We start from the raw sequence: 55,810 nt of genomic DNA on the forward strand, positions 1-55,810 counted from the left end.
GCGGAACCCTAAGCCGCCGTGACCGCAGCAACGGATAAGTACACGATCAAAACCCGGTCGGCTCTCAGGCCGCCATCCATTTTCTTAAATGAACAGCATTAGGCAAGTGGGCCGGGCTTTCTCATTTCGGGGGTAGGCTCAATGGAGCTGGCGTTGTTTCTGTAGCTCTGTCTTCAGCCAGGTGCTCGTCGGTTGGACGCCTGTTGAGCAACGCACTTCATAGGCTTTGCCACTCATGCTGCTTTTAGTGGCAGCGAGGTCGATGAAGTCTTCTGCGCTGCTCACCAGATTCTTGCCTTCGAGATAGTTCAGCTTCTTTTCGAGATGTGCCCGAGCCTGGGGTCCTGGGTATTCACTGCCGTTGCGCACGAACTTGCACTCACTGCGCTCCACAAAATCCAGCAAGCCCTTTATCTCCTGATTCGCCTGTGGCGAGGTTTGAGCCTGCGCACCGCCCGCCACTGCAAAAAAGCCGATAGAAGCAGTGATCAGCCATTGGCGAAAAATGGGGCGAGTCACTGCTACTTTCAAAAACCACATGATACTTCCTTGTCCTAAAAGGGATGACGGATGACTGTAGCGCGGCATCGCCCGAGCAACCAGCAGAACGCTGTGCGATGTGGTTCGTTCGAAAGGATCAACTGGTGGAAGAGAAAGGGGATCAATGAGCCCAATGCCTCTGTGCGCGAGCAGTTGGCCAAAGTCGCAGTTACTTATCCCTGTATCGGCATCAGACTCATTGATCGTTGCCCAGCTCAATGTTGGGCGATTTCCATCTAACTGAATGGAGATGCATTGGCGCGTCAATAGCAGCCATGCACTATTTTTTTAACAAAACAACTTCTGCACGTCTAATCACCTTTTTCCCCGGCCTTATAGGTTCGGGAAATATCCCCTTAAAAGCTAACCGCTATGGCGCCACCACCATTCGTCGCATCAAAAACGCTACGCGTTTTTTTTGACTATTCCTGGCTTAAGGTTTGCAGAAGACGCTCGTAGCAGCCCCAGAACGACGTAATTCTGACGCGGCAGCACTTTAATTAACGCTTAGGACGCCAGCGATGCGCTTGGTCAGTCACCGGGAGATGTAACGTGTCAACTCTCAACGAAATCGCAGCGAACCACGCGAGAATGGCCAAGGCTCTTGTCGAAGAGTCGACCGGGCTGAGTGAGCGCCAAACCCAGATAGTGGATAGTTTCGAAGTCGAAGTTCCATCCATGAATGCGCAACACATGCCTCCGCACCTTATCGCCGGAGTGCAGGACAACCACTTCGGGCAAGCGACGGCCTACTCGCTCTGACGATGCTTGATCTGGGCAGCCTGTCGGGCAGTCGACGCGCTAACGGTCGAGTTCCACTTTCTGGCCTAAACTCAACTGACTAGCCCGTTGGGGAGCTGCCGGAGTGGCATTCCCATGCTCGAAACTTTAGAGATGTCGCGTGTTAAGCGCTTCGCCGCAAACGTTGCCGGCCGAGATTTCGCGGTCGGTGACATTCATGGCCATTTCACTCGGTTGCAGGACGCTCTGGATGCAGCCGGATTCAACCGCCTGGTAGACCGCCTGTTCAGTGTTGGCGATCTGATTGACCGTGGGCCCGAGTGCCATGATGCGCTCGATTGGCTGGACAAGGCATGGTTCCACCCGGTGCGAGGCAACCATGACGACTACGTGGTGTGCTTCGATAGCTGTGACTTCGACAGCTGGATCGACAACGGCGGCTCATGGTTCGTGGGCCTGTCGCTGTCCGAGAAGCAAGCATTCGCCGCGCAGTTCGCCAGGCTCCCTATCGCGATCGAAGTCGAAACAGCCTACGGCCTGATCGGCATCGTGCACGCCGATTGTCCATTTCCATCATGGCAGCAACTGCGAAAGGAACTGGAGTCGCCGGAAAGTAACAGGCGTCTGCAGGAGCTGCAGCACTACTGCATGTGGTCAAGAAGGCGGATCGATCAGCAGGAAACGCATGGCGTTGAAGGCCTGCGCGCACTGGTCGTAGGGCATACGCCGCTTTACATGCCCGTCAGCCTGGGCAATGTGATTCACATCGATACGGGTGGCTGGCGGCCGGACCGTGGTTATTTCACCCTGCTGGATCTCGAAACGCTCGAAACCATCCCAGCAAGCTGACTCAACACGGCTCGGCCAACGCCATTCACTCAAAAAAAAACCCGGCCTCATCAGCCGGGTTCTTTATTAGCTACTTAGGTGGCATCACTGCCACCGACCATCAACAGCACTTCGGCCCGGCCTTGCTTCCGTAACGAGCTTCCTGGCGTTCCCGAAAGAACACCTCGTAACTCATCACCGGTTTGTCCGGGTGCTTGGTTTGCATGTGCTCGACGTAGGTGTCGTAGTCGGGCATCCCGACCATCAGGCGCGCAGCCTGACCGAGGTATTTACCGAGGCGACTCAGGTCATTGAACATGCTGCAATCCTCGATTACGCATCCGGCAGCGCCTGGAACGGTGCTTCTTTATCCGTACGTTCTTTGCTGCCCCAAGCGGCGATACCGACCTTGAGTGCAAAGAACAGGATGCTGAAGACCACCAGCAAGAACAGCGCCGTCAGCGTTGCGTTGGTGTAGGCGTTGTAGATCACGTGCTGCATCTGGTCGATGCTCTTGGCCGGCGCGAGGATCTGACCGTTGGCCAGGGCATCGCCGTACTTCTTGGCCAAGGCCAGGAAACCGATCGCCGGGTTGGCATCGAACAGCTTGATGAAGCCTGCGGTGGTGGTGCAGATCAGCAGCCAAACGGCGGGCAGCATGGTGACCCAGACGTAGCGCTGGCGTTTCATTTTGATCAGCACAACGGTCGCCAACATCAGCGCGATACCGGCCAGCATCTGGTTGGAGATACCGAACAGCGGCCACAAGGTGTTGATGCCACCCAGCGGATCGATCACGCCCTGGTACAACAGATACCCCCACATCGCCACACAACCGGCGGTCGCAATCAGGTTGGCGGTCCAGGACTCAGTGCGCTTGAGGGATGGCACGAAGGAGCCGAGCAAATCCTGCAACATGAAACGTCCGGCACGGGTACCGGCGTCGACGGCGGTCAGGATAAACAACGCTTCGAACAGGATCGCGAAGTGGTACCAGAACGCCATGGTGTTTTCACCCGGCAGAAGGTGGTGCAGGATCTGCGCGATACCGACTGCCAGGGTCGGCGCACCGCCGGCACGGGCCAGGATGGTGGTTTCACCGATGTCCTTGGCCACCGCTTGCAGCGCTTCCGGGGTAATCGCAAAGCCCCAGCTGCTGACGGTCTGAGCCACCGAAACAGCATCGGAGCCGACAAGCGCCGCCGGGCTGTTCATGGCGAAGTACACGCCCGGTTCGATCACCGACGCAGCCACCATCGCCATGATGGCGACGAAGGATTCCATCAGCATGCCGCCGTAACCGATGTAACGGGCATGGCCTTCGCTGGCCAACAACTTCGGCGTAGTGCCGGAAGCAATCAGCGCGTGGAAACCGGAGACTGCGCCACAGGCGATGGTGATGAACAGGAACGGGAACAGACCGCCCTTCCATACCGGCCCGGTACCGTCGACGAACTGGGTCAGCGCCGGCATTTTCAGCTCGGGCATGGTGATCAGAATGCCGATCGCCAAGGCCAAGATGGTGCCGATTTTGAGGAAGGTCGACAGGTAATCCCGCGGCGCCAGAATCAGCCACACCGGCAATACCGCGGCGACGAAACCGTAGCCGATCAGCATCCAGGTGATCTGGATCCCGGTGAAGGTAAAGGCCTTGGCCCAGACCGGATCAGCGGCAATCTGCCCGCCCAGCCAGATCGAACCGAGCAGCAGCAACACGCCGACAACGGAGATTTCACCGATGCGGCCCGGACGGATGTAGCGCATGTAAATGCCCATGAACATCGCGATCGGGATGGTCGCCATCACCGTGAAAATCCCCCACGGGCTTTCGGCCAGGGCCTTGACCACGATCAGAGCCAGCACCGCGAGGATGATGATCATGATCAGGAAGCAGCCAAACAGCGCGATGGTGCCGGGAATGCGGCCCATTTCCTCACGAACCATGTCGCCCAGGGAACGACCGTTGCGGCGGGTGGACATGAACAGGACCATGAAGTCCTGAACGGCACCCGCCAGCACCACGCCGGCAATCAGCCACAGCGTACCGGGCAGGTAACCCATCTGCGCCGCCAGGACCGGACCGACCAGCGGCCCCGCGCCAGCAATGGCAGCGAAGTGGTGACCGAAGAGGACGTGTTTGTTGGTCGGCACGTAGTCCAGACCGTCATTGTTAACGACAGCGGGCGTGGCACGATTGGGGTCGAGTTGCATCACTTTGGTAGCGATGAACAGGCTGTAGTAGCGGTATGCGACGAGATAGATAGCAACTGCTGCGACTACGATCCAGAGGGCATTGATCGCTTCGCCGCGGCGCAGGGCCACGACACTTAGCGCAAACGCTCCCAGGACAGCCACGGCAAACCAGGCGAGGTGTTTAGCCAGACGGGGCATAGCGTGTCTCCTGCCGACAGCCAGTGGACTGCGGCGGTAATTTTTATAATTGTGTCCGCTGTGCGGAGCTGGCCCAATATCCCCGCATGCCGTCTACAAATAAATCCGCGTTACTACGTACGCGGCGTCTACGTAGTTCTACGTAGATGACGCTGATCTTCTTGCGGGAGCGGCGATCCGACAAGCCAGCTCCCGCAGGTCATTCCGTCCAGCACCGCTACTGAACGCGCGTATCTTTGGCATATGATGCCGGGCCTTCGCCTTCCCTCGGTCCGGACAGGAGCAGAGATGCAGCTCAAACACAAAATCGTCGCGCTCGGGATTCTGCCGCTGGTGTTGGCCATCGCCGTCATCTGCGCGCTGGTAATTTCCATGAACCGGCAACTGGGTGAACAACAGGCACAACTGATCGAAGACAGCATTCTGGCCAGCAAGCGCGCAGAACTTAAGAACTACGTCGAAATGGCGCAAAGCCTGATCGAACCGCTGTACGACGACGGCCACGGTGACGAACACGCACAGCAACAAGTGCTGGAAGAACTGCGCAAGCTCAGCTTTGGCATCAATGGCTACTTCTTCGTCTACGACCATGAAGGTCGCAGCCTGATGCACGCGCGCCAGTCCGAACTGGTGGGCAAATACCTGTGGGACATGAAGGACCCTCACGGTTTGCCCGTGATCCAGGCGTTGCTCAAAAGTGCACAATCGGGCGAAGGCTTTCAGCGCTACGCCTGGAACAAACCCTCTTCCGGCCAGGTGACCGACAAGCTCGCCTATGTGGTGATGCTGGATCGTTGGGGCTGGATGCTCGGCACCGGAATCTACCTTGAAGACGTTGAGCGCGCGACCCAGCAGGCGCGTGACGAAGTGGCCCAGGGCATTCGTAAAACCATGCTGGCGATTGCCGCGGTGGCCCTCGTGGCAGTGCTGTTTGTCTTCGCCAGCGGCATGACGCTGAACGTCAGCGAGCATCGTCTGGCCGACAAAAAACTTCAGCGCCTGACTCAGCGTATCGTCAGCTTGCAAGAGGAAGAGCGCTCACGGGTTTCCCGTGAACTGCACGACGGCATCAGCCAGCTACTGGTCTCCATCAAGTTTCAGTTCGAGCTGGCCAGCCATCTGCTCGAGAATGGGCAAGCACACGACAAGGGTTTGAATACGCTGAGAGACGCCACGGAACGCCTGGGGGAAGCGATTGGCGAGGTTCGCAGCCTCTCCCACGACCTGCGTTCCTCGCTGCTCGACACCCTGGGCCTGCCGGCGGCGATCGATCAACTCGCCGCAGAATTCGAGCAACGCAGCGGCCTGGTGGTGACTTTTAACGACAACGAATTCGACTGTCACTTGGTCGATGGGGCTGCGGTCTCGCTGTTTCGCATCGTGCAAGAAGGCCTGACTAATATTGAACGACACGCCCAGGCTAAAAACGTCTCCATTACCCTGCATGGGTCCGAAGATTCCGTACGGTTGACGGTGGTCGATGACGGTATCGGTTTCAACGTCGCTCATGTCGAACGTCGTCATGCGGGCATTGGTCTGCGTAATATCCGTGAGCGTGTCGAGCATTTTGGTGGACGATTCGACCTGATATCGATGCCGGGAAGAAGCGAGCTGGACGTTTGGCTGCCAATGAAAATGCCTGGCACAACACGCTGACTGGCCCCACAACAACAAGAGTGAATACTCGCGATGAACCTGCCCTACCCGATCCGCGTCGCCCTGGTCGACGATCACGCCCTGGTCCGCGACGGGATCAAAGCACTGCTGGCGGTCATGGCCCCCCTGGAAGTGGTGGGCGAAGCCGAGAGTGGCGCGGATGCCATTGAAATGGTCGGGCGCTGCCAGCCAGACCTGTTGCTGGTCGACATCAGCCTGCGGGACATGAACGGGCTCGAGCTGACCCGGGTATTGCGCAGCCAGTACCCGTCGCTCAAGGTGCTGGTGCTCAGCATGTACGACAATAATGAATACGTGAGTGAGTCTGTTCGCGCGGGCGCCAGCGGCTATGTATTGAAGAACTCACCGTCGCGGGAAATCATTGCGGCGATCGAAGCCATCGCCAGCGGCGGCACGTTCTACAGCGCCGAGATCGCCCAGCGGCTCATCGCCGATAAAAATACCGACAACGAGCTGACACCGCGTGAGAGCCAAGTGTTGTACAAGATGGCTCAAGGGCTGAACAACAAGGAGATGGCCCGCGAACTGGACATCAGCGTTCGCACGGTAGAAACCCATCGCTTGAGCATCCGGCGCAAACTCAACATCGACAAACCGGCGGCCCTGGTCAAATACGCAATCGATCACGGGATCATCTCGCGGTAGCAGGCATTAATACTCAATGGAAACCCCGGCCTCATCAGCCGGGTTTTTTTTGGTCTTTTTATTGGCAACAGCCATTCCCTTCTCCCTTTTCACCACCGTCCGACCAGAAACCCGTTTCAGGGACTTGCGCTGCCGGTATTATGGTATACCATCAGACGCACAGACACTCTCACCCTATACGGAGCAGCTCATGAGTTTCGAAATCCGCAAGATCGTCAGCTATGTCGAAGAAACCTTTATCGAAGGCGGCAAAGCCACCGATAAGCCAGTGACCATGGTCGGTCTGGCCGTCGTGATGAAAAACCCTTGGCTGGGTCGCGGCTTTGTCGAAGACCTGAAACCGGAAATTCGTGCCAACTGCTCCGACCTCGGTGCGCTGATGGTCGAGCGCCTGGTCGGCATCATCGGCGGTGCCGAGAAGATCGAGGCTTACGGCAAGGCCGCTGTCGTAGGCGCCGACGGTGAAATCGAACATGCCTCCGCCGTCATCCACACCCTGCGCTTTGGCAACCATTACCGCGAAGCGGTGAAAGCCAAGAGCTACTTGAGCTTCACCAACAAGCGCGGCGGCCCGGGCACTTCGATCCAGATTCCGATGATGCACAAGGACGACGAAGGTCTGCGTTCGCACTACATCACCCTGGAAATGCAAATCGAAGATGCACCGCGTGCCGACGAAATCGTGGTGGTTCTGGGCTGCGCCGATGGCGGCCGCCTGCACCCACGCATCGGCAACCGATACATCGATCTGGAAGAGCTGGCCGCTGAAAACGCCCAGTAATCAAGGTCGGTAAGAACAACAAAAAGGCATGCAGGAGCGCTCCATGATTCGGCTCACCGCTGAACTCACCCCGGCTGGCACCAGTTACCTGGCGACCGGCCAAGGCCAGCCCGTGGTTTTGATCCACGGCGTGGGCCTGAACAAAGAAATGTGGGGCGGCCAGGTCGTTGGCCTGGCCACGAAGTACCGCGTGATTGCCTACGACATGCTTGGCCACGGCGCCAGCCCGCGCCCGGAAAGCGGCACCCCGCTGCTCGGCTATGCCGACCAGTTGCTGGAGCTGCTCGATCACCTGCAATTGCCCCAAGCGACGGTGATCGGCTTTTCCATGGGCGGGCTGGTCGCGCGGGCATTTGCCCTGCATTACCCGCAACGCCTGCAAGGCCTGGTGGTGCTCAACAGCGTGTTCAATCGCAGCCCCGAACAGCGTGCCGGCGTTATCGCCCGCACCGCTCAAGCGGCCGAGCACGGACCGGATGCCAACGCCGAAGCCGCCCTGTCGCGCTGGTTCAGCCGCGAATATCAGGCGGCCAACCCGGCGCAGATCGCGGCCTTGCGCCAAACCCTGGCAGACAATGACCCGCAGGGTTACCTGACCACCTATGAACTGTTCGCGACCCAGGACATGTACCGCGCTGACGATCTGGCCAGCATTCAGGTACCGACACTGATCGCCACCGGTGAACTGGACCCGGGTTCGACACCGGAAATGGCCGAGCAATTGGCCGCACGCATTCCCGGCGCGACAGTTGCCGTGCTCGCCGAGCAGCGGCATATGATGCCCGTAGAATCACCGCGTCTGGTCAACCAGCTGCTGCTGGAGTTTCTCGATACGACGCACTCCCGACAAAACCAAATAAAGGGGATCGTTGCATGACACTCGCACGCTTCCAGATGTGCATCGGCGGTGAATGGGTCAATGCCCTGTCCGGCAAGACCTTTGAAAGCCTGAACCCGGCCCTGGCCCAAGCCTGGGCTGAACTGCCCGATGCCGACGAAGCCGACGTCGAACGCGCTGTACAAGCGGCGCAGACGGCGTTCGACAGCCCGGCCTGGCGCTGCCTGACCGCCACCGCCCGCGGTAAACTGCTGCGGCGCCTGGGCGATTTGATCGCTGAAAACAAGGAACACCTGGCGCAGCTGGAAAGCCGTGACAACGGCAAGCTGATCCGCGAAACCCGTGGCCAGGTCAGCTACTTGCCGGAGTTCTTCCACTACACCGCGGGCCTGGCCGACAAACTCGAAGGCGGCACCCTGCCCCTCGACAAGCCGGACCTGTTTGCCTACACCGTGCACGAAGCCATGGGCGTGGTCGCGGCGATCATTCCGTGGAACAGCCCTCTTTATCTGACCGCGATCAAACTCGCCCCGGCTCTGGCGGCGGGCAACACCATCGTGATCAAACCGTCGGAACACGCTTCGGCAACCATTCTCGAACTGGCGCGTCTGGCGCTGGAAGCCGGCATCCCGCCCGGCGTGGTCAACGTCGTCACCGGCTACGGCCCAAGCACCGGCGCGGCCCTGACCCGCCACCCGCTGATCCGCAAAATCGCCTTCACCGGCGGCGCGGCGACGGCACGGCATGTGGTGCGCAGCAGCGCCGAGAACTTCGCCAAGCTCTCGCTGGAACTGGGCGGCAAATCGCCGAATATTATCTTCGCCGACGCCGACCTCGACAGCGCGATCAACGGCGCGATTGCCGGGATCTACGCGGCCTCCGGTCAGAGTTGCGTCTCCGGCTCGCGATTGTTGGTGCAGGACGAAATCTACGACGAGTTCGTCGATCGTTTGGTCGAGCGCGCCAAACGCATCCGCATCGGTAACCCGCAGGAAGACAGCAGCGAAATGGGCCCGATGGCCACCGCGCAGCAACTGGCCGTGGTCGAAGGCCTGGTCGCCGATGCCATCGCCGAAGGTGCGCGCCTGCGCCTGGGCGGCAAGCGTCCGCAGAATCTGGGCGATGGCTGGTTCTACGAGCCGACCCTGTTCGAATGCGACCGCAACTCGATGAAGATCATGCAGGAAGAAGTCTTCGGTCCGGTGGCCTCGGTTATCCGTTTCAAAGATGAAGCCGAAGCTTTGGCGATTGCCAACGACTCGCAGTTCGGCCTCGCCGCCGGCATCTGGACCCGCGATCTGGGCCGGGCTCATCGCCTGGCCCGGGACGTGCGCTCCGGGATCATCTGGGTCAACACCTACCGCGCCGTGTCGGCCATGGCGCCAATCGGCGGCTTCAAGAACAGCGGCTATGGACGCGAGAGCGGCATCGATTCGGTGCTGGCCTACACCGAGCTGAAAACGGTGTGGATCAACCTTTCCCAGGCGCCAATGCCTGATCCGTTTGTGATGCGCTAGGAGATTGACGAAATGATCGAACCCGGCATTTACAAAGACGTCATGAGCTCGTTCCCCTCCGGGGTCACGGTGGTCACCACCCTGGACCGGGACGGCGGCATCGTCGGCATTACCGCCAGCGCCTTCAGCGCGCTGTCGATTGATCCGGCACTGGTTCTGTTTTGCCCCAACTATGCCTCTGACACGTACCCGATCCTGCGCGACAGCAAGCAGTTTGCGATTCACTTGCTGTCCGCCGACCAGACCGCCGAAGCCTATGCGTTTGCCGGTAAAGGCAAGGACAAGGCCAATGGCATCGACTGGCACTTGAGCGCGCGGGGCAATCCGCTGCTGGGCAACGCCACGGCGATCATCGAGTGCGAACTGTGGCGCGAATACGACGGCGGTGACCACGCGATCATTGTCGGCGCGGTGAAGAACCTGATTCTGCCCGAGCAAGCGGTGACGCCGATGATCTATCACAAAGGCAAGCTGGGCCCGCTGCCCACCCTTGCCTGACGCGTTTCTTCAGGGTCGCACACGTGATTTTCGCGGCCTTTTTTAATTCCCAGGAGCCGGCATGAACCCAGCAGCCTCGCAACTTTTCCGTCAGCAGGCCTATATCGACGGCCAATGGCTGGATGCCCCGGACGGCGCCTGTCAGGACATCTTCAACCCAGCCACCGGCGAGCTGATCGGACGGGTGCCGAACCTTGGCGCCGAGCACGCCCGTCAGGCCATCGCCGCCGCCAACAAGGCCTGGCCGGCCTGGCGTGCACTGACCGCCAAAGAACGCAGCCAGACGCTGAAACGCTGGCACGCGCTGATGATTGAAAACGCCGATGCGCTGGCAGAAATCCTAACCCTGGAACAAGGCAAACCACTGGCCGAAGCCAAGGGCGAAATCCTCTACGCCGCGAGCTTTATCGAGTGGTTTGCCGAAGAAGCCAAGCGCATCTACGGCGACACCATTCCCAGCCACAAAGGCGATGCGCGCATCGTGGTCAGCAAAGAGCCGATCGGCGTCGTCGCGGCCATTACCCCGTGGAATTTCCCGGCGGCGATGATCACCCGCAAAGCCGGTCCGGCGCTGGCGGCCGGTTGCCCGTGCATTGTTAAACCGGCACCGGAAACGCCGTTCTCGGCATTGGCCATGGCCGTGCTGGCTGAACAGGCCGGCATTGCGCCGGGCATTTTCAACGTGATCACCGGCGACGCCGTGGCCATCGGTGGAGAGCTGACGGCCAGCCCGCTGGTGCGCAAACTGTCGTTCACCGGTTCCACCGCCATCGGCAAACTGCTGATGGCCCAGTGCGCGCCGACGCTGAAAAAAGTCTCGCTGGAACTGGGGGGCAATGCGCCCTTCATCGTGTTCGACGATGCCAACCTGGAGCGTGCCGTTGAGGGTGCGCTGATTGCCAAATTCCGTAACGCCGGGCAGACCTGCGTGTGCGTCAATCGCTTCCTGGTGCAGGCAGGTATTCACGATGCCTTTGTCGCGCGGCTGGCCCAGCGCGTGGCGCAACTGAACGTGGGAAGTGGCTTTGAGGAGGGGATCAATCAAGGCCCGCTGATCAACGAACGCGCCGTGGCCAAAGTTGAAGACCACGTTCAGGACGCGCTCGCTCAGGGTGCCCAACTACTCTGCGGCGGTGAACGTCATGCCCTCGGTCACGGATTCTTCCAGCCGACAGTGCTGGCCGGCGTGACCTCTTCGATGAAAGTCGCCCAAGACGAAACCTTTGGTCCACTGGCAGCCGTGTTCCGCTTCGAGACTGAAGCCGAGGCGATCCACATGGCCAACGACACCGAATTCGGTCTTGCCGCCTATTGCTACACCCGTGATCTCGGTCGCGCCTGGCGCATGAGTGAAGCACTGGAGTACGGCATGGTCGGGATTAACGAAGGGCTGATTTCCACTGAAGTCGCGCCCTTTGGCGGGATCAAATCCTCGGGCCTGGGCCGTGAAGGATCCAAGTACGGCATCGAGGACTATCTGGAACTCAAATACACCCTGATGGGCGGGTTGGAAGACTTCGGGAGCACACCGCGATGAGCAACGAGAAATATGAACAGGGGCTGAAAATCCGCACCCAGGTGCTGGGCGAAGCCTACGTGAAACGCTCCATCGAGAACGCCGACGACTTCACTCGGCCGCTGCAGGAAATGGTCACCGAGTACTGCTGGGGCCATGTCTGGGGCCGTGAAGGTTTGTCGCTTAAAGAGCGCAGCATGATAAACTTGGCCATGATTTCGGCCCTCAATCGGCCTCACGAACTCAAGCTGCATGTACGCGGCGCCTTGCGTAACGGACTGACTCGTGAACAAATACGCGAAATTCTGCTTCAGGTCGGTATTTATTGCGGTGTCCCCGCTGCCGTAGACAGTTTCCGGCTCGCCCGTGAAGCCTTCGCCGAAGCCGAAGCCGATGCCGATGCCGAGGCCTCCAGTTAACCCTTGGCTGTTTGACCTGACCGAGCACAGAGATTCTTGCGATCGAAGTGCTCTTTTTGCATGGACAGCCACATTCAGAGCGGACCCCATGAAACGCCTGCCACTCGACGACAGCTTCAAGGTCAATCGCAACCCCGTTACCCTGCGCGAAATCGTGCTGGATAAACTGCGAAGCGCCATCATGAACTTCCAGCTCATGCCGGGAGACCGCTTGGTCGAACGCGATTTGTGTGATCGCCTGGGCGTCAGCCGCACGTCCGTACGCGAGGCCTTGCGTCACCTGGAATCCGAAGGCCTGGTGGAATTCGCCGACGCCAAAGGGCCCAGTGTCGCCATCATTACCCTGGCCAATGCCGTCGATATCTACGAACTGCGTTGCGTGCTCGAGGGTTTGATCGTCCAACTGTTTACCTTGCGTGCCAAGGCCAAGGACATCAAGGCCCTGGAAAAAGCCTTGGAGGAAAACCGCAAGGCCCTCAAGGAAGGTGAACTGCAACAGGTCATCGACTCGGTTCAGGGTTTCTACGACGTCCTGCTCGAAGGCTCCGGCAACCATGTGGCGGCCACTCAGCTGCGCCAGCTACAGGCACGAATCAGCTACTTGCGGGCGACATCGGTGTCCCAGGAAAACCGTCGTGGCGCCAGCAATCAGGAAATGGAACGCATGGTCGAGGCCATCAAGAGCGGCGATCCGCTGGCCGCCCATCAGGCGTGTGTCGACCACGTCCGCGCCGCCGCAGCCGTCGCTCTGGATTACCTCAAGCGCAAACAGGAAGAGACCGGGAAAATCCCCGAAATCACCCTGCCGATCGCGCTTAAAGAACCGCGCATAGGTCGCTAAAGATGTTCAGCCCGAGCTTTTGCCCAAAGTGCGGCGGCAATGACCTCAGGTCTCAGCTGCCGCCGGGCGATACGCACGAGCGCCTGATGTGCCGCGGTTGCGGCTACATCCACTACGTCAATCCGAAAATCATTGCCGGCTGCATCATCGAGCAGGACGGCAAGTATTTGCTGTGTCAGCGCGCCATCCCGCCGCGCCCTGGTACCTGGACGCTGCCGGCAGGCTTCATGGAAGGTGGCGAGACCACCGAACAAGCAGCGCTGCGCGAAGTCTGGGAAGAGAGCGGCGTGCGCGCGGAAATTCTCTCGCCCTACTCGATCTTCAGCGTGCCGAAAATCAGCGAGGTGTACATCATCTTCCGCGCCATTGCGTTGGAGATCACCGGCCAGTACGGGCCGGAAACCCTCGACTACAAATTCTTCGCGCCCGAGGACATCCCTTGGGACAGCATCTACTACCCGGCGATCCGGCAGATCCTCGAACGCTATATCGAGGAACGCCAAGCCGGGGTGTATGGCATCTATATTGGTAACGACGATACCGGCAAGATCCACTTCATCCGCTGACAGCCCTTAGGGCGCCACGCCCTCGACAATGATTATCTCGGCCCGGGCCACGGCCTCGCGGTGCCGTTTCGCCTCTTGATACTGCTCTGAGTGGTAGCAGGCCAGCGCCTGTTCGTACGAGTCGAATTCAATCACCACGTTACGTTGCGGCGTGGGCCCGCCTTCCAGTGCTTCGCTGCGCCCGCCCCGGGCCAACATCCGACCGCCATACAACGCAAAGGCCGCTGGCGCCCGCTGGGTGTATTGGCTGTATTGATCGGGGTCGGTGACATCTACATGAGCAATCCAGTACGCCTTCATAGTGACCTCTCGGTTTATTTTGTATTATGGTATACCACAAAATATTTCCATCAAACACTGAGAATCCCAGCATGGCCTTCAACAGCATCGAAGAAATTATCGAAGACTATCGACAAGGCAAGATGGTGCTCCTGGTCGATGACGAGGATCGGGAAAACGAAGGTGACCTGCTGCTGGCCGCCGATTGCTGCACGGCCGAGGCCATCAGCTTCATGGCCCGGGAAGCTCGCGGCCTGATCTGCCTGACCTTGACCGACGACCACTGCCAGCGCCTCGGGCTGGAACAGATGGTGCCGAGCAATGGCAGTGTGTTCAGCACCGCGTTCACCGTATCCATCGAGGCCGCCGTCGGCGTGACCACTGGCATCTCCGCCGCCGACCGGGCGCGTACCGTGGCAGCAGCGGTCGCCGTTAATGCCGGGCCCGCTGACCTTGTGCAACCCGGTCATATCTTCCCGCTGCGCGCCAAAGAAGGCGGCGTGCTGACCCGCGCCGGTCACACTGAAGCCGGTTGCGACCTGGCACGACTGGCCGGCTTCACTCCGGCCTCGGTGATCGTCGAGGTGATGAACGATGACGGCACCATGGCCCGCCGCCCGGACCTTGAAGTGTTCGCGCGCAAGCACGGGATCAAGATCGGCACCATCGCCGACCTGATCCACTACCGCCTCAGCACCGAAAGCACGGTGGTGCGGATCGGTGAACGTGAACTGCCCACAGTGCATGGCACTTTCCGGCTGATCACGTTTGAAGACCGCATCGAAGGCGGCGTCCATATGGCAATGGTCATGGGCAAGTTGCACCGGGACGAACCAACACTGGTGCGCGTGCATGTGATCGATCCGCTGCGCGATCTGGTGGGCGCTGAATACAGCGGTCCGTCCAACTGGACGTTGTGGGCGGCGCTGCAGCGAGTAGCCGAGGAAGGTCGTGGCGTGGTGGTGGTGCTGGCCAATCATGAGTCGTCGCAAGCGCTGCTGGAGCGCGTGCCGCAACTGACCCAGCCGCCACGGCAGTTCAGCCGTTCGCAGTCACGCATCTATTCTGAAGTAGGTACCGGGGCGCAGATTCTGCAGGATCTTGGCGTGGGTAAGCTGCGTCATCTTGGCCCACCGTTGAAATACGCCGGCTTGACCGGTTATGACCTGGAAGTGGTGGAGAGCATCCCCTTCACCGAATGATGCCTGGCTTATCTCTATAAACGTGCAGGCCGCTGCCCTGTGGCCTGACGATAAAAAAACATTTTTGGCTGATAGCCGGTAAGGCAAAGTGCTTGCACAAAGTTTGGAATACCATAATATGATATTCCATAGACCGGACGACCATAACTGGCCAGATGGACCTACTGCTCCCGATAGGCGGGCACTAAAAGCCCCGCTCATAAACACAACAATGAGGGCGTGAAAATGGTGTTGAACAAACGTGCAACCGCAATACTTTTTGCGGGACTGCTGAGCGCAACCAGCCAGGCATTGATGGCGGCCGAAAGCGTCAACTTCGTCAGCTGGGGCGGTAGCACCCAGGATGCACAGAAGCAGGCCTGGGCCGATCCGTTCAGCAAAGCCAGCGGCATCACCGTGGTCCAGGATGGCCCGACCGACTACGGCAAACTCAAAGCCATGGTCGAAAGCGGCAATGTGCAGTGGGACGTGGTCGACGTCGAAGCCGACTTCGCCCTGCGCGCAGCCTCCGAAGGCCTCCTCGAACCCCTCGATTTCACGGTCATTCAGCGCGACAAAATCGACCCGCGGTTTGTCTCCGATCACGGCGTTGGCTCGTTCTTCTTCTCCTTCGTCCTCGGTTACAACGAAGGCAAGCTCGGCGCCAGCAAACCTCAGGACTGGTCCGCGCTGTTCGACACCAAGACCTACCCCGGTAAACGCGCCCTCTACAAATGGCCAAGCCCAGGCGTGCTGGAACTGGCCCTGCTGGCCGATGGCGTAACCACCGACAAGCTCTACCCGCTGGACCTGGATCGCGCCTTCAAGAAACTCGACACCATCAAGAAAGACATCGTCTGGTGGGGCGGCGGTGCCCAGTCGCAACAGTTGCTGGCCTCTGGCGAAGTCAGCATGGGGCAATTCTGGAACGGCCGGATCCATGCCCTGCAAGAAGACGGCGCCCCCGTCGGAGTGAGCTGGAAACAGAACCTGGTCATGGCCGACATTCTGGTCGTGCCCAAAGGGACAAAAAACAAGGCCGCGGCCATGAAGTTCCTGGCCAACGCGAGCAGCGCCAAAGGACAAGCTGACTTCTCCAACCTGACCGCCTATGCGCCGGTCAACGTCGACAGCGTGGCGCGCCTGGATTCGGTACTGGCCCCTAACCTGCCGACTGCCTACGCTAAGGATCAGATCACTCTTGATTTCGCGTACTGGGCCAAAAACGGTCCGGCCATCGCGACACGGTGGAACGAATGGCTGGTCAAATGAAAATGACGGTAACCGCGTCCCGTCAATCCACGCAGGTCGGGAGCGCCACTGGCGCTGCCGGCTCGGCGCTCGGCAAGGCGGCTGCGATGAACCAATCCCCTTCCATGGCACAGCGCTGGCGTGGTGCAAGCAACCTGATCCCCGCCCTGCTGTTCCTCGGCCTGTTTTTTCTGGCGCCGCTGATCGGGCTGTTGCTGCGTGGCGTGCTGGAGCCAGTACCGGGGCTGGGCAACTATGAGCAGTTGTTTGCCAACTCGGCGTATGCACGGGTATTGCTCAACACCTTCTCGGTGGCCGCACTGGTGACCCTGTTCAGCTTGCTGCTCGGCTTTCCATTGGCCTGGGCCATCACCCTGGTACCCCGTGGCTGGGGTCGCTGGATCCTCAACATCGTGTTGCTGTCGATGTGGACCAGCCTCCTCGCCCGGACCTACTCCTGGCTGGTGCTGTTGCAAGCGTCCGGGGTGATCAACAAAGCATTGATGGCGATGGGCATCATCGATCAGCCGCTGGAGATGGTGCATAACCTCACCGGCGTGGTGATCGGCATGAGCTACATCATGATCCCGTTCATCGTGCTGCCGCTGCAGGCGACCATGCAGGCCATCGACCCGATGATTCTGCAAGCCGGCTCGATTTGCGGCGCCAGTCCGTGGACCAACTTCTTCCGGGTATTTCTGCCGCTGTGTCGGCCGGGGCTGTTTTCCGGTGGCCTGATGGTGTTCGTGATGTCCCTCGGTTACTACGTCACCCCGGCCCTCCTGGGCGGGGCGCAGAACATGATGCTGCCGGAATTTATCATTCAGCAGGTGCAGTCGTTCCTCAACTGGGGCCTGGCCAGCGCCGGCGCCGCGTTGCTGATCGTCATTACGCTGGTGTTGTTCTACTTCTACCTGAAGCTTCAGCCGGAATCCCCGGTTGGCGCCAGCAACGCGAGGTAAGCCGTCATGCTCCTGACCCCCAATGCCATGAGCCGGCGCATGCGCTTCGGCCTGTACTTCACGACCGGATTGATCGCGTTGTTCCTGCTGTTGCCGATCGTGTTCATCGTGCTGCTGTCGTTCGGTTCCTCCCAGTGGCTGGTGTTTCCGCCACCGGGCTGGACGCTGAAATGGTACGGCCAGTTCTTCTCCAACGCCGACTGGATGAACGCGGCCGTGGCCAGCCTCAAAGTCGCGGTACTGACCACGTTCTTCGCCGTGGCGCTGGGCCTGCCGACCGCTTTTGCACTGGTACGCGGACGGTTCCCGGGCCGCGAAATGCTCTACGGCCTGTTCACCCTGCCGATGATCGTGCCGCTGGTGATCATCGCGGTGGCGGTGTACGCACTGTTCCTGAAACTGGGCTACACCGGGACAATGTTCGCCTTCGTGGTCAGCCACGTGATTGTTGCATTGCCGTTCACCATCATCTCGATCATCAACTCGCTGAAGCTGTTCGATCAGTCGATTGAAGATGCTGCGGTGATCTGCGGCGCCTCACGCCTGCAAGCGGTGTTCAAGGTGACCTTTCCGGCGATTCGTCCGGGCATGGTGGCCGGTGCGCTGTTTGCGTTCCTGGTGTCCTGGGATGAAGTGGTGCTGAGCGTGATGATGGCCAGCCCGACCCTGCAAACCCTTCCCGTGAAAATGTGGACCACCCTGCGCCAGGACCTGACGCCCGTGATCGCCGTCGCCTCGACGCTGCTGATCGGCCTCTCGGTACTGGTCATGGTGATCGCCGCCGCCCTTCGCCGGCGCAATGAAATCAGCGCCTGAGCGCCCAGGAGTACGACATGAGTGCAGTGATCAAAGATTCCGCGCAACAGAGCGACCAACCTCTGGTGAGCCTGCGCAACCTGAACAAATACTACGGCGATTTTGCCGCCGTGGACGACATCTCGCTGGACATCAAGGATGGCGAATTCCTCACGTTCCTCGGCTCCAGCGGCTCTGGTAAAAGTACAACGCTGTCGATGCTCGCCGGCTTCGAAACCCCGAGCAGCGGCGAGATCCTGGTCAATGGCCAGTCGCTGGTCAACGTACCGCCGCACAAGCGTGACATCGGCATGGTGTTCCAGCGTTATTCGCTGTTCCCGCACCTGTCGGTACGCGACAACATCGCGTTCCCATTAGCCATTCGCAAACTGGCCACCGCCGAACGCGAGCGCCGGGTCGATGCGATGCTCAAACTGGTGCAACTGGAACAGTTCGCCCATCGCCGCCCTTCGCAACTGTCCGGCGGCCAGCAGCAACGTGTGGCGATTGCTCGGGCACTGGTTTATGAACCACGCATCCTGCTGATGGACGAACCGCTCGGCGCACTGGACAAGAAACTGCGTGAAGACTTGCAGGATGAACTGCGCCAGTTGCATCGGCGCTTGGGCATCACCATTGTTTACGTGACCCACGACCAGGAAGAAGCCATGCGTCTGTCCCAGCGCATCGCGATTTTCAGCCACGGCAAGATTGTCGGTTTAGGCAGCGGCTTCGACCTCTATCAAAATCCGCCGAATGCCTTTGTTGCTTCGTTCCTGGGTAACTCGAACTTCCTCAAGCTCAAGGCTCAGGGCAATGCGGTCGCTACGTTTGAAGGGCAATCGTTGTCGATTCGCCTGACTGCAGGATTGCAAACCGATCAGGATGTGTTGCTGATGGTTCGCCCTGAAAAGGCTTTGGCATTGAGCGTTGAGCAAGCTCATCAGGAACCGCTCGCGGCAGGCTGGAATGAAGTGTCGGCGATTGTCGGTGAAGTGCTGTTTCTCGGTGAAAGCCAGACCTGCACGGTGAAAACCTTGGGCGGTACTTCGATGACCGTCAAGGCACTCTCCGCTGCCGGCATGCCGCTGAAGACTGGCGACCCGGTGCGCGTGCGCTGGGCCACTGCGGATGCTTGCGTGTATACCGAATGGGCTGAAAGCGATTTGAACAAGGCTGCTGGCGCGCATTGATCCCCGCCGGCCCATGGCAGTGGGCCGCAAACATGGAGTCACCCTCAGGTCGCTGCAACGTCGGGTTGTGGCGGCCTTTTTTTGCTTTTTGGGTTAGGGGCATATCCATTGTTTTGGTAACGGCGGCTGGCGGTTTCGCTTTTACAGCGAGTCACTTGGAAATACGGAATGCCGCCCAACCCCAAGTAACCAAGGGCTCTTGCCCCTGACGTTCGGTGCCTCGCCTAGGCTCGGCATGCCCTCGCTCCGGTCCTGCTCCGTGGGCCCGCCGCCATCGGCCATCCATGACCGGGGGCGGCTAACCCGGCATCCATGCCGGGTTGCTCACTGCGCAGAACCTCTACTCGGCCTCTCGAGGGGGCGTGCACCACAAAAGCCAAAGCGAGGCGACCTACCGGCCGGCCTCATCTCAAGTGCACGTGTTTCCCTGTGGGAGCGGGCTTGCCCGCGAAGCTGTTGATCTTGCCGTTGCTGTTGCTTTGGCTTTTTCTTTTGATCTGCCTGCCCCTTTCCCAGAGGCCGAACGCAGGCGTTGCGCAGGGGGCACCGCGGCAAGGATGCCGCGGTAGCCGCCCCCGGAGCAATGCCGGAGTGAGGGCATGCCGAACCTAGGCGAGGCACCGAATGGAGCAGCAAATGCTGGAAACCACAAAACGCGACATTTGCCGTCATCGCCGTGGTGCCTCGAGATAAGGTCAGCGTCATTGCCCACGGCGAAAAACTGGCGATTGTAGACTAAACCGCCACCATCCGGTGCCACGCCTGCAAGCAGTGTCACGCCCATCTCTTTGGGCGCATCGAGAACAAGGACCATGCGTTTTATGGCCTGGACTTCGTCCACACCGAGCTTTCGCCACAGAGCGGATGGGCTGCGCCGGGATTCGCGGCGTTTGTGTCCTCCATCATCGAAACCGGCACACCGCCAGCGCAAATGAAGGCTATCCGCGAGCGCCTGCGCTCGATCGGCCTGGAACCCTATGACTGCCTGTCCCCGGACTTGATGGACGCACTGGCGACTCAGGTCGCCAAACAGAAAGGCCTGCTCCCCGCCGCCTGATTGATCGGTCGCCGCGGTTTCTTTTCCGGACCGCGGCTCCGATTCACCTTTGATCTTGTGCGCCCCACATAATTAACTGGGGGGCTGTGGGCATTAAGACAACGGGCTATGCCCGTTTTCAATACCGCTCATACCAATTTTGTACCACCAGGCTCTCTCAACCCACCTTTTCGCTATGACTCACTGCATCTACATCAGGCAGATAACGGTCAAAAGCGGCCCTCCAAATCCTCTCGCTCTCCCTTCGAAATTGAAGTCTCTCTTTCCCGCAAGGGCCCGTAGATAATCCCACCGCCCGCCGCCCCTTTGCATAGGTATAGGGGGGTATCTCATGGGTCATATCGCAGCAAATAAAGACGATCTTCTCAAACGCGTAAAACGCATCGCTGGACAAATTCAAGCCGTTGAACGGGCATTGGAATCGGATCTCGATTGCGCCAAAAGACTGCATGTTGTTGCTGCCACTCGCGGAGCCATCAACGGCTTGATGAAGAAAATCATCGAGGACCACGCGCGGGAGCATTTAGCGAACCCTGCGCTCAGTGAAGAAGAGCGTGACAAGGGGGTCGAAGAGCTTCTTGAAGCCATTCGCCGTTACTCCAAGTGAACGCACTGCCGCAGTCTGTACCGTTTTACTCAGCGTGCTGGTACTTGGCTTGAGTGCCAATCCATGGGTCTCAAGGCTGGCCCGTCGAACAGCGGACAAAGTCGATTGAAAATAAATAAAATCTCTACAACAAAGTAAGCACTGTACAGAATTTGTAGAGGCTTTGATGGGCCATGACACCTTCCGAGAAACTCGTTGCATGGCACGGAAACTGGCTCCTTTCGCAAACAAAGATCCTCTACAGAAACTGCAGGGCAGAGCAGTCCGAGTCAGATAAAGAACTCAAATTCCCTCACATCTCCCAGTGTTCCAGATCAGGCTCTGTATCCAACCCTTGGCAGGAGCTGGATGAAGTTTGCAATGCAGTTTGGGATAACCCTCCTTAACTGGAGCGACTGGATTCAAATTTGCAGTGTTCCCCTTACCAAGGCTTCCAGTCTGGGCAAAATACTCGCTTCGTCATTGCCCAAAATGGCAATCGAAGAACCACGCAACCCTGCCGACGAAGCAGCAGCTGCGTCGCCGGCCAAGGCCACTGGGCACGTAACGCCCATTTGAAGCGCACGCAGTCGCTTGTGCGCATCTGCCTGCAGTGGCGCCTGAACCAGTAGTACCAGCGCGGCGGGCTGAATTGCTTCACACAGCAACGGCAGTTCTTCCAGAGGCTGGCCCGTGCCCAACACCTCGATGCGCAGCTGGTCACTACTCATCAACAAACCAACACACAACAGCTCCAATTCGCGCGCATGGCCCGAGCCGTCTGCCAGCAGCACGCAAGCACCGTTGCTCTGGTTCATCTGCAATCGCAATAACATCCGCGCGCGCAAGAAGGCATCAAGGAACAACCACTGACTGCGTCGACCGAAATTATTGCCGGATGCCAGGCTGCGCCAGACCGGCAGCAGAATAGCCTCCAGTGCAGTAGCTTTCGGATAGATCGTAAATAATTGCCCGTGCAGGCGCTCCAGCTCAGCGCCATCAAAAGCCTGCGTGGCACGATGAACTGCCTCTTGCCACTGGACCAGAGGGGCTTCGGCCGAGCCTGATGCAGTGATACCGGGCGTGTCCTGCTGCCGGACGAGCAAAGCGCCTATCTTGCTGATGGGCAGGCCCCGGCTGGTCCAGAGCATGATGCTACGAATATGTTCGATGTCCTGTTGCGAATACAGGCGATGCCCTCCCACAGTGCGTACTGGTCGGATCAGCCCGTGGCGGCGCTCCCATGCCCGCAAGGTGATCGGGTTGACGCCAGTCAGGCTGGCGACTTCCCGCATGGGGAGCAAGGCGTCGTCGGAGGTGGATTCGATGGGCTCGGTCATTGAAAGTCGTTGCATCCTGAGTGTGTCGGCATTCTAAACCAGGCATGACACTTTTTAACCAGCACCAATCGATGTCCGACGGCCCTGCGCCCTGCCATCTAGGCATGGCAGTCGCTGACGACTACGCTATGGGGCAAACCCACGAATCACAATGAGCCCAAACCATGATTGACGCCAAACTCCTGCAACTTATGGTCGAAGCCTCCAATGACGGCATCGTCGTGGCCGAGCAGGAAGGCAATGACAGCATCCTCATCTATGCCAACCCTGCCTTCGAACGCCTAACCGGCTACAGTGCCGACGAAATTCTCTACCAGGATTGCCGGTTCCTGCAGGCAGACGATCATGCCCAGGCCGCCCTGGAGGCAATCCGCGACGCCATCCGCCTCGGTCAGCCCTGCCGTCAGGTGCTGCGCAACTATCGCAAGGATGGCAGCCCGTTCTGGAACGAGCTGTCTATCACTCCCGTGCACAATGACACCGACCAGTTGACCTACTACATTGGCATACAGCACGACGTCAGCGACAAGATTGCCGCTCTGGAAAGGATTCAGTCACTTGAGACCGAAGTGGCCGAGCTTCGCAGTAAACTGGCAAAGCTCGGTGGCTAACGACGAGTAGCGCTACGATCGACACAAAAAGTGTACAAGAATATTGACTTGTACAATTTTCAACGTAGGCTTCAAGTATATCTGTACAGTTTTATCGAATTGTACAACTTTGCCTGGAGCCTGCCATGTCTGCGTATCTCCACCATTTCGCTGATACATTCGCAACGCTGAACGCTGATTGCCTGGACCGACTGGGCGAGCTATACAGCAACGATGTTCAGTTTCGTGATCCCTTGCATCAGCTGGATGGCCTGCCGGCACTGCGCAGTTACTTTGAAAAGCTGTACACCAACGTCGAGGATATCCGCTACGACCTCCTTGACGTGGATGAAACCACCCCCGGCCACGGTTATCTGCGCTGGAACCTGCATTTTCGTCATCCACGCCTGTCCCACGGCCAGCCGATCAGTCTGCAAGGCTGCAGCCACCTGCGCTGGGCGCAACAGGTCTACCTGCACCACGACTACTTCGATGCCGGCGCCCTGCTCTACGAGCACGTCCCGGTTCTTGGCGGGGTGATCGGCTGGATCAAGGGCAGGCTCGCATGAGCCGCTGCTGGCTGACAGGCGCCAGCAGCGGCCTCGGTGCTGCCCTGGCTGAACGGCTGCTGGAGCAAGGCCATGAGGTGGCCTTGGGTGGCCGCCGGGCGGAGGCTCTGATGCCGCTAGTGCTGCGCTACCCTGGGGCCCTGCTCGCTACCGGCGACGTGACTGACCCATGCCAGGTCTCGGCTATCTGCGAGAACATCGAGCATGCCTGGGGCGCACTGGACCTGGTGATCCTGAACGCCGGCACCTGCGAATACCTTGTGCCAGGCAGGTTCGAGGCCGAGACAGTCGAGCGCGTGATGCGCACCAATCTGTTGGCAGTCAGTTACTGCCTACAGGCGGCCCTTCCACTGCTGCGCCGCGGGCAGAGACCACACCTGGTAGTGATCGGCAGCTCGGTGACCTGGCTGGCGCTGCCCCGGGCTGGAGCCTATGGCGCGTCCAAGGCGGCCCTGCGTTATCTGGTCGAGTCCCTGCGCCTGGATCTACATGCCGAAGGCATCGATGTAACGCTGGTCAGCCCAGGCTTCATCGACACCCCCCTGACTCAGCGCAACACCTTTGCCATGCCACAACTCTGGACGGCCGACCGCGCCGCGCGGCATGTCCTCGCGCGCCTGACGCGACGACCGTTGGAGATCAACTTTCCACGCCTCTTCATTCTCGTCCTGCGCCTGCTTGGTGCCCTGCCAGCGCGTTGGCGCTTGGCCCTGGGCGTTCGGATGGCGCGAACCGAACAGGAATAGTTTCATATGCGTATCGCCATTATCGGCAGCGGGATCTCTGGGCTGACCTGTGCCTATCTGCTGTCACGTCGCAGTGAGGTGACCGTATTCGAAGCGGCCGACTGGATCGGCGGTCATACCCATACTGTCGACATAGAATGGCAGGGCCAGCGTTATGCAGTAGACACCGGTTTCATCGTATTCAACGACTGGACCTATCCCAACTTCATCCGCTTGATGGATCGCCTTGGAGTCGTCTCGCGCCCCACCGAGATGAGCTTTTCCGTGAACGATCCGGAGAGCGGCCTGGAATACAACGGCAATAACCTGGACACCCTCTTCGCCCAGCGCGGCAATCTGCTGTCGCCGGGCTTCTGGGGTATGTTGCGCGATATCGTGCGCTTCAACCGCCAGGCGGTGGCCGACCTTGACGGCCACCGCATTGAGCCGGGCATGAGTCTTGGCGATTACCTGCACACGCGAGGCTACGGGCAGCGTTTCATCCATCACTACATCGTACCCATGGGCTCGTCCATCTGGTCGGTATCACGGGCCGATATGCTGCGCTTCCCGTTGCACTTCTTCGTCCGTTTTTTTCGTAACCATGGTCTGCTCTCGATCAGCCAGCGGCCACAATGGCGAGTGATCGAGGGTGGCTCGCGCAGCTATGTGGAGCCGTTGTGCAAGACCTTCAGCGAACGCATTCGGCTCAGCTGCCCGGTGATGAGCGTCCGCCGGGACGACAACGGCGTGGTGATCACTAGTGCGGCAGGCCAGGAGCGTTTCGACAAGGTCGTGTTCGCCTGTCATAGCGACCAGGCTTTGGCGCTGCTGGAGAAACCGACGGCCACCGAGCACGAGGTGCTAGGAGCCCTCGACTATGCCGACAACGAAGTATTGCTTCACACCGACACCCGCCTGCTGCCCAGCCGGCGCAAGGCTTGGGCCAGCTGGAACTATCGCCTTGGTGGACCCGCGCACGCCCCGGCGGCCGTGACCTATAACATGAACATTCTGCAAGGCCTCGACGCCCCGGCAACCTTCTGCATAAGCCTCAATCAGGGCGATCACGTAGACCCGTCGCAGGTGCTGGCTCGCTTCAAATATGCACATCCTCAATACAGCCTTGCCGCCATGGCGGCCCAGGCGCGCCAGGGTGATCTACAGGGAAACCAGCACAGCTACTTCTGCGGCGCTTATTGGGCAAACGGCTTCCATGAGGATGGCGTGGTCAGCGCACTGGACGTCGCCCAAAGATTCGGGGAGCGCCTGTGAACAGCAGCCTTTGCTACGGTTGGGTCAACCACCGGCGTCTGGTGCCTCGGTTCCATGGATTCCGTTATCGCATTGGCATGCTTTATCTGGATCTGGACGAACAGGATCTGCTGCTGGGCCTGTCCCCGTTACTCGGTGCTTCTCGCCTGGCGCCGTTGTGCTGGCGAGAAACCGATTACCTGCCAGCCTGGACTCGTCGCGGTATCCCCTTGAAGGAAGCGGTGCGCGAAGTGGTGGCCAAGGCCTTGGGCCAGGCGCCCTGCGGCACCATTCATTTGCTGACCCAGCCGCGCAGTTGGGGGATTTCATTCAATCCGGTCAGTTTCTACTTTTGCCATGACAGTGACGGTCTCCTGGCGGCGATTGTGCTGGAGGTACGTAACACCCCTTGGCGAGAACGTTTTCACTACGTGTTGCCGGTGCTGCCCGGTCAGCCCCGGCAGTTCTCGGTCACGAAGGCATTCCATGTCTCGCCATTCCTGCCAATGGATATGCAGTACCACATGCGCTTTTACATTGATGACGCGCACATGCGTATCCACATGGAAAACCGCCGCGAAGGACAAAAAGTATTCGAGGCCGACCTGTCCCTGCGCCGACAGCCGCTGGATGCCGCCGCACTGCAACGGCACGTACTGGCCTTCCCCTGGATGAGCCTGCGCACCCTCGGTGCAATTTATTGGCAAGCCATGCGCCTGTTACTCAAACGCACCCCGCTCTATGCCCACAAGACCAGTCAGAGCAGCCAAAACCTTGGTCATCACGTCCACGAGGAGCCCAAGCATGTCCGATCCAACTCTGAGCGTTAGCAAATCTTTGGGCCTGGCGCCGTTATTCGGCGGCCTGGCCAGGAGCGCCGTGCTCACTCAGCTTCGCAACTTGCGCCAAGGCCGGCTGCGCCTGATCTACCAAGACCGGCAGTGGCTGTTCGGCGACGTCGGCAGCGCGCTGCACGCTGAGGTCGAGATCTTCGACGAGGCAGCTTGGGGTATGGTGGCTGCCAACGGCTCTATCGGTGCCGGCGAAGCTTACATCCATGGCTACTGGCGCAGTCCGGACCTGGCCGCGGTCACTCGCCTCTTCGTCGCCAACCTGGAGGTGCTCGACGCCCTTGAAGGCGGGTTGGCGCGCCTGGGCCGGCCGATCCTACGCCTGCTGCACTGGCTTAACCGCAACAGCCGGCGCGGCGCGCGACGCAACATTCTCGCCCATTACGATCTGGGCAATGCATTGTTTGAGCGGCTGCTGGACCCGACCATGATGTACTCGGCAGCCATGTTCGACAGTCTGGAGCAGAGCCTGGAGCAGGCCCAACTGAACAAGCTCGAGCGTATCTGCGCCAAACTTGCGCTGCGCCCCGATGACCATCTGCTCGAGATCGGTAGCGGATGGGGCAGCCTGGCGATCCACGCCGCTACCCGCCACGGGTGCCGGGTGACCACCACCACGTTGTCCGAGGCGCAGTACGCCCATACCCTGCAGCGCGTCCAGGATCTTGGTCTGCAACACCGCATTACCGTCCTGCGCGAGGACTACCGCGACCTTGGCGGACGCTTCGACAAGCTGGTCTCTATCGAGATGATCGAGGCGGTCGGGCACCGCTATCTGCCTGTTTACTTTCAGCGCTGCGCGTCGCTGCTCAAGGATGACGGCTTGATGCTGCTGCAGGCAATCACCATCCGTGACCAGCGTTATGAACAGGCGCGGCGGTCGGTAGATTTCATTCAGCGCTATATTTTTCCCGGTGGTGCCCTGCCCTCCCTGAGCGTCATGCTGCAGACCGCCAGTTGCCATACCGCGTTGAACCTGGTGCACATGGAGGACTTCGGCCTGGACTATGCGCGGACTCTGCAGCACTGGCGCGACAACTTGCGTCAGTCGCGCACCGCCTTGACCGAGCTGGGCTATGACGACACCTTTCAGCGCCTCTGGGAGTTCTACCTGTGTTACTGCCAGGGTGGTTTCGAGGAGCGTACTATCGGCGTCGCGCAACTGCTCTGGGCAGCTCCGGCCGCACGCCGCGCAGCGCTGCCGGGCGCCTGATTTGAGCAGGGCCTGGTTGATCGGCAACGCGCTATGGATGCAGGCCGCCTGGTGGGCTTGTGTACTGAGCGAGCGGCATCCTTGGCTGTTACTCCCCGTGGTGGCAGGCCTGTTGGTGCATGTGGCTGCTTGCCCACGACCTGGCGACGAAGCAACCGCTCTGGCCTGTGTGGGGATGGCAGGCTGTTTACTGGATGCCAGCCTGGGTGCGCTGGGAGTCTTCGATTTTGCCCAGCAACCCCTTCCCCTGTGGCTTGCCTTGCTGTGGCTGGTACTGGCCAGTGGGCTTCGCCACAGCCTGGCGTGGGCCCGACGTCCCATCTGGTACGGGGCGCTACTGGGTCTGTGCGGTGGACCTCTGGCTTACATCGCCGGCGCAACGCTGGCCGGTGTAGGTTTGCCTTGGGGCACCCTTGGCACGGCCCTGCTGCTTGCGGTGCTGTGGGCTGTATGGATGCCAATCATCCTGCGACTGGCTGCGTTCCGCTGATAAACAACAGCCTTTTGAATGCGTGAATATCGCCTACTTTGCCGGTTATTGTAGGTTTACGGCAGCGACTCCGGCTGACGGCGGAAGAACAGGATCACTTGTCCCAACTCGACTCCAAGTTTGCTCATATTCGAGCGATTGATCATCGTGTCTTCGTCCATCAGGTACATCCAGTCGTCCAGATCCACTTCCCAATGCCTGCCGTCAACCGGCAGGTCAAGGCGATAGCGCCAGCGCAGCGCATTGCCAGCGACCTCGCCGCTAGCCTCTCCGACTACGTCGTCCGCACGACCACGCCAACGCCCGACGCCGGCCGGTTCCAGCGTCCAGACGCGCCGTTGACGCGTGCCATCGCTGTAGAGAAATCGCTCGTCGAGGATCAATTGCTGGCCCTCGACGCGGCTTTCGATCTGGACATGGAAGCGCTTGACCACCTCGCCCGAGCGATTCTGGAACAGGCCCCAAGCCTGTACCGGCCGAGAGAAGAACGCCAGGAGATCCAGCGTCGGTCGCTCCTTTGCGTAGTGCTCCACGCCAACGTTGTTACAGCTGACCAGCAACAGGCTAACGAGCAGTACCAGTATTTGACGCATCTCAACCTCCTCACTCCGCCGGCCCGGCCATCCCTAGCAGTCGTTGACGCAGTTGCTTGTCCCGAGTGCGCGGATCAAGCCAGATATCGAAGAAGGCGCGGGCGAATGCAGGGTCGTCGACCCGCCGGCGCAGCTGGCCGTCGACGAAGAACGTGCAGCCTTTGCCGGGATGGTAGACCCCGGTGATGCGCATTCCGGGCCGAACATCGACGAAGGCTTCACGCATTTCATTGGACCAGCGTTGGAGGGTGGACTCCTCTAGACGAGCCTCTGCCATGCGCTTCATTTCATTGAGGCTGACCTCCACCAGCGTGTCCCGGGAAAAGACACGGTGATAAGTCAGTTCGAGTGCAAAGGGCTGATCCCAGGTCAGCGGCAACCCAGAGCTCCACAACCGTGCGGTGTATAAACTCACGCCGAACCAGGTAAAGTCGCCGCTGCCCACCAGACGCCTATCGGGCAGCGCGGGATGCCAGTCCGCCCAGGCAGGTACGGTGAGTAACATCGCGACCAGCCAGCATATCGACAGACGATGTTCGAGAAAGCGTCTGGAATCAGCCACGTTCATCAACGTCTCGGCCTTTTTTAAAAAATTCTATACAAGATTAGCTCAATGTATAGTTTTTACGCCATCAGTAAAGTACGCGTACAATTTTTTAACCCCAAAGGAAGCGGTTGAGAACATAGGTTCCGTCGGCAACCCACTGGAGGTCTCCAACTTTATGCGCTAGAGGCTTCTTTGATGATCGTCTTTATTGGGTCGTTTTCAGCCGGTCACGACAGGCAGAAATCGGCCAATTTGCGCCTCTCACGACTGACCGAAGTCGCCGATGAGAACAACGAGACATTCCTTATTGATTAATTGCGTTCGGGTGAACATTTTTACCTGCTTGCGCAGCAGAAATCGGGAAGGAGTCAAATATTGAATTGCCATAGATCGGTCCATCCGCTATCTGCGTAATGAGGCGAGGGACCGTTGACATGCAGGCGGCTTTGGAGCCAACACCGGACCGGTGCTGGCTAAATAGATGTCAACTTGGAGGGAACCATGAGCAATCTCACCGCCAGCGGCGAGTCACCTGAAGCCGTCCGCCTCATGGTCAAGGTTTACGCTTACTTGCTGCTCGTAGGATTTGCGTTTGTTCCGGCCTATCTGATTGGCTACTTGTACGTCTTTCAAGACCCCTCCCTTATATTCGAGAATCACCTGTTCCATATATTTGCGATCACGGCAGCCACCTTGGCGGGCTTGTTTGTTACTTACGTAACGTGGCGCTGCTATCAGTCATCGGGAGATCCGCTGCTGCGATGGATGACGCTTGGTTTTCTCGGTTTTGTACTGATCTACGCGTTGCATGGTGCGTTCACCGGGCTTGCTCACCACAATATCTGGCTCTTCCTGCTTTATGGACCGGCCTCTCGACTGGTCATGTCAATTCTGCTGTTAGTCGGACTACTGTCGTACCACCGGCCACCTGATGCCGCGGCCCAACGAATGAAGGCCCGCCCGTGGTTGACCTGGATAGGACTGTTCCTGCTGGTTGACGTGGCAGTGGCGTACGTCGCGAATTCGCCAATCGCCGGCGAGCTCGCGGTGCGCCTCTCGATGGAAGGTGGTGCCCTCATTCTTTCCACATTGACCGTGGCAATACTCCTGCTGCGCCGCATCCGTTCGCCGCTGATGATGATTTTTGTCATCTCGGTCACCGCGTTCGCGCTGTCATCGCTTGCCTTCATCCTTGCACGTCCGTGGAACCACATGTGGTGGCTCGCTCATGCGATCTTCGCCGGTGGATTCTTCATGTTGAGCTATGGAGTAGTGCAAGCGTTCCTCACCACGCGGTCGTTCTCGAAGATTTACAGCCAAGAGGAGCTGATGGTGCGTCTGGCCGAAGCGATGGCGTATACCGAGAGCGCCCTGCAGGAACTCCAGCGCACGAATCAAGAACTCGGGCACCTTGCGGCCACCGATCCACTGACTGGCGCTGATAATCGGCGTCGGTTCATGGAGCGGGTCGAAGTCGAAATGGGCCGGACCAAGCGCGGCGGTGAGCCGTTCTCCGTGTTGGCACTCGATCTGGATAATTTCAAGTCCATCAACGATCGCTTCGGGCATCAGGTTGGCGATGACATCCTGAAGGATTTCGTGGAGAAATGCCTCGACTCGATCCGCCCGTATGACGGCGTAGCCCGAGTGGGCGGGGAAGAATTCATGATTCTGCTACCGCAGACTTCACTTGAAGGCGCGCACGTAATCGCCGAGCGTCTGCGAAGCACCGTTGCAAATAATTCTTTTCATGGCCTGCAGCGGTTAACCGTGGTCACCGTGAGCATCGGCGTATCGCAATCCGGCCGCGACGGCGACACCATCGAGGCCATTCTGCGTACAGCCGATCAACGCCTGTATCACGCTAAACACGAAGGTCGTAACCGCGTGGTCACCACCATCAAAACCAGCCTCCAATCTCTGCCCTGACCATCCTCTCGAAGTCACTGGGCTAATCGAAGGGACGGCACCGCACCTGTTGTGGATGGAACATCCCTACTTCGCCGACCCACCACGCGGCTTATAAAAAAGAAACATCGAGGTCTCGGTAGTCTTGATGTATTTCTTGGCCCAAGCGGGTTTCACCTTCCGGTCGTGGAAATACATCGCGCCGCGGGTTCGATCGTTGAGTTGCTTGTTGAGCGCCTTGCGCGCGATTTCCTTGGCAATCGCGTATTGGGTTTCTTCCTGGACCTGATCCGAGCGTCCATCACACCACCACGAAAACTGACAATTCTTGGTTTCAGAACCCTGCTTGACCACGGCGCACACCGTGTCCGGAAAGCCCTCGTGGCCCAGGCGGTTCATGACAACGCCGGCGACGGCTTCCATGTCGGCGGACGATTTGCCTTTGGCTTCCCAATAGATGGAGCGGGCCAGACAGGTAATTGCATCGTCCATGGGCGACTGACCGGCCGGATCGACCGCTTGAGCCTCGGAGGTGGTGATGGTTTCGGACTTGGGTACCGGCACATCGGTGCCCTTCTCCGCGGCTTTCTGCTCAAGGACCTCGGCCTTGTCCTCAGCCACTTCCTTTTTTTGCTCCTGCTCGGACGCGATGGCGTGGCCGGCGAGAAGGGTTATTGCCAAGCAGGTGGCTATCCAGATAACTCGCATGATCGACCCTTCGGACGGAACGGGAAGCACGCCACACTGGCGACTTTGCTTGATTGTAGTTGCCAAAATTCATTCCAACAGACGGACAAAAAAGCTGCCTTGGGGCGTGAAAAGTCATTGCGCTCGCGGGGGTGAAATCGCGCATCATGGGCGCAGTCAGCTCAAGGGGATTTCCATGCGTTTCAAATCATCTGCTATGCGTCTTGCCACGTTGTCACTGGGGATGTTGTTCGCCGTGAATGCGTTGTCGGCCGACGAGAAACAACTGATTGATTCGATCAACCTCTACCGCAGCCAGGTGCAGCGCTGCGCAGGTCAGGTATCGCAGGAACTGCCACCGCTGGCCGGCGACCCACGGCTGGCGCTGAACGCCAACAGCGTCGGCAATCTGCAGCAGGCAATGGCCAGCGCGGGTTATCCGATGAAGAATGTACAGGCGATCAGCCTGACGGGGCCGCGCGATGCGCCGTCGGCGATGAAAGCCATTCAGGAGAGTTTTTGCCAGATCGTGCTGGACCCGCAATTCGTCGATGTCGGCGTCAGCCACCAGGACCGCGAGTGGCGTATCGTGCTGGCGCGTCCACTGTTGAGCGCTCGCCTGGGCGACTGGCAGGCGGAAGGTCAGAAGCTGTTGGCCGAACTCAACATCGCACGCAGTCAGCCGCGCCAGTGCGGCACGCAATCCTTTGCCGCCGCCACGCCACTGGCCTGGAACGCAACGCTGGCGACGGCGGCCGAGGAACACGCCCGGTCAATGGCCAACAACAATTACTTCGATCACAAGGACCGCGATGGCCGCATGCCGGGTGACCGGGCTGAATTGGCAGGTTATGGCGGCGGGCAGATCGGCGAGACTATCGCTGCCGGCCAAGACACCGTGCGCAAGGTGGTCGATGGCTGGGTGTCCAGCGCCGGTCACTGCGCGAACCTGATGAACCCAAATTACCGGGAGTTGGGGGCTGCGTATGCGGTGGATCCGAAGAGTGATTCGGGGATCTACTGGACGGCGATGTTCGGGGCGCAGTGAGTTCGGGACGCCAGATAGTAAAAAACCCGAAGCCCTGTCATGGGGCTCCGGGTTTCTTTTTGTGGCGATCGTCAGTGGGTACATCCATCATCGATTCCGTCGATCAGCCGGTCATTAATAGTGATTGGACGCCCACTCTAGTTGTTCTTAGCCTGCACTCAACAACTCCGTAAATAGCGGAATACTCATTTCACGGATGCAGGCGAGAATGTCATGTCAGAGCGAGTCTTGATCGATGGGTTCTCCAGACGTGTGGACTATCTGCGGATGTCTGTCACCGACCGCTGCGATTTCCGTTGCGTGTACTGCATGGCTGAAGACATGCAGTTTCTGCCCCGCCAACGGGTACTGACCCTGGAAGAAATCTACCAACTGGCCGAAAGCTTCGTGGCGTTGGGCACCCGCAAGATCCGACTCACGGGCGGCGAACCGTTGATCCGTCCGGGCGTGGTGCAGCTGTGCGAAAAGATCGCCGCCCTGCCCGGCCTGCGTGAACTGTGCATGACCACCAATGGTTCGCAGCTGGGCAAGCTTGCAGCTTCCTTGTTCGAGGCCGGGGTCAAACGGCTCAACATCAGCCTCGACAGCCTGGACCCGCAACGCTTTCGTGAGCTGACGCGCACCGGCGATCTGGCGCAGGTCATCAACGGCATCGACGCGGCCAACGCCGCGGGATTCCGCCACACCAAACTCAACTGCGTGGTGATGAAGGGCCGTAACGACCATGAGATCAACGACCTCGTGAGTTTTGCCATCGACCGAAATCTCGACATTTCTTTCATCGAAGAAATGCCGCTGGGTACCATCCATGAACACAGCCGCGCGGAGTCGTTTTACGCAAGCCACCAGGTACGTGAACGGATTGCCGAGCGCTACACTTTGATCGAGTCCACCGAGTCGACCCAAGGCCCTTCGCGCTACTGGCGCCTGGCCGAGGCGCCACAGATTCGTCTGGGGTTCATTTCCCCCCACAGCCATAACTTTTGTGGCACCTGCAATCGGGTTCGGTTGACGGTGGAAGGTCGTCTGCTGCTGTGTTTGGGCAATGAGCACTCTGTCGATCTCAAGACCGTGTTACGCAGCCACCCCGGCCATCCCGAGCGCCTGGAAAAAGCCATCATCGAAGCAATGAAGCTCAAACCCTATCGGCACAATTTCGAAGTGAACGACGATGTTCAGGTGGTTCGCTTCATGAACATGACAGGCGGCTGAGCACCATGATCGTTAGACCCAAACCCAATCTGATCGGCGTCCTGACTTCACTCAAGGGTTCGATCGCCAAACGCATTGCCTGGCGCAGCCTTTTGGTAACGCTGCTCGCCTCGGCCATCGTGCTCATCGAAACACTGCACCCGAGCTATTTTTCCAAGGTCAGTGCAACGCCCTTCACCCTGCTGGGTTTGTCGTTGTCGATCTTCATGAGCTTTCGCAACAACGCCTGCTACGACCGCTGGTACGAAGCGCGCAAAGCCTGGGGCGACGAGTTGGAAGACCCTTTCGGGCGCGATGAAAACGACCTGCCCACCGATGCACTGGTGCGCAGCATCGAACGGGATGTGCTGGCAGCGCTGGGCGTGACGCAACTGCCGCCGCAGCTGGAGCCGGTGGACTATGTGCTGAACTGATGGGCTGCGTTCGCGCGGGGCGGTGTCTGGGCAGAGGTGTTCGGTGAAAGTAACCTGATGTGCGCCCTGAACCAGGAGTTGTGCCATCCGGATCAGGCGATCGAGGACTTTGACGAGATCGCCTTTTTCCCGCTGGTGACCGGGGGCTGAAGCATGATGGTCCGACATCGGCCAACGGGGCAAAACCCAACGCGCTTCACGCCTCCACCTGCACCACCTCGATCCCGAGCTTTTGATAATCCTCGACATTGCCCGACGCCACGTGGCGCTCGGTGATCAGGGTATGAATGCGCTGACACGGCGCGACAACGAACGGCTCCACCGCTCCCAGTTTGTCGGCGGTGGTGACGGCAACGACATGGGAGGCGCTGGCGAGCATCGCCTGTTTGACCGGCACCTCGTCGAAATGCAGGGAGCTGATGCCGACTTCCGGGTGAATCGCACAGACGCCGGTGAACAGCAGATCAGCCTTGATGCCCTCGATCAGCCGCAGCGTTTCCTGTCCGCTGGCCGACAGGGTCGCGGGGTTGAGTTGTCCGCCGGCCAGAATCACCGTGATGCCTTTGTATTCGGCCAGGGTGATCGCGATCATCGGTGAGGCGGTGACGGCCGTAATGACAATGTCCGAAGGTAGTGATCGGGCGATCTGCAGCGTCGTGCTCCCCGAATCGAAAATCACAATCTGGCCGTTGTGTACCTGGTGTGCGGCGAGTTGCGCCAGGCGTGTTTTCACCTCATCGGTTTCGCTGACGCGGGTGAAAAAATCCTTACCGGTATCCTTGGGCCGTGGCAGCGCCCCGCCGTGTACCCGCTGCACCAGCCCGGCGGTGGCCAGCTCCGCCAGATCACGGCGAATGGTGTCTTCGGACACCGCGAAATGCTGGCTCAGCTCGGAGGCCATGACCTTGCCGTCACGTTCGAGAATTAGCAGGATTTTTTGCCGGCGCAGATGGGGGAGCTCGGCGGCTGAGTGTTGTTCGTGCATGCTTATGCCTGTTTTTGCGCGCAATTGCGTGTTTGTGCGAGACTAGCCAAAGCGCGGGATAAACACAAACCACCCAGACATCAATTCTTTCGATGATTCAAATCATGAAGCCAAATTTTTTATTTTTTTGTGACCTGTTCAAGATGGCGCCATCTCACATTTTTTGGATGAAAACTTCATGAACCTGAATTTTGCCTTTGCCTGCATGATCGTGGTCTCGTTTGCCATTGCGTTGGGGCACGCCTGAACAGGCATTGTCGAAGTAGAGGTGGTCGGGCGCTTGTCGGCAGTCCAGGGGAAAAGCCGGTACAAACGCCATAATCCTTCCCAACATGGTCTATAACCAGTGGCGACATGATTTGGATCAGGGAGCCTTGAAGGCGCCCTCGCTAAATTGATCTCTTGAAAAAAAGCCGACAAGTGACTGTCCGCTAGGAGATTCCCCGCATGAAAGCCCTGAAAATTGCCGCCAGTAATTCCGCGTTCGATTGTTTCCAGACCTTCCGAGAAGTGATTCCGCTCAATCAAACCGACTACACCGACGTCGCGGTTGCGGTGTTCACTGTGGAGGATGTGATGGCGGGCGCCCTGGACGCCCTGCAACGTACCGGTTTCGATATCCCCATTTTCCTCGTCGCCTCCCCAGGTTCCGGCAACCGCGCCCGGGACGTCTACAAGCACCTGCAAGATGTGCTGCTGCAGGTGAATGGCATCTTTGACCCCTCGCGCAACAACGCCGAGTACCATGGCAACCAATTGGAGACCGCGGCAAAAGCCTATGAAGAAAGTCTCCTGCCACCGTTCTTCGACGCGCTCAAGCACTACACCGAATCGGCCAACGCGACGTTCGCCTGCCCTGGCCACCAGGGCGGCCAGTTTTTCCGTAAACACCCGGCTGGCCGGCAGTTCTTCGACTTCTTCGGCGAGACCCTGTTTCGCGCCGACATGTGCAACGCCGACGTCAAACTCGGCGATTTGCTGATCCACGAAGGCCCGGCACTTCTGGCGCAAAAACACGCGGCGCAGGTGTTCAACGCCGACAAGACCTACTTCGTACTCAATGGCACATCGGCCTCCAACAAGGTGGTCACCAACGCGTTGCTCACACCTGGCGACCTGGTGCTGTTCGACCGCAACAACCACAAATCCATTCACCAGGGTGCGTTGATCCAGGCCGGGGCGACCCCGGTTTACCTGGAAACCGCGCGCAACCCTTATGGGTTCATCGGCGGGATTGACGCCCATTGTTTCGAAGAGGATTACCTGCGCGAACTCATCAGCGAAGTGGCACCGGACAAGGCCCAACTGCCACGGCCGTTTCGTCTGGCGATCATTCAGCTGGGCACCTATGACGGCACCATCTACAACGCCAGGCAAGTCGTCGATCGCATCGGCAAACTGTGCGACTACATCCTGTTTGATTCGGCGTGGGTGGGCTACGAACAGTTCATCCCGATGATGAAGGATTGCTCGCCGCTGCTGCTGGATCTGCACGAGAACGACCCCGGTATCTTTGTCACTCAATCGGTGCACAAACAACAGGCGGGGTTTTCCCAGGCGTCGCAGATCCACAAGAAAGATCGCCACATCAAAGGCCAGGCCCGTTATTGCAACCATGCACGGCTGAACAACGCCTTCATGGCCCAAGCCTCTACCAGCCCGTTTTACCCACTGTTCGCCTCACTGGATGTGAACGCGCGCATCCACTCCGGCCGCAGTGGCCTGCGCCTATGGGAAGACTGCGTGAAGTTCGGCATCGACGCGCGCAAGTTGATACTGGAAGCGTGCACCATGGTTCGCCCCTTCGTGCCGGACACCATTGACGGTCGTCCCTGGCAGGACCATCCGACTGAGGACATCGCCAACGACATCCGGTTTTTCGAGTTCCATCCGAAGGATCGCTGGCATGCCTTCAGCGGTTACGCCGACAAGCAATACTTCATCGACCCCTGCAAGTTGCTGTTCACCACGCCAGGCATCGACCCGGTCGATGGCAGTTACACCGACTTCGGTATCCATGCTGGCATCCTCGCCAACTTCTTGCGCGAGAATGGCATCGTTCCGGAAAAGTGCGACCTGAACTCGATTCTGTTCCTGCTCACCCCGGCCGAAGACTGGGCGAAGATGACTCATCTCGCCTCACAGATCGCGCGCTTTGAACGCTTTATCAGTGATGACGCGCCGATGAGCCGGGTGTTGCCGGCCATCTATGCGCAGCACGAAGAGCGCTATCGCAACTACACCATTCGCCAACTCTGCCAGGAGATGCACGACCTCTACCGCACCCACAACGTCCAGCAATTGCAGAAGGCAATGTTCCGCAAGGAACACTTCCCGAAAAAGGCGATGAACCCGCAAGCAGCACAGTTCGAATTCATCCGTGGCAACGTCGAACTGGTGGCGCTGGCAGACGCGGAGGGTCGCATCGCTGCCGAAGGTGCGCTTCCCTATCCACCCGGCGTGCTCTGCGTGGTGCCTGGGGAAATTTGGGGAGGTGCGGTGCTCAAGTACTTCCTGGCGTTGGAGGAAGGTATCAATTCACTGCCTGGCTTCACGCCAGAACTCCAGGGCGTGTATTTGAAACAGGAAGGTGGTCGCATTCGAGCCTATGGGTACGTGATCAAGACTTGAGTCTTCACGCCTCCAGCGGCGTGTCAGCCTGGGGTTGAGCGTGATGGCGAGTGGACATCTGCGCGAAGCCGATTATGCTTCAGGAAACCTTGCAGCGATGCGAGGCCATCAGCCTGTGCATGCTTCGCGCAATCTGTAATCCGACGACATCAGCCCCAGGGCCTGGGTGCGGCAAAAAAGGTAGTGAGGTACTCCGGCCTACAACAAGAACGACGGAGAAGACTCATGGCCACACTCGACAGTACAACCACGGGCCGCGCGCCCCACCACGGGATCACCAAAGAGGAGCGAAAAGTCATTTTCGCCTCGTCCCTGGGCACCGTGTTCGAGTGGTACGACTTCTACCTTTATGGGTCTCTCGCTGCGATCATTGCCAAGCACTTCTTCGCCGGCGTCAATGAAACAACGGCCTTCATCTTCGCGCTGCTCGCCTTCGCCGCAGGCTTCGCGGTACGCCCCTTCGGCGCCATTTTGTTCGGCCGCCTGGGTGACATGATCGGGCGCAAACACACCTTTCTCATCACCATCGTGATCATGGGTATCTCCACCGCCGTGGTGGGCTTTTTGCCCGGCTACGCGACCATCGGCGTGGCAGCGCCGATCATCCTGATCAGCCTGCGCCTGCTGCAAGGCCTGGCCCTGGGCGGTGAGTACGGCGGTGCTGCGACCTACGTGGCCGAACATGCGCCGAAAGGCAAACGCGGCTACTTCACCTCGTGGATTCAAACCACTGCAACCCTTGGGCTGTTCCTCTCGCTGCTGGTGATCCTCGCCTGCCGCACGGTCCTCGGCACCGAAGCCTTCGAGGCTTGGGGCTGGCGGATTCCGTTCCTGCTGTCGATCCTGCTGCTGATCGTCTCGGTGTACATCCGCCTGCAACTCAGCGAGTCGCCGGTGTTCTTGAAGATGAAAGCCGAAGGCAAGTCCTCCAAGGCGCCGCTGACCGAATCCTTCGCCCGCTGGGACAACCTCAAAATCGTCATCATGGCCCTGCTTGGCGGCACCGCCGGCCAGGCCGTTGTCTGGTACACCGGGCAGTTCTATGCGCTGTTCTTCCTGCTGCAGACGCTGAAGATCGACCCGCAAACCGCCAACTTGCTGATTGCCGGTTCCCTGCTGATCGGCACGCCGTTCTTCGTCATATTCGGCAGCCTGTCCGACCGCATCGGCCGCAAGGGCATCGTCATGGCCGGTTGCATCCTGGCTGCAGTGACCTACTTCCCGATCTTCCATGCGCTGACTCAATACGGTAACCCCGACGTGTTCATCGCGCAGGAGAAGAACCCGGTCACTGTCGTCGCCGACCCCGGCCAGTGCTCGTTCCAGTTCGACCCGGTGGGCAAGGCCAAATTCACCAGTTCCTGCGACCTCGCCAAGACCGTGCTGGCGAAGAGAGCCATACCCTACAAGAACGAGAAGGCCGAACCGGGCACCGTCGCGCAGGTCCGCATCGGCAACAAGGTGATCCCTAGCTTCGAGGGCACCAGCGTGCCGGCCGCCGACTTCAAGACCCGCAACGACGCCTTTGCCGCCACCCTCGGCACCGCCCTCAAGGACGCCGGCTACCCCGAGAAGGCCGACCCGGCCAAGACCAACTACCCGATGGTGCTGTTGCTCCTGACCATCCTGGTGATCTACGTGACCATGGTCTACGGCCCGATCGCCGCGTGGCTGGTAGAACTGTTCCCGGCGCGTATTCGCTACACCTCGATGTCGCTGCCCTACCACATCGGCAACGGCTGGTTCGGCGGCTTTCTGCCCACGGTGGCGTTTGCCATGGTCGCGGCCACGGGTGATATCTATTACGGGCTGTGGTATCCCATCGTCATCGCCGTGATGACGGCCGTTCTTGGCACGTTCTTCCTGCCGGAAACCAAGGATCGGGAAATTCATCACACCTAGGCTGGCACCTGCCCTCTCCCGCTAGGGAGAGGGCAATACTTCCGTATTGGGTGTGTTGCATCTACTGCTTGAATCTCACATCGACCCGCCTTCCACTGCTATTAAAGACTCAGTCTCGCCACGAGGTGTGAGTAGGTCGTGGGAGCGATGCAATCATTTGATCAAAGGCCGCTAGCGCATATCTTCCATCAAGGCTTTTCAAGGTCGGAATTTCTGAAGGAAAACCGAATCGCACTCGACCGGGAAGTAGCTTTTCGATGGCTGAGTACCAGTTAAAAAGAGCGGTTTGCAGGCGCACGTGTAGCTCGAATCTACTCCGTCGGCGGTCCGTGTCTGCTTGAGCACGCTGTCGCGCGAGCTGCGGATCGATGCTGCCGACAATGTAATAGTCAGCGAAGCCAATTCGCCTTTGGGCTATCGTTTCTCGTGTAGCCGCCAACTCCAATCGCCAGTCGTGTTCGCTTGCCTCGCCTATCTGCCAGAGGCTCCAAATGTAGTGGAGCTTGAGGGGGTCGCTGTCGCACAAAGCCCACGAACACATTTCTTCCATGGCGAGCGCTGCCTGCCAGCGATCTACGTTTCGCTCTGCCCAGAAAGTTGCCGCTCCGACCGGGTTTTGTAGTCGATCCGGCTCGTCCTTGAAACGTCCATTTTCAGGAATGACGTGTTGCCCTCCATGCTGTGCGCACCAAGTGGTTTTCCCGCTAGCGCTGATACCGTCGACAACTAAAATCATCGTTCTGACTACTCCGCAAAATGCATCATGCTCCTGTCTTACAGGCATCCGTAGAAATGGGTACGGACCTATTTGTTGATCATTTGTTCGGCTCGTCAGGAACGCAACACGCCCATCGCCCGCCGATATTTTTCAACGCGCTCCAGGTCTTCCCACGACGGCTGCGCGATCCGTGACAAGTCGCTGTTCTCTTCCAGATCCGCCAGTTTCACCACCCGGCCTATCGGGTTCTGCGCCGCGCGTTCGATGAAGGCTTCATAAGACTCACCCGGCACTTTAGTGACCGACTCGATGGCGGTCAGAACGGCTTCGCTGAAGCCTTCCCTGCGCAGGTCATCAAGGCTGATGCCGCAGTCCTCGACCACGTCATGCAGCACCGCGACGATGCGCTCTTCCAGCGTCGTGACCCGCAACATGACTTTCAACGGATGCAGGATGTAAGGGTTTGCGCCCTTGTCGACCTGCCCCTCGTGCGCAGCGGCGGCGATGGCAATGGCGCGTTCCAGTGTCTGGCTCATGTCGTTCTCCCTGGGTAATCGGCGTTCGCATTGGAGCTCGCCGCAATGACCGTGAAAATCCGGGCTCAACCCAACAGATGCTGTGAGATGAGTTTGGAAATCTCGACCATCGACGTCCTCCCAGTGAATTCAAACTTCACTTTGCCCAGTGCCGAGAAGTAGATTTCCAGCTCGGAATCCAGGTCGAAGGTGCCCGAGGTTTCCACGGAGTAAGCGACGATGTTTTTGTAAGGCAACGAAGTGAAGTCTTTTTTGCTGCCGGTGATGCCTTGCACGTTCACCGCGATGATTCGTTTGTTGGTAAACACCACACCGTCGCGCATGGATTTATAGGCATCAATGACCTGCTCGCCGTCCAGCAGCAGCGCGGTGACTCGCTCCGCGTACTCGTTGTTTTGCTTGAGTTTGAAAAAGCCTTTGTTGTTGAAATCGATCATCCGCCATCCCCTTCCTTAAAGAGTGTTCCCTGGATTGCCAGCGCGTGGCGCGGCGAGCATAGCATCGGGCCTGCGCTTTTTGCGCCCCTCTCCCACAGCGGATCTGAAAAACCAATGGAACCCCGCGCCTCATCGCGTTTTCGAAACCCTATCAGCGCTGATCTTTGATCAAACAAGGCGCCATTGGAGAGGAAATCCCGATGAACAGTAGACTGCTGCTTCTGCTTGCCAGCCTGAGTCCCACCCTGGTCATGGCTGAAGGCTGTGACGTGCTGACCCGCTCTCAAAGCCCTTCCGTGCCGGTGGTCGAAACGCATAGCTGCTATGAGTACGAAGGCATGCCGGTGAACGCCATCAATTGGTCATGCAGCAACGAGAGCAAAGACATGCTGGCCAGTACCAAGAAAAAAGTCGAACAGTGCGCCGATCATTCTCAGGCCACTTGCATCGCCACGTTGACGCAAGAATCGCTGGCCAATCCTCACTCCACCAGCAAAGACAAGAACAGCACATCGCTGAATATTCCGAACAATGCTCAGGTCACTACGTATTACTACGGCGCTGAGCATTTGAGTCAGGCGAAAATTGATTGCGAATCGGGTGGTGGTCACTGGAAAACGAAATAGCCGCTCAAGAACGCAACAGCCCCTTCACCATCGGAATGCAAGCGAGTTGCAGACCGGAGGGCGAATGGTAAATAGCCGTCTGCTCACCGACGAAACCGCATTGCCGGTAGAAGTAAGCGGCGTTCAACGTAGCGTCCAGTTGAACTTCCTCCAGCCCCAGATCCCGCGCCAGGCACTCAAGGTAATCCAGAAAGCGCTTGCCAATGCCCTGCTGCATAAAACCAGGCAGGACAAAGATCGCGCCGATTTCACGCCTCTCCAGATCAAGCATGCCTGTCGCCACAGGTTCTCCCTGAATACACCCCAGATAAAAGTGTTTTTCCATGAGGTCGCAATATCCGTCCTCAGCGGCCCCTGCCGTCCAGACGTCCATTTGCTGCGGGGTATAGGCGCCGATGAACTGATGCCGTATCGCGTGACGGCGAATGTCGAATGCCGCCCGGCAATCGCCTTGATGGGCTCGTTTGATCTCTAACACTTCAATCTCCGTTAGCCATCGGCGGACGGAGAACTAAAAAGCCCCGTCCATTTCTGGCGGGGCCTTGGTGAGTACGTCAGGTTCCAAGCACGCATGACCTCATGGCCCGCCGGAAGCGGTCATGGAGGAATACATCATGTACATGCGGGATGTGGAAGTCATGGGCAGATAGTGTTGTTGGAGACGTGGGTTGTCAATCGCCCGGCCCAAGCAGCGTTGGTTAACCCTTAACAGCCGCTTCAATCGCAGCAACGTCGATCTTCCCCATCTCCATCATGGCGTCGAACGCACGCTTGGCCGCGGCTTGATCAGGATTGGTGATCGCAGCGGTCAGAACACGTGGTGTGATCTGCCATGACACTCCCCACTTGTCCTGGCACCAGCCGCATACATTTTCCTGGCCGCCATTCCCGACAATCGCGTTCCACAAGCGGTCCGTTTCGGCTTGGTCGTCGGTCGCAACCTGGAACGAAAAAGCCTCGTTGTGCTTGATCGCCGAGCCCCCGTTCAGTCCGAGACAAGGGATGCCCATCACCGTGAACTCGACTGTCAGGACATCGCCCTGCTTGCCTGCCGGATAGTCGCCGGGCGCGCGAAGGACAGCTCCCACAGCGCTGTCGGGAAACGTTTCGGCGTAGAACGTCGCTGCATCCAACGCGGTGCCGTCGTACCACAGACAAATCGTGTTTTTGCTGATCATCTTGGTTCTCCAGAATCGGAATGGGTTCGTGCATTTTAGCAGCGCATTCAGCGGCACGGCTTTGGCTACTCTTCAGTAGCTGCTCCGCATTGGAGGCGATAACATCCCGGCCTCGCATGGATAGTGCGAACACATACTCAAAGGATGAACACATGAGCCGCACCGAACACATCTGCCTGATGGCGACCTATAACAAATGGATGAACGCAAAGATCTATGGGGCAACCAAGTGCTTATCCGATGATGAGCTCTCAGCCGATAGGAAAGCGTTCTTCAAATCTATTCTCGGGACGCTAAACCACGTGGCAATCGGGGACACTGTGTGGCTAAAGCGATTCGCCAAGCATCCAGCGGAGCACTCAGCACTAGAGCCGGTGAGGCAACTTTGCGATCCGAAAAGCCTCGACCAATTGTTGTTCTCTACTATTCCAGAGCTCTCAGTGCATCGAGAGAGACTCGATCAGATAATCATCGAATGGGCTCACTCTATTACAGAGTCCGATCTGGACCACACTCTCCATTACGCCAGCATGAAAGGTGTAGCGTCCGATAAGGATTTTTACAGCCTGGTCATGCATTTTTTCAACCATCAAACCCATCACCGTGGCCAGGTCACTACGCTGCTTTCACAGGCTGGTATTGACATAGTTGATACAGATTTAGTCTTTCTCATTCCATCCCAATCCTGCGTATAAAAAAGCTCGTCACCAGGCACCTGATCATTGGGCAGACTTTGGGCCTGGTCTTCTGCCGTAAGCCGTCCATCGTCGAGAGTTCGCAGCTCCAGAGCTTCCAGTGAATCGATACCTGACCAGAGAGCCTTTTCACTCCAATAGATACAGCTCAGGCGTGACCTCTCACAACGGGATGCATCGACAACGACTAAACTTTTGCGACGAACCTCGTCTCCCAAGGTGATGTCTGTGAGTGCCACTCCCCTGTCCGAACTCGATGCCGCCCTGCCCAGTCTGGCCCGCAAGATCCGCGTGCTGGAGGCCCTGGCCTGGCCGGATGGGGTCGAGGAGGTATTCCTGGCACGTTGGCGCGCCGGGCAGGCAGAACTGCCCAAGGTCGAGTTGCGCCCGCGCGACCACAGCGCCGACATTGCCGCCCTCGAAGCCTTTATCGGCCGCTGCGATGAGGGCCATCCGGCCGGGCGCCACCTCGCCATGACGGCGCGCAGCTATGCGACGGCGGGGCATATGCTCGGCGCCATTGGCACACCCGCCTTTACTCAGTATTCGTCAGCGCTGTACCGGCGCCCGGACTTCTACTACACACGCCTGAAACTGAGCATGCTGGACGCGGCTCAATTCTTCCTCAAGACCACCGACGCCCTTCTGGGCGGTGCGCGGATTCCCCCGAGCCCGGCCGAGATCCCGGCCGAGGTCTTCGCCGCCTGGATGCAGCCGGAACTCGACCGTTTCTTCGGCCCGGGCCGGATCACCGTCGTGCTCGATCCGACCCTGGCGGCCAAGGCCATCGCCGGTGCCAGTCGCATCCGCCTGCGGGCCAGCGCCCTGTTCTCGGAACTGGACAAGAACCAGCTGTTGCAGCATGAGGCCTTCGTGCATGTCGCCACCGCACAAAACGGTGCGCTGCAACCCAACTTCAAAAGCCTGGGCCTGGGGGCGCCACGCACGACCCAGACTCAGGAGGGCATCGCCACCCTGGCCGAGCTGTTCACCGGCAGCATGGACATCAACCGCTTGCGCCGCCTCGCCCTGCGCGTGCTCGCGGTCCAGCAGGCGCTGGATGGTGCCGACTTCATCCAGGTATTCGAAGGTTTTCTCGCCGCTGGTCAGTCGCAAGAGGAGTCCTTCCGCTCGACCCAGCGGGTGTTCCGCGGCGCCGACCTGCGCGGCGGTTCTGCGTTCACCAAGGATGCCGCCTACCTGACCGGTTTGCTCGGCGTGCATACCCTGTTGCGCATCGCGATCCGCGACAACCGGCCGGAACTGGTGGGCCATTTGTTCGCCGGGCGCCTCAGCCTGGGGGATACCGTTCGCCTGGCCCCGCTCTTCGAGTCCGGCTGGTTGCAGGGGCCGGTCCTTGTCCCGGCCTGGGCCTCCGATCTGCGTCTGCTCGCCGCCAACCTGGCGTTCTCCGCTTTTATTTCCCGAATCAAGCTGGATGTACTCGATCTGGAGGTGCTCATGGCCTTCGCCGACGAGCATGAAGCCGATGCCAGCGCCTAGCGTTTAAAGGGATAGCCACCGGACCAAACACTCTGCATCAGTTATTTATACTCAAATGCCAGCTTAATAATATTTTACCGATACCAGGGTGATCCCTAGTCTTGACCCCAAGAAATGGCAGGCCGTTAGCGACCTAAATCCAACTTCGAAGGGTATAGAGATGACCACTGAAAAAATAAAAACAGATACGCTGATTGTTGGCGCCGGTCAGGCTGGCGTGGCCATGAGTGAACACTTGAGCAAACTCGGCGTGCCGCACCTGGTGCTGGAGCGCAACCGTATCGCCGAGCGCTGGCGCACCGGACGCTGGGATTCGTTGGTGGCCAACGGTCCGGCCTGGCACGACCGTTTTCCCGGTCTCGATTTCGACGACCTCAGCCCCGACGACTTTGCCCCGAAAGAGCGGGTTGCCGACTATTTCGAAGCCTACGCCAAGAAATTCAACGCCCCGATCCGCACCGGCGTGGACGTGCTGAGGGTTGAGCGCAATGTCGGTCGCCCGGGCTTCACCATTGAAACCTCCGAGGGCGTGATCGAGGCCAACCGCGTGGTGGCTGCCACCGGACCTTTCCAGCGTCCGGTTATCCCGCCGATTGCGCCGAAAAATGAACAACTTCTGCAAATCCACTCGGCTGAATACCGTAATCCAGCGCAGTTGCCTGAAGGAGCTGTTCTGGTCGTCGGTGCCGGTTCGTCGGGCGTGCAAATCGCTGATGAACTGCAGCGGGCCGGCAAGAAGGTGTACCTCTCGGTCGGCGCACACGATCGCCCTCCCCGCGCTTATCGCAACCGTGATTTCTGCTGGTGGTTGGGTGTGCTGGGGGAATGGGATCAGGCGGCCATGAAACCCGGCCGGGAACACGTCACCATCGCAGTGAGCGGTGCCCATGGCGGCCGCACGGTGGACTTCCGCGGGCTGGCTCATCGCGGCATGACGCTGGTGGGTTTGACCCAATCGTTCAACGGCGGCGTAGCGACTTTTCAGCCGAACCTTGCCGACAACCTGGCGCGCGGTGACGAGAACTATCTGGCGCTGCTCAACGCGGCTGACGCCTACATCGAGCGCAATGGCCTGGACCTGCCGGAAGAACCTGAAGCGCGCATTACCTTTTCCGATCCGGACTGCGTGACTCACCCGATCCTTGAGCTCGACCTGGCCAAGGCCGGCGTGACCTCGATCATCTGGGCCACCGGTTTTGCCACGGATTACAGCTGGCTCAAGGTTGATGCCTTCGACGACAACGGCAAGCCACAGCATCAACGCGGTGTATCGAGCGAGCCGGGCGTGTATTTCCTTGGCCTGCCGTGGCAGTCCCGTCGCGGGTCTTCGTTCATCTGGGGCGTTTGGCACGACGCCAAATACGTGGCTGATCACATCGCTATCCAGCGTTCATACCTCGACTACCACGACGCCGCGCAACGCGAGGCTGAAACTGTCCCGGCCGCCCATAAAGCAACGGTCAGTGCTTAATTTCTTCTTCAGGAGCTTCAAATGTCCACGCCAACCCATACCCGAATTCGCATGTTCAACACCAAAGAAACCTACCCGAACCAGAGCCTGGACAATGACCTGTGCCAAGCCGTTCGGGCCGGCAATACCGTCTATGTTCGCGGTCAGGTCGGCACTGACTTCGAAGGCAACCTGGTAGGCCTCGGCGACCCGCGAGCGCAAACCGAGCAAGCCATGCGCAACGTCAAACAGTTGCTGGAGGAAGCCGGCAGCGACCTCAGCCACATCGTGAAAACCACCACTTACCTGATCGATCCGCGTTACCGCGAGCCGGTGTATCAGGAAGTCGGCAAGTGGCTTAAAGGGGTGTTTCCGATCTCGACCGGGCTGGTGGTGTCGGCGTTGGGGCAGCCGCAGTGGTTGATGGAGATTGATGTGATTGCGGTGATTCCTGAGTAGACCGAGTCGCGGCCATCGCAGGCAAGCCAGCTCCCACAGGGTTAGTCGTCGTTCACAAAAACTGCGGCCACTGAAGATCCCCTGTGGGAGCGAGCTTGCTCGCGATGGGGCCCGCCCAGACACCCCATATGCCAAGGCAATACAAGGAGCAAAACCATGACCTTCTCCATCGCAGCACGTTGCCCCGAAACCGGTCAGTTCGGCATTGCGATCAGTTCCTCCAGCATCGCCGTCGGCGCACGCTGCCCCTGGCTGCTGCCGGGTGTCGGCGCCGTCTCTACGCAAAACATCACCTTGCCGTCGCTCGGCCCGGAAACCCTCGCTCTCATGGAGCAAGGCCTATCCCCCGCCGAGGCGTTGGACAAAGTCCTGACCCGCAACGGCTACAGCCAATATCGCCAGATCACGGCGATTGACCATCTCGGTCGCACCGCGCACTTCAGCGGCGCGCAAACCCTGGGCAACCACAACGCCGTGTCCGGCGATCAATGCGTCGCTGCCGGCAACATGCTGGCGGACCGTGCAGTGATCGAGGCCATGGTCGAGGCATTCGAGCATGGCGAGGGCCAACTGACCGACCGCCTGCTCGCGGCCATGAAAGCGGCCATCGCCGCGGGCGGCGAAGCCGGGCCCGTGCATTCGGCGGCGGTGGTGGTGGTCGGCGAATTGACCTGGCCGATCATCAACCTGCGGGTGGATTGGGCCGATCACGACCCGATCGGCCAGCTTGAGAAATTGTGGGACGCCTATCGCCCACAGGTTCAGGACTACATCGACCGCGCCCTGGCCCCCGACAAATCCCCTGGCTACGGTGTCGCCGGAGACGACCGATGAGCAACAGCCTCGATTTGCTGAAAACGTTGGTGGCCTTCGACACCACGAGCCGCGAATCAAACCTGCACCTCATCGAGTTCGTCCGCGACTACCTTGAACGTTTCGACGTGCCTTGCGAGCTGCTCTACAACGAGCAACGCAGCAAGGCCAACCTATTCGCGACCATTGGCCCGGCGGACCGACCGGGCATCGTGCTGTCGGGGCACACCGACGTGGTGCCCGTCGACGGCCAGCCGTGGACCGTTGCGCCGTTCCAACTCACCGAGCGCGACGGCAAGCTGTACGGTCGCGGCACCGCGGACATGAAAGGCTACATCGCCTGCGTACTCGCCCTGGTCCCGGCGCTAGTAAAGGCCACGCTGCGGCTGCCGGTGCACATCGCGCTGTCCTACGATGAGGAAGTCGGCTGCCTTGGTGTGCGTTCGTTGCTGTCGGAATTGGAAAAGCGCCCGGTCAAACCGATGCTCTGCATCATTGGCGAACCGACCGAGCTCAAACCGGTGCTGGGCCATAAAGGCAAACTGGCGATGCGCTGCGATATTCATGGTGAAGCGTGCCATTCGGCGTACGCGCCGCTCGGGGTCAACGCCATTGAATACGCCGCCGAACTGATCGGTGAACTGGGAAGGATCGGCAACCGGCTCAAAGCGCCCGAGCATCACGACGCGCGTTTCGATCCGCCCTTCAGCACGGTGCAAACCGGTGTGATTTCCGGCGGCAAGGCCTTGAACATCGTCCCCGCCGATTGCCGCTTCGACTTCGAAATCCGCGCCCTGCCCTCGCACGACCCAAGCGAAGTTGCGCAGGAGCTGAAGGTTTATGCCGAACAGCAGGTATTGCCGCGCATGCGTGCCGTGAGTGAACAGAGCGAGATTCGATTTAGCGAGTTGTCGGCGTATCCCGGACTGGCGACCGATGCGCAGAGTGAAGCGGCTGAGTTGATTGCTGCGTTCTGCGGCTCCCGAGAGTTCGGCACCGTAGCCTTCGGAACCGAGGGCGGTCTATTCGACGCTGCTGGAATTCCCACCGTCGTCTGCGGCCCCGGCAGCATGGACCAAGGCCATAAACCGGACGAATTCGTCAGCCTCCAACAACTCACCGCCTGCGACGTCATGCTGCAACGAATGCTGCAATCGATCAGCGAATAGCAAAGATTTTGAACACCCCAAAATCCCCTGTGGGAGCGGGCTTGCTCGCGATAGCGGTCTGTCAGCCAAATCAATTTTGACTGTCAGGCCCTCATCGCGAGCAAGCTCGCTCCCACAGGTTTTGTAGCTACCCACTGGCATACATTTTTTAGCGTCTATACCCACAAACTTACTAATTTATCTCTCACTCCCCACCGCACATCATCAACTCCAACAAGAAAAGCGTCGCCCCCGCGTGGCGCTCACCGAAGTACGTCCACGTACTCAAATTGCCTTGGAGTCCGTCATGGTTACCGCAGCAACAACCTCCGCCCCGCTGATCGAAAAACACACCATCGGCTACGTGCCCCCCGAAGATCGCCACGGAAAAACCAAAGACCTGTTCACCCTCTGGTTCGGCGGCAACATCGCGCCGTTGCCCATCGTCACCGGCGCCCTCGGCGTGCAGATGTTTCACCTCAACCTAGTGTGGGGCATCGTCGCCATCCTCGTTGGTCACCTGGTCGGCGGCGTGCTGATGGCCCTGCACTCAGCGCAAGGCCCGCAGATGGGCATTCCGCAAATGATCCAGAGCCGCGCCCAGTTCGGCTCGCTCGGCGCACTGCTGGTGGTGCTGATCGCCGGCATCATGTACATCGGCTTCTTCGCCTCCAACATCGTCCTCGCCGGCAAGTCCCTGCACGGCGTAGTCGACAGCGTGCCGGTGCCGGTCGGCATCGTCATCGGCGCCCTTGGTTCGGGCATCATCGGCATCATCGGCTACCGCTTCATCCACGTGCTCAACCGCATCGGCACCTGGGTGCTCGGCGCCGGCATCGTGCTGGGCTTCGGCTACATCTTCACCCACGTACAGACCGCCGACTTCCTCACCCGCGGCAGCTTCAACATCTCCGGCTGGCTGGCCACCGTATCGCTCGCCGCGCTCTGGCAAATCGCCTTCGCGCCCTACGTCTCCGACTACTCGCGCTACCTGCCGGCCAACGTGCCCGTGGCCGCAACGTTCTGGACCACTTACCTGGGCACCGTGCTCGGCTCCAGCCTCTCGTTCATCTTCGGCGCCGTCGCCGTCCTCGCCACGCCCGTGGGCATGGACACCATGGACGCCGTCAAACTCGCCACCGGCTCCATCGGCCCACTGATGCTCGTGCTGTTCCTGCTCAGCGTCATCAGCCACAACGCCCTCAACCTCTACGGCGCCGTGCTGTCGTTGATCACCCTGATCCAAACCTTCGCCTACCGCTGGATCCCGACCGCCAAAAGCCGCGCCGTCCTCTCGATCATCGTCCTCGCCGCCTGCTGCTTCGCCGCCGTCGGCGCCTCCGCCAACTTCATCGGCCACTTCGTCGACATGGTGCTGGTACTGCTCGTGGTGCTGGTGCCGTGGACCGCGATCAATCTGATCGACTTCTATGCGATTCATAAAGGTCAGTACGACATCGGCTCGATCTTCAAAGTCGATGGCGGGATCTATGGGCGGTACAACCCGCAGGCACTGTTGGCGTATGCGATTGGCATCGCGGTGCAAATCCCCTTCATGAACACGCCACTCTACGTCGGCCCAATCTCCGAACACATCAACGGCGCGGACCTGTCCTGGCTAGTCGGCCTGCTCATCACCTCCCCGCTCTACTACTGGCTAGCCAACCGCGACACCGCCTACAAGCGCCGCCTCTCAACCGGAAAACTGGCTAACTCGATCTAACTACCCCCCCCAATCCCCTGTGGGAGCGAGCTTGCTCGCGATGAGGCCCTGACAGTCAACATAGACTTGACTGACAGCCATCATCTCCAGAAAAGCCGCCTCCCACCGGGCACATCCTGCCTATTCGAATCTGCTACATTCCCCACCCTCAAAACCAAAACAAGGAATGTTCGCCCATGAAATTCGGCTTCCTGATCATCTACGTCCCGGACGTCCCAGCCTCCCTCCGATTCTTCTCCTCCGCCTTCGGCCTCGCCACTCGCTTCCTCCACGAATCAGGCACCTACGGCGAACTCGAAACCGGTGAAACCGCCCTGGCCTTCGCCGCCGACGAACTCGCCACCATGAACTTCAGCAGCGGCCACGTCTCTGCTCACTCTTCCGCCAAACCGCTGGGCATCGAAGTTGGCCTGGTGACCGACGACGTCCCCACCGCCCACGCCAAAGCCCTGAACGCAGGCGCCACCGAAATAACCGCCCCGGCCCTAAAACCCTGGGGCCAAACCGTCTCCTACGTGCGCTGCCCGGACGGGACGCTGGTAGAACTTTGCACACCGATAAAATGAACCCTGCCCACCACTGCCCACCTAACTGAATGACTATCAGGAGGGTGACCAATGCAAACCGAAACCATCTGGATCGTACTCGCCGCAATACTCGTACTGGTCGAGTTATGGGCAATCAACAAAGTGCGAAAAGCCGAAGGAAAATCCAGCAACAAACTCGTATGGATGGTGGTAATCGTGTTTGTACCGCTATTCGGGCTGATAGCGTGGGCACTGGCGGGACCGAAACACACCGATCCCAACCCCCATTCACCGCAGGCCAGACAATGATGTTTGATGCTGTGCGGTAAGGATTTTTGGAACTGCGCAATTGCAAAAAACAAAGCCCCGATGATTCGGGGCTTTGTTGTTTCTGACCATCCGATTCTATAAATCTGACGTCCGAAAATCGTGTAGGAATTCACCCATTATGGTGAGGGGGCTTGCCCCCGTTGGGCAGCGAAGCGGCCCCTAAACCTGCCCCCGATTTCCTAAGACTCTCCGCGCGGCCCGGATTGCGGTGACAAGCCCGTAAACAATGGCAATCCGCCTTGCCAAAACGACCGCGAAAGCGTCCTACATCACGGTTGTGAGCAGCAAAATGGGCGCCTATATTCGACCCGTCGCTGACCACAATTAGCGATTAGGTCTCGCAGCCCCGGCGTTTTTCAAGGTAGTTGTCGCGTCACCGTCTAACTATGCCGCTCTTTTCTCGACCTGTTGTTCTCGATCCGGGTTCAGTAGCACGTTGCCGATCGGCTCCCAGTTACGCGTCCGGCCTGACCACCGCTCCGGTTTGTTTTCCTTGGCTCGCTCGTACAACTCATGTCGCCGGGCCAAGACCTACGGCTTGTTTTCGGACACTGCATTTCCTTCAGAACTGAGCTGCTTGCGCCAGTTGGACAAAGACATTTCGCTGACCCCTTCGCGCCGGGAAACCTCGGCCATCGACAGGTTCAGCGGGGGAAGCAGCATCTTGAGTAATGCGGCTCTGCGTTCAGGTGAATAGTACGGCACGACCAGTCTCTTTCCGCCCCCGATATGCTTTTTCAGGAAAAACCGGGAGGCGACAACTATCCTGACACTGGGGGTTGATCCCGACGCGGTGGTGCTGGAGCGGGTTAAAGATCAAGACAAATTGATCCTGCTACGCTTGGCTGATAGTTCGCTCAGCGACGATCAACGCAACACGCTACGCGCGGTATTTGATGAGGTCATCCAGGCTCGCAAGGCCAGTTCGCGAAAACTAAGTCTCGATCTCGCCGAGGAAAAGGGTGACGCACCTGAGCGGGAGCAGGCCAGAACCGTTGATTTCATTCTCGATATACAACCGAAAATCGAGCTCACCAGCAAGTTGGCAGGCATTTGGGGTGATGGCTTTCAAAAGATGGCGAGCGCTTTCAAATATGGCACTGGGGACGAGGTTAAATGCCAGCTGTCCGCCAATCTTTTACCCAACCCTGCCTTACGAATCACGGCTTATGAACCGAATTTGAAGACCCGTGACAACGCGTTCGTGACGCTACTGACCATCACCGAACGCCCCGCCAAGGTGAGCGCTCACTGGCGCTTTCAAGATCCAGCGCTGATGAACGCGATTCACAGCGGACTGGTCAACGTTTCACCCTCGACGTCTATTACCACTCGCGATAATCGCAGAGCGTGGATGGTGGTCGACCAGATAGCACTTGAATTTGGCTCTATCGGACAACAGACAATACATCCGGGCCAACTTGGTCGCACAGACCAAAGCGGGATGGAGGCATTATGTGCCAAGAGAGGCGAAGCGCTTGGACGACCGTTTTCATTCTATTTAGGGGACAGCCTGGATCGTTTGAGCCATGTCGAATACTTATGATCTGCGCAGATCTCAAGCCGATGCCTCTATGACAATGGCGCACTTCTGCACGGCTTTGCGTTAAATAGAAAAACGGGCGATCCAATGATCGCCCGTTTTTTAATGCACTTCAGGTCAGCAACCTTTCCTCAACCTCATACTTAACCATCACCCGATTCTTATAAAGCCGCTCACTCTTCAACACCTGACTCGCCTGCCCCTTGCTCCTGATCTCCCGCCATATCTCGTTCTCGCGAAACACCCGCCCACCGTCTCGCACAAACCGATGCCCGAGTTGATAAACGTGATATCGAAACTCTCTCGCCTGATCGCACAACAACTCCCCTTCCAACTGTTGCTCGGCGACATTGAGCTTCAACTGAAAATGGCGATCGGTCGGGTTATGCAACACCAGGTCGATGTAGTTGTAAAAGATCGCTGCACCAGAGCCGAAAGGCAGTACTCGCCCTTCGTCAGGAAAGGGATCGAAGCTGTGGTTCGACCGTTCAACCACGACCAATGGCGAGTGAATCGCCATCCAGTGAATCAGGTTGCTCAGTTGGCAGATCCCGCCATCGATGCCGCTGCGCTCTTCACCAAATGAGAGCTCCATGCCTTCGACATAACCGTGTTTGCAAAAATACTCGCCAGGGCCAATGACGACACCGTCGATCGAAGCGACAGCCAGTTTCAGGCTGATGACTTCGTTGTGCTGCAAGACGAGATCGGAGTTACCGAGTTTGCGGATCGGTTTGAAGTTGTGATTGAGGTAGCGGAATGGCAAACGGGAGGCGGTGTTCAGGGGAACAGCGTATTGCTGCAAATGCGTATCGCACGTCGAGAAGGTGTTCGCCCAGTGTAATGGCCTGGCAATCCATGCACCGGTAAAGAGCCCTGACACTGGGCGAACGGGGAGTATTTTAATTGAAGTTTTCGAATATGTCCGCGTATATGAGCATGAAATTTATCGAAACAACCTCCGATTAAATGTCGGCCCAAATACTATTTTGCAGACCGCCATAACTCACCAGTAGACCATTAAAACTGATTGTACTTATACAAAAAAGTTGTACAAACAACATATAGAGCTAACACTCAACTTCAGTGCTTGCTGGTCACTGTCAATATGTCGGTATAGGTCACAACGACACTCTGTCCAACTTTCAGGTCTTTCAATTTCGCTTGAACTTCGGGTCTGACGACGTCAACGGTCTTAGACTGGCCTGCGGGGTTTTTGAAGGTTACCCGGTTTTTCTTCAAGTCGATTTTGGTGATTATCAGTTGGACCTGCACTTGACGGTAGGCTTCGCCGCCCGGGTTGTCGCTGCCGGGGGCTGCGCGGACTTCGCCAGCGCGTTCGACGGTGCCAGGCAGGCCTTTGTCGACATCGGTGTCGAGATAGGCAGCGACGGAGCGGGTAACCTTGACGTTAACTTGATCGCCGACTTTCAGCGCTTTGAGGTTTTTGGCCTTGTCGGTCAATTGCACATGGACCTGACGACCTTCCGGCCCCTCCAGGACGACCTGGTGACTGGCAGCATCGACCGAGATAACTTTGGTGGTGACCTGATCCGCCTCCACAAAGGCAGACAGCGGGATGTCCGCAGCCATGGCGCTAACGCTGGCGGCAGACAGCAGGGTCGCAAGGGTGATGGCTTTGGTCAGTGTGTGAAGTTTCATAAGCGGTACATTCCCTGTGAATTGGAGGCAGCAACGAGCGCTGAACCACCGTCCAGCGTCCTCTGCGCAGATGAGCATAGACGCTGATCCGGGAGTGTTCGCAGTTTCTTGGAGAACGCCTCAATCATCGGGATCGTCAACCTCCTGGGCGACGTTCACGGCAGGCGAATCTTTGCCACGAATCAAGGTCAGGCGGATTCAGGTCTTCACTCATGGCGGGCTCCAGTGACCGGGCTTCTAGAATTAGAAGGCCATCGATCTGCCGAGAGTTCCGACTCAATACCCGGTCATTTCCAGATAACCCTGCCCACTATGGCTGCCGCTCAATTGCACCGGCCCTTCCCAATAGGGAATGCGCAACGCCATCCACGCCTTGGGATTGAGCGCGCTGATGGTGATGTC

At 58.9% G+C, this 55,810-nt stretch carries 59 protein-coding genes and 3 pseudogenes (1 of these 62 cut by a window edge); 44 read left to right on the forward strand and 18 right to left on the reverse strand.

All coding sequences use genetic code 11. The annotated features are described in order from the left end of the window. Positions 1–138: 138 nt before the first annotated feature. Entirely contained in the window at positions 139–540 is a 402-nt protein-coding gene (locus MO767_RS22795; protein WP_282482347.1) for a DUF5329 domain-containing protein, read from the reverse strand. 552 nt (positions 541–1,092) lie between these two features. On the opposite strand from MO767_RS22795, the gene MO767_RS22800 reads away from it, so the two are divergent. Then, the gene (locus tag MO767_RS22800; protein ID WP_282482348.1) at positions 1,093–1,302 is read left to right on the forward strand and encodes a hypothetical protein; all 210 of its coding nucleotides are present in this window, start codon (positions 1,093–1,095) and stop codon (positions 1,300–1,302) included. Between the two features lie 114 nt (positions 1,303–1,416). Beyond that, a complete protein-coding gene (locus MO767_RS22805; protein ID WP_282482349.1) occupies positions 1,417–2,130 on the forward strand; it encodes a metallophosphoesterase in 714 nt (237 codons plus the stop codon). Positions 2,131–2,230: 100 nt separating this feature from the next. On the opposite strand, the gene MO767_RS22810 is transcribed toward MO767_RS22805, so the two are convergent. Further along, complete coding sequence (locus MO767_RS22810; protein WP_007900300.1) at positions 2,231–2,428, reverse strand: YbdD/YjiX family protein; 198 nt, start codon at positions 2,426–2,428, stop codon at positions 2,231–2,233. A gap of 14 nt (positions 2,429–2,442) precedes the next feature. Continuing rightward, positions 2,443–4,500 carry a carbon starvation CstA family protein gene (locus MO767_RS22815; protein WP_282482350.1) on the reverse strand — a complete coding sequence of 686 codons (2,058 nt, stop codon included), beginning with the start codon at positions 4,498–4,500 and terminating at the stop codon, positions 2,443–2,445. Between the two features lie 288 nt (positions 4,501–4,788). Between MO767_RS22815 and MO767_RS22820 the strand changes: the two genes are divergently transcribed. From MO767_RS22820 to MO767_RS22865, 10 genes are all read left to right on the forward strand, one after another. After that, a complete protein-coding gene (locus MO767_RS22820; RefSeq protein WP_282482351.1) occupies positions 4,789–6,156 on the forward strand; it encodes a cache domain-containing protein in 1,368 nt (455 codons plus the stop codon). A gap of 33 nt (positions 6,157–6,189) precedes the next feature. Beyond that, positions 6,190–6,822, forward strand: a complete 633-nt coding sequence (locus MO767_RS22825) for a response regulator transcription factor (protein ID WP_033057767.1) — start codon at positions 6,190–6,192, stop codon at positions 6,820–6,822. Positions 6,823–7,012: 190 nt separating this feature from the next. Further along, positions 7,013–7,603, forward strand: coding sequence for an amino acid synthesis family protein (locus tag MO767_RS22830; protein ID WP_003182108.1), 591 nt, complete (start codon positions 7,013–7,015; stop codon positions 7,601–7,603). A 43-nt stretch (positions 7,604–7,646) separates the two neighbouring features. Further along, positions 7,647–8,480 (forward strand): alpha/beta fold hydrolase, encoded by an 834-nt coding sequence (locus MO767_RS22835; RefSeq protein WP_282482352.1) that lies wholly within the window; start codon positions 7,647–7,649, stop codon positions 8,478–8,480. After that, the gene (locus MO767_RS22840; RefSeq protein WP_282482353.1) at positions 8,477–9,958 is read left to right on the forward strand and encodes an aldehyde dehydrogenase; all 1,482 of its coding nucleotides are present in this window, start codon (positions 8,477–8,479) and stop codon (positions 9,956–9,958) included. Before MO767_RS22835 ends, MO767_RS22840 begins: the two co-directional genes overlap by 4 nt. Before the next feature lie 12 nt (positions 9,959–9,970). Further along, positions 9,971–10,456 carry a flavin reductase family protein gene (locus tag MO767_RS22845; RefSeq protein WP_282482354.1) on the forward strand — a complete coding sequence of 162 codons (486 nt, stop codon included), beginning with the start codon at positions 9,971–9,973 and terminating at the stop codon, positions 10,454–10,456. A gap of 61 nt (positions 10,457–10,517) precedes the next feature. Further along, positions 10,518–11,993 carry an NAD-dependent succinate-semialdehyde dehydrogenase gene (locus MO767_RS22850; protein WP_282482355.1) on the forward strand — a complete coding sequence of 492 codons (1,476 nt, stop codon included), beginning with the start codon at positions 10,518–10,520 and terminating at the stop codon, positions 11,991–11,993. Beyond that, complete coding sequence (locus MO767_RS22855) at positions 11,990–12,391, forward strand: carboxymuconolactone decarboxylase family protein (protein WP_282482356.1); 402 nt, start codon at positions 11,990–11,992, stop codon at positions 12,389–12,391. Before MO767_RS22850 ends, MO767_RS22855 begins: the two co-directional genes overlap by 4 nt. Positions 12,392–12,479: 88 nt before the next feature. After that, a complete protein-coding gene (locus MO767_RS22860) occupies positions 12,480–13,232 on the forward strand; it encodes a GntR family transcriptional regulator (protein ID WP_282482357.1) in 753 nt (250 codons plus the stop codon). A 2-nt stretch (positions 13,233–13,234) separates the two neighbouring features. Beyond that, positions 13,235–13,798, forward strand: coding sequence for an NUDIX hydrolase (locus tag MO767_RS22865; RefSeq protein WP_019690464.1), 564 nt, complete (start codon positions 13,235–13,237; stop codon positions 13,796–13,798). Positions 13,799–13,804: 6 nt separating this feature from the next. On the opposite strand, the gene MO767_RS22870 is transcribed toward MO767_RS22865, so the two are convergent. Next, positions 13,805–14,098: a DUF1330 domain-containing protein gene (locus tag MO767_RS22870; protein WP_282482358.1), complete on the reverse strand. Its 294-nt coding sequence runs from the start codon at positions 14,096–14,098 to the stop codon at positions 13,805–13,807. A 71-nt stretch (positions 14,099–14,169) separates the two neighbouring features. Here MO767_RS22870 and ribBA point away from each other — a divergent pair, with 71 nt between their 5' ends. From ribBA to MO767_RS22905, 7 genes and pseudogenes are all read left to right on the forward strand, one after another. Continuing rightward, positions 14,170–15,279, forward strand: coding sequence for a bifunctional 3,4-dihydroxy-2-butanone-4-phosphate synthase/GTP cyclohydrolase II (gene ribBA, locus MO767_RS22875; RefSeq protein ID WP_282482359.1), 1,110 nt, complete (start codon positions 14,170–14,172; stop codon positions 15,277–15,279). Positions 15,280–15,504: 225 nt separating this feature from the next. Further along, the gene (locus MO767_RS22880) at positions 15,505–16,530 is read left to right on the forward strand and encodes an ABC transporter substrate-binding protein (RefSeq protein ID WP_282482360.1); all 1,026 of its coding nucleotides are present in this window, start codon (positions 15,505–15,507) and stop codon (positions 16,528–16,530) included. Beyond that, entirely contained in the window at positions 16,527–17,471 is a 945-nt protein-coding gene (locus tag MO767_RS22885) for an ABC transporter permease (protein ID WP_282482361.1), read from the forward strand. The genes MO767_RS22880 and MO767_RS22885 overlap by 4 nt, the downstream gene beginning before the upstream one ends. Positions 17,472–17,477: 6 nt before the next feature. Continuing rightward, positions 17,478–18,287 carry an ABC transporter permease gene (locus tag MO767_RS22890; RefSeq protein WP_056740508.1) on the forward strand — a complete coding sequence of 270 codons (810 nt, stop codon included), beginning with the start codon at positions 17,478–17,480 and terminating at the stop codon, positions 18,285–18,287. A gap of 17 nt (positions 18,288–18,304) precedes the next feature. Further along, complete coding sequence (locus MO767_RS22895; protein ID WP_282482362.1) at positions 18,305–19,459, forward strand: ABC transporter ATP-binding protein; 1,155 nt, start codon at positions 18,305–18,307, stop codon at positions 19,457–19,459. Positions 19,460–20,090: 631 nt separating this feature from the next. Next, positions 20,091–20,516: pseudogene (gene gfa, locus MO767_RS22900) on the forward strand (S-(hydroxymethyl)glutathione synthase); the annotation flags it as partial. Positions 20,517–20,847: 331 nt separating this feature from the next. Beyond that, positions 20,848–21,123, forward strand: coding sequence for a metal/formaldehyde-sensitive transcriptional repressor (locus MO767_RS22905; protein WP_282482363.1), 276 nt, complete (start codon positions 20,848–20,850; stop codon positions 21,121–21,123). A 401-nt stretch (positions 21,124–21,524) separates the two neighbouring features. Here the strand turns inward: MO767_RS22905 and MO767_RS22910 are convergent, their stop codons facing one another. Next, on the reverse strand, positions 21,525–22,442 hold the full coding sequence (locus MO767_RS22910) for a MerR family transcriptional regulator (RefSeq protein ID WP_282482364.1): 918 nt from the start codon (positions 22,440–22,442) through the stop codon (positions 21,525–21,527). 164 nt (positions 22,443–22,606) lie between these two features. Here MO767_RS22910 and MO767_RS22915 point away from each other — a divergent pair, with 164 nt between their 5' ends. The 7 genes from MO767_RS22915 (at position 22,607) to MO767_RS22945 (ending at position 28,134) form a co-directional block, all read left to right on the forward strand. Further along, a complete protein-coding gene (locus MO767_RS22915) occupies positions 22,607–23,053 on the forward strand; it encodes a PAS domain-containing protein (RefSeq protein ID WP_282482365.1) in 447 nt (148 codons plus the stop codon). Positions 23,054–23,178: 125 nt separating this feature from the next. Next, on the forward strand, positions 23,179–23,601 hold the full coding sequence (locus MO767_RS22920; protein WP_282482366.1) for a nuclear transport factor 2 family protein: 423 nt from the start codon (positions 23,179–23,181) through the stop codon (positions 23,599–23,601). Further along, on the forward strand, positions 23,598–24,347 hold the full coding sequence (locus MO767_RS22925; RefSeq protein ID WP_282482367.1) for an SDR family NAD(P)-dependent oxidoreductase: 750 nt from the start codon (positions 23,598–23,600) through the stop codon (positions 24,345–24,347). The genes MO767_RS22920 and MO767_RS22925 overlap by 4 nt, the downstream gene beginning before the upstream one ends. A 6-nt stretch (positions 24,348–24,353) precedes the next feature. Further along, entirely contained in the window at positions 24,354–25,601 is a 1,248-nt protein-coding gene (locus MO767_RS22930) for an FAD-dependent oxidoreductase (RefSeq protein WP_282482368.1), read from the forward strand. Beyond that, positions 25,598–26,410, forward strand: coding sequence for a DUF1365 domain-containing protein (locus MO767_RS22935; protein ID WP_282482369.1), 813 nt, complete (start codon positions 25,598–25,600; stop codon positions 26,408–26,410). Before MO767_RS22930 ends, MO767_RS22935 begins: the two co-directional genes overlap by 4 nt. Further along, positions 26,385–27,644, forward strand: coding sequence for a cyclopropane-fatty-acyl-phospholipid synthase family protein (locus MO767_RS22940; protein WP_282482370.1), 1,260 nt, complete (start codon positions 26,385–26,387; stop codon positions 27,642–27,644). Before MO767_RS22935 ends, MO767_RS22940 begins: the two co-directional genes overlap by 26 nt. A gap of 1 nt (position 27,645) precedes the next feature. Then, positions 27,646–28,134 (forward strand): DUF2878 domain-containing protein, encoded by a 489-nt coding sequence (locus MO767_RS22945; protein WP_282482371.1) that lies wholly within the window; start codon positions 27,646–27,648, stop codon positions 28,132–28,134. Positions 28,135–28,190: 56 nt separating this feature from the next. Here MO767_RS22945 and MO767_RS22950 read toward each other — a convergent pair whose 3' ends face one another. Further along, a complete protein-coding gene (locus MO767_RS22950; protein ID WP_282482372.1) occupies positions 28,191–28,727 on the reverse strand; it encodes a DUF3833 domain-containing protein in 537 nt (178 codons plus the stop codon). Positions 28,728–28,737: 10 nt separating this feature from the next. Next, complete coding sequence (locus MO767_RS22955; protein WP_282482441.1) at positions 28,738–29,232, reverse strand: chalcone isomerase family protein; 495 nt, start codon at positions 29,230–29,232, stop codon at positions 28,738–28,740. A gap of 543 nt (positions 29,233–29,775) precedes the next feature. Between MO767_RS22955 and MO767_RS22960 the strand changes: the two genes are divergently transcribed. Beyond that, the gene (locus MO767_RS22960) at positions 29,776–31,203 is read left to right on the forward strand and encodes a sensor domain-containing diguanylate cyclase (protein WP_282482373.1); all 1,428 of its coding nucleotides are present in this window, start codon (positions 29,776–29,778) and stop codon (positions 31,201–31,203) included. A gap of 66 nt (positions 31,204–31,269) precedes the next feature. Here the strand turns inward: MO767_RS22960 and MO767_RS22965 are convergent, their stop codons facing one another. After that, entirely contained in the window at positions 31,270–31,890 is a 621-nt protein-coding gene (locus MO767_RS22965; RefSeq protein WP_282482374.1) for a cell wall hydrolase, read from the reverse strand. Between the two features lie 175 nt (positions 31,891–32,065). On the opposite strand from MO767_RS22965, the gene MO767_RS22970 reads away from it, so the two are divergent. From MO767_RS22970 to MO767_RS22985, 4 genes and pseudogenes are all read left to right on the forward strand, one after another. Then, the gene (locus tag MO767_RS22970) at positions 32,066–32,917 is read left to right on the forward strand and encodes a CAP domain-containing protein (RefSeq protein WP_282482375.1); all 852 of its coding nucleotides are present in this window, start codon (positions 32,066–32,068) and stop codon (positions 32,915–32,917) included. 213 nt (positions 32,918–33,130) lie between these two features. After that, the gene (moaA, locus tag MO767_RS22975) at positions 33,131–34,129 is read left to right on the forward strand and encodes a GTP 3',8-cyclase MoaA (protein WP_282482376.1); all 999 of its coding nucleotides are present in this window, start codon (positions 33,131–33,133) and stop codon (positions 34,127–34,129) included. A 5-nt stretch (positions 34,130–34,134) separates the two neighbouring features. Continuing rightward, the gene (locus MO767_RS22980) at positions 34,135–34,542 is read left to right on the forward strand and encodes a bestrophin family ion channel (RefSeq protein ID WP_282482377.1); all 408 of its coding nucleotides are present in this window, start codon (positions 34,135–34,137) and stop codon (positions 34,540–34,542) included. A gap of 12 nt (positions 34,543–34,554) precedes the next feature. Next, positions 34,555–34,692, forward strand: a pseudogene (locus MO767_RS22985) (MoaD/ThiS family protein); the annotation flags it as partial. A gap of 46 nt (positions 34,693–34,738) precedes the next feature. Here MO767_RS22985 and MO767_RS22990 read toward each other — a convergent pair. Beyond that, the gene (locus MO767_RS22990; RefSeq protein WP_282482378.1) at positions 34,739–35,527 is read right to left on the reverse strand and encodes a DeoR/GlpR family DNA-binding transcription regulator; all 789 of its coding nucleotides are present in this window, start codon (positions 35,525–35,527) and stop codon (positions 34,739–34,741) included. A 447-nt stretch (positions 35,528–35,974) separates the two neighbouring features. Between MO767_RS22990 and speF the strand changes: the two genes are divergently transcribed. Both speF and MO767_RS23000 read left to right on the forward strand, forming a co-directional pair. Next, complete coding sequence (gene speF / locus MO767_RS22995) at positions 35,975–38,158, forward strand: ornithine decarboxylase SpeF (protein WP_282482379.1); 2,184 nt, start codon at positions 35,975–35,977, stop codon at positions 38,156–38,158. Between the two features lie 225 nt (positions 38,159–38,383). Continuing rightward, positions 38,384–40,060 (forward strand): MFS transporter, encoded by a 1,677-nt coding sequence (locus MO767_RS23000; RefSeq protein WP_282482380.1) that lies wholly within the window; start codon positions 38,384–38,386, stop codon positions 40,058–40,060. Between the two features lie 109 nt (positions 40,061–40,169). Here the strand turns inward: MO767_RS23000 and MO767_RS23005 are convergent, their stop codons facing one another. The 3 genes from MO767_RS23005 to MO767_RS23015 all read right to left on the reverse strand — a co-directional run bounded on the left by MO767_RS23005 (position 40,170) and on the right by MO767_RS23015 (position 41,751). Then, positions 40,170–40,796, reverse strand: coding sequence for a hypothetical protein (locus MO767_RS23005; protein WP_282482381.1), 627 nt, complete (start codon positions 40,794–40,796; stop codon positions 40,170–40,172). A gap of 95 nt (positions 40,797–40,891) precedes the next feature. After that, positions 40,892–41,314, reverse strand: coding sequence for an HD domain-containing protein (locus MO767_RS23010; protein ID WP_282482382.1), 423 nt, complete (start codon positions 41,312–41,314; stop codon positions 40,892–40,894). Positions 41,315–41,379: 65 nt separating this feature from the next. Further along, on the reverse strand, positions 41,380–41,751 hold the full coding sequence (locus tag MO767_RS23015) for a PH domain-containing protein (RefSeq protein WP_123367934.1): 372 nt from the start codon (positions 41,749–41,751) through the stop codon (positions 41,380–41,382). Positions 41,752–41,951: 200 nt separating this feature from the next. On the opposite strand from MO767_RS23015, the gene MO767_RS23020 reads away from it, so the two are divergent. Next, positions 41,952–42,377, forward strand: coding sequence for a hypothetical protein (locus tag MO767_RS23020; protein WP_134422946.1), 426 nt, complete (start codon positions 41,952–41,954; stop codon positions 42,375–42,377). 4 nt (positions 42,378–42,381) lie between these two features. Here MO767_RS23020 and MO767_RS23025 read toward each other — a convergent pair whose 3' ends face one another. Both MO767_RS23025 and MO767_RS23030 read right to left on the reverse strand, forming a co-directional pair. Further along, on the reverse strand, positions 42,382–42,855 hold the full coding sequence (locus tag MO767_RS23025; protein WP_282482383.1) for a GNAT family N-acetyltransferase: 474 nt from the start codon (positions 42,853–42,855) through the stop codon (positions 42,382–42,384). Positions 42,856–43,075: 220 nt separating this feature from the next. Further along, positions 43,076–43,555, reverse strand: coding sequence for a VOC family protein (locus MO767_RS23030; RefSeq protein WP_282482384.1), 480 nt, complete (start codon positions 43,553–43,555; stop codon positions 43,076–43,078). 152 nt (positions 43,556–43,707) lie between these two features. Between MO767_RS23030 and MO767_RS23035 the strand changes: the two genes are divergently transcribed. The 9 genes from MO767_RS23035 (at position 43,708) to MO767_RS23075 (ending at position 52,182) form a co-directional block, all read left to right on the forward strand. Then, complete coding sequence (locus MO767_RS23035; protein ID WP_282482385.1) at positions 43,708–44,250, forward strand: DinB family protein; 543 nt, start codon at positions 43,708–43,710, stop codon at positions 44,248–44,250. Positions 44,251–44,478: 228 nt separating this feature from the next. Then, a complete protein-coding gene (locus tag MO767_RS23040) occupies positions 44,479–45,753 on the forward strand; it encodes a flavohemoglobin expression-modulating QEGLA motif protein (RefSeq protein WP_282482386.1) in 1,275 nt (424 codons plus the stop codon). A gap of 160 nt (positions 45,754–45,913) precedes the next feature. Next, complete coding sequence (locus tag MO767_RS23045; RefSeq protein WP_282482387.1) at positions 45,914–47,224, forward strand: NAD(P)/FAD-dependent oxidoreductase; 1,311 nt, start codon at positions 45,914–45,916, stop codon at positions 47,222–47,224. 21 nt (positions 47,225–47,245) lie between these two features. Further along, complete coding sequence (locus tag MO767_RS23050; protein ID WP_008027166.1) at positions 47,246–47,662, forward strand: RidA family protein; 417 nt, start codon at positions 47,246–47,248, stop codon at positions 47,660–47,662. Between the two features lie 156 nt (positions 47,663–47,818). Beyond that, entirely contained in the window at positions 47,819–48,496 is a 678-nt protein-coding gene (locus MO767_RS23055) for a DUF1028 domain-containing protein (protein WP_282482388.1), read from the forward strand. Then, complete coding sequence (argE, locus tag MO767_RS23060; protein WP_282482389.1) at positions 48,493–49,644, forward strand: acetylornithine deacetylase; 1,152 nt, start codon at positions 48,493–48,495, stop codon at positions 49,642–49,644. Before MO767_RS23055 ends, argE begins: the two co-directional genes overlap by 4 nt. Before the next feature lie 286 nt (positions 49,645–49,930). Then, entirely contained in the window at positions 49,931–51,346 is a 1,416-nt protein-coding gene (locus MO767_RS23065) for a cytosine permease (RefSeq protein ID WP_282482390.1), read from the forward strand. A 176-nt stretch (positions 51,347–51,522) separates the two neighbouring features. Beyond that, positions 51,523–51,912 (forward strand): VOC family protein, encoded by a 390-nt coding sequence (locus MO767_RS23070; RefSeq protein WP_282482391.1) that lies wholly within the window; start codon positions 51,523–51,525, stop codon positions 51,910–51,912. 51 nt (positions 51,913–51,963) lie between these two features. Next, positions 51,964–52,182 (forward strand): PLD nuclease N-terminal domain-containing protein, encoded by a 219-nt coding sequence (locus MO767_RS23075; RefSeq protein ID WP_282482392.1) that lies wholly within the window; start codon positions 51,964–51,966, stop codon positions 52,180–52,182. Positions 52,183–52,761: 579 nt separating this feature from the next. Here MO767_RS23075 and MO767_RS23080 read toward each other — a convergent pair. Beyond that, positions 52,762–52,908, reverse strand: a pseudogene (locus MO767_RS23080) (transposase); the annotation flags it as partial. Between the two features lie 121 nt (positions 52,909–53,029). Here MO767_RS23080 and MO767_RS23085 point away from each other — a divergent pair. Continuing rightward, a complete protein-coding gene (locus MO767_RS23085; protein ID WP_282482393.1) occupies positions 53,030–53,749 on the forward strand; it encodes a hypothetical protein in 720 nt (239 codons plus the stop codon). 109 nt (positions 53,750–53,858) lie between these two features. Here the strand turns inward: MO767_RS23085 and MO767_RS23090 are convergent, their stop codons facing one another. The 3 genes from MO767_RS23090 to MO767_RS23100 all read right to left on the reverse strand — a co-directional run. Continuing rightward, positions 53,859–54,551, reverse strand: a complete 693-nt coding sequence (locus MO767_RS23090) for a VanW family protein (protein WP_282482394.1) — start codon at positions 54,549–54,551, stop codon at positions 53,859–53,861. 278 nt (positions 54,552–54,829) lie between these two features. Then, the gene (locus MO767_RS23095) at positions 54,830–55,408 is read right to left on the reverse strand and encodes a hypothetical protein (protein ID WP_282482395.1); all 579 of its coding nucleotides are present in this window, start codon (positions 55,406–55,408) and stop codon (positions 54,830–54,832) included. 276 nt (positions 55,409–55,684) lie between these two features. Next, a protein-coding gene (locus tag MO767_RS23100; RefSeq protein WP_282482396.1) for a lipocalin-like domain-containing protein crosses the window boundary here: on the reverse strand, positions 55,685–55,810 show its final stretch. Its footprint extends 939 nt past the window's final position; the window shows 126 of its 1,065 coding nt (coding positions 940–1,065); the start codon falls outside the window, past its right edge; the stop codon is at positions 55,685–55,687.

The sequence above is a fragment of the Pseudomonas sp. UYIF39 genome (assembly GCF_029963765.1).
Taxonomy (GTDB): domain Bacteria; phylum Pseudomonadota; class Gammaproteobacteria; order Pseudomonadales; family Pseudomonadaceae; genus Aquipseudomonas.

Bases quoted from the DNA above. Each gene is read 5' to 3' on its own strand.
- MO767_RS22795 (WP_282482347.1), bottom strand. From the start codon at position 540: ATGTGGTTTTTGAAAGTAGCAGTGACTCGCCCCATTTTTCGCCAATGG.
- MO767_RS22805 (WP_282482349.1), top strand. From the start codon at position 1,417: ATGCTCGAAACTTTAGAGATGTCGCGTGTTAAGCGCTTCGCCGCAAAC.
- MO767_RS22810 (WP_007900300.1), bottom strand. From the start codon at position 2,428: ATGTTCAATGACCTGAGTCGCCTCGGTAAATACCTCGGTCAGGCTGCG.
- MO767_RS22815 (WP_282482350.1), bottom strand. From the start codon at position 4,500: ATGCCCCGTCTGGCTAAACACCTCGCCTGGTTTGCCGTGGCTGTCCTG.
- MO767_RS22820 (WP_282482351.1), top strand. From the start codon at position 4,789: ATGCAGCTCAAACACAAAATCGTCGCGCTCGGGATTCTGCCGCTGGTG.
- MO767_RS22825 (WP_033057767.1), top strand. From the start codon at position 6,190: ATGAACCTGCCCTACCCGATCCGCGTCGCCCTGGTCGACGATCACGCC.
- MO767_RS22830 (WP_003182108.1), top strand. From the start codon at position 7,013: ATGAGTTTCGAAATCCGCAAGATCGTCAGCTATGTCGAAGAAACCTTT.
- MO767_RS22835 (WP_282482352.1), top strand. From the start codon at position 7,647: ATGATTCGGCTCACCGCTGAACTCACCCCGGCTGGCACCAGTTACCTG.
- MO767_RS22840 (WP_282482353.1), top strand. From the start codon at position 8,477: ATGACACTCGCACGCTTCCAGATGTGCATCGGCGGTGAATGGGTCAAT.
- MO767_RS22845 (WP_282482354.1), top strand. From the start codon at position 9,971: ATGATCGAACCCGGCATTTACAAAGACGTCATGAGCTCGTTCCCCTCC.
- MO767_RS22850 (WP_282482355.1), top strand. From the start codon at position 10,518: ATGAACCCAGCAGCCTCGCAACTTTTCCGTCAGCAGGCCTATATCGAC.
- MO767_RS22855 (WP_282482356.1), top strand. From the start codon at position 11,990: ATGAGCAACGAGAAATATGAACAGGGGCTGAAAATCCGCACCCAGGTG.
- MO767_RS22860 (WP_282482357.1), top strand. From the start codon at position 12,480: ATGAAACGCCTGCCACTCGACGACAGCTTCAAGGTCAATCGCAACCCC.
- MO767_RS22865 (WP_019690464.1), top strand. From the start codon at position 13,235: ATGTTCAGCCCGAGCTTTTGCCCAAAGTGCGGCGGCAATGACCTCAGG.
- MO767_RS22870 (WP_282482358.1), bottom strand. From the start codon at position 14,098: ATGAAGGCGTACTGGATTGCTCATGTAGATGTCACCGACCCCGATCAA.
- ribBA (WP_282482359.1), top strand. From the start codon at position 14,170: ATGGCCTTCAACAGCATCGAAGAAATTATCGAAGACTATCGACAAGGC.
- MO767_RS22880 (WP_282482360.1), top strand. From the start codon at position 15,505: ATGGTGTTGAACAAACGTGCAACCGCAATACTTTTTGCGGGACTGCTG.
- MO767_RS22885 (WP_282482361.1), top strand. From the start codon at position 16,527: ATGAAAATGACGGTAACCGCGTCCCGTCAATCCACGCAGGTCGGGAGC.
- MO767_RS22890 (WP_056740508.1), top strand. From the start codon at position 17,478: ATGCTCCTGACCCCCAATGCCATGAGCCGGCGCATGCGCTTCGGCCTG.
- MO767_RS22895 (WP_282482362.1), top strand. From the start codon at position 18,305: ATGAGTGCAGTGATCAAAGATTCCGCGCAACAGAGCGACCAACCTCTG.
- MO767_RS22905 (WP_282482363.1), top strand. From the start codon at position 20,848: ATGGGTCATATCGCAGCAAATAAAGACGATCTTCTCAAACGCGTAAAA.
- MO767_RS22910 (WP_282482364.1), bottom strand. From the start codon at position 22,442: ATGACCGAGCCCATCGAATCCACCTCCGACGACGCCTTGCTCCCCATG.
- MO767_RS22915 (WP_282482365.1), top strand. From the start codon at position 22,607: ATGATTGACGCCAAACTCCTGCAACTTATGGTCGAAGCCTCCAATGAC.
- MO767_RS22920 (WP_282482366.1), top strand. From the start codon at position 23,179: ATGTCTGCGTATCTCCACCATTTCGCTGATACATTCGCAACGCTGAAC.
- MO767_RS22925 (WP_282482367.1), top strand. From the start codon at position 23,598: ATGAGCCGCTGCTGGCTGACAGGCGCCAGCAGCGGCCTCGGTGCTGCC.
- MO767_RS22930 (WP_282482368.1), top strand. From the start codon at position 24,354: ATGCGTATCGCCATTATCGGCAGCGGGATCTCTGGGCTGACCTGTGCC.
- MO767_RS22940 (WP_282482370.1), top strand. From the start codon at position 26,385: ATGTCCGATCCAACTCTGAGCGTTAGCAAATCTTTGGGCCTGGCGCCG.
- MO767_RS22950 (WP_282482372.1), bottom strand. From the start codon at position 28,727: ATGCGTCAAATACTGGTACTGCTCGTTAGCCTGTTGCTGGTCAGCTGT.
- MO767_RS22955 (WP_282482441.1), bottom strand. From the start codon at position 29,232: ATGTTACTCACCGTACCTGCCTGGGCGGACTGGCATCCCGCGCTGCCC.
- MO767_RS22960 (WP_282482373.1), top strand. From the start codon at position 29,776: ATGAGCAATCTCACCGCCAGCGGCGAGTCACCTGAAGCCGTCCGCCTC.
- MO767_RS22965 (WP_282482374.1), bottom strand. From the start codon at position 31,890: ATGCGAGTTATCTGGATAGCCACCTGCTTGGCAATAACCCTTCTCGCC.
- MO767_RS22970 (WP_282482375.1), top strand. From the start codon at position 32,066: ATGCGTTTCAAATCATCTGCTATGCGTCTTGCCACGTTGTCACTGGGG.
- moaA (WP_282482376.1), top strand. From the start codon at position 33,131: ATGTCAGAGCGAGTCTTGATCGATGGGTTCTCCAGACGTGTGGACTAT.
- MO767_RS22980 (WP_282482377.1), top strand. From the start codon at position 34,135: ATGATCGTTAGACCCAAACCCAATCTGATCGGCGTCCTGACTTCACTC.
- MO767_RS22990 (WP_282482378.1), bottom strand. From the start codon at position 35,527: ATGCACGAACAACACTCAGCCGCCGAGCTCCCCCATCTGCGCCGGCAA.
- speF (WP_282482379.1), top strand. From the start codon at position 35,975: ATGAAAGCCCTGAAAATTGCCGCCAGTAATTCCGCGTTCGATTGTTTC.
- MO767_RS23000 (WP_282482380.1), top strand. From the start codon at position 38,384: ATGGCCACACTCGACAGTACAACCACGGGCCGCGCGCCCCACCACGGG.
- MO767_RS23005 (WP_282482381.1), bottom strand. From the start codon at position 40,796: ATGATTTTAGTTGTCGACGGTATCAGCGCTAGCGGGAAAACCACTTGG.
- MO767_RS23010 (WP_282482382.1), bottom strand. From the start codon at position 41,314: ATGAGCCAGACACTGGAACGCGCCATTGCCATCGCCGCCGCTGCGCAC.
- MO767_RS23015 (WP_123367934.1), bottom strand. From the start codon at position 41,751: ATGATCGATTTCAACAACAAAGGCTTTTTCAAACTCAAGCAAAACAAC.
- MO767_RS23020 (WP_134422946.1), top strand. From the start codon at position 41,952: ATGAACAGTAGACTGCTGCTTCTGCTTGCCAGCCTGAGTCCCACCCTG.
- MO767_RS23030 (WP_282482384.1), bottom strand. From the start codon at position 43,555: ATGATCAGCAAAAACACGATTTGTCTGTGGTACGACGGCACCGCGTTG.
- MO767_RS23035 (WP_282482385.1), top strand. From the start codon at position 43,708: ATGAGCCGCACCGAACACATCTGCCTGATGGCGACCTATAACAAATGG.
- MO767_RS23045 (WP_282482387.1), top strand. From the start codon at position 45,914: ATGACCACTGAAAAAATAAAAACAGATACGCTGATTGTTGGCGCCGGT.
- MO767_RS23050 (WP_008027166.1), top strand. From the start codon at position 47,246: ATGTCCACGCCAACCCATACCCGAATTCGCATGTTCAACACCAAAGAA.
- MO767_RS23055 (WP_282482388.1), top strand. From the start codon at position 47,819: ATGACCTTCTCCATCGCAGCACGTTGCCCCGAAACCGGTCAGTTCGGC.
- argE (WP_282482389.1), top strand. From the start codon at position 48,493: ATGAGCAACAGCCTCGATTTGCTGAAAACGTTGGTGGCCTTCGACACC.
- MO767_RS23065 (WP_282482390.1), top strand. From the start codon at position 49,931: ATGGTTACCGCAGCAACAACCTCCGCCCCGCTGATCGAAAAACACACC.
- MO767_RS23070 (WP_282482391.1), top strand. From the start codon at position 51,523: ATGAAATTCGGCTTCCTGATCATCTACGTCCCGGACGTCCCAGCCTCC.
- MO767_RS23075 (WP_282482392.1), top strand. From the start codon at position 51,964: ATGCAAACCGAAACCATCTGGATCGTACTCGCCGCAATACTCGTACTG.
- MO767_RS23095 (WP_282482395.1), bottom strand. From the start codon at position 55,408: ATGAAACTTCACACACTGACCAAAGCCATCACCCTTGCGACCCTGCTG.